Here is a 57,671-nt window from a genome sequence, read left to right on the forward strand (position 1 = left end):
ATCATCTCAATCCGCGTCGGAATCACTTCGCCCAAGTAAGGCGTTGCACCGGGTGTTTCGCCCAGGAACTGCCGCCAAGCAACGAGCGACACCGGCGAGATGCCATGCTTGCCGGCAACCTCCGCGACCGCGGCCGCATCCTCCGTCCCACCAAGCTCATCGACCGCCTCGAGGCACGCCCCCGTTTGCGAGAAGATCGACTCCCGCTCGCGGCGATACAACTCGTCCATCCGCCACGCATCCCGCAGCAAAATCTCCGGCCGGCCGGCGCGCACGAGCCGCGGCCGCCGCCACACGACCGATGCCGGCTTGCCGTCGGCGCTCGTCGCCGCCAGGTAAATTTTGCGGTCCTCGGCAGTCGCTTCGGCGCCGAGCGGCGTCCGCAGTTCATGCCGGCCAATAATCGGCGTCACCGGCTCTTGCCACATCGTCGGGGCGTTCGTTTGACCGATGCGGCCAATCGGATTGAACTTCCACAGCGCTCGCTGCCAGGCCCGCACCCGGTCGGCCACCCGCTGCGCGTCGCCCGCGGCCGCCGCGTTCCAGTGCTGCCGCACGTCGGTGAGGATGACGTTCTGCTCGTCCGCCGGTGCGTTCAGTTCCGTCCACAAGGCTTGCAAATACTTCGCGTTAAGCTGGTTAGCCGCCGCCACTTCCTCCAGCGTCTTCGCTCCCGATCGCAACGCGTCGCGTTCGGCCAGCGTTGCGGCAAAGTACCGCTCCAACGGCAAGATCCCCGCCCGCGTCTTATGGACCGCCTGCGGGCTGAAGGTGACGCCGCTCAAGTCTTCGTCGGCAAAGCGCTGATAAAATTCGCGAATCTTGCGAATGTACTCGTCGGTGTGGTCGAGGCTCGATTCGCCCGGTGAGAATCGCATCCCGGTCGGCGTGAAGACCGCGTGATTGGCAATCCCTTTGGCGGCATCGTAATACTTGCTCGCCAGCGCCGGCGACATGCCGAGCGCGTTGCCGACGTTCATAAAACCCTCGCCGGCGGCCCCGTCCGGCGGAAACTCTCGCACCGGATCGAGCGACGCGACTCCCGTAATCGCCCGCACCGTGTTCGCGTATTCAACATTGTTGAGCCGCCGCACGACGACTGGGCCCGGGTCGCCCGCATTGCTTTCGGCGCTCTTGGCGAGGAACCGCTCGATCGTTTGAATCAACGCCTTCCGCTCTTCGACCGTCGGCTGCTCGGCCTCGGGCGGCGGCATCAGCCCGCTCCGCAGGGCCTCCAACGGCTTCACCCACGCCGTCGGTTCGCCCACGATCCCCGCAGGCGTCGCCAGCGTCGTGAAATCGATGCCCGCTTCCGCCCCCTCGCCGACGTGGCAGTCGTAGCAGTAGGTTTCGAGCACATGCTGAATCCCCTCGCCGGCAACCGCCTCCGCCGGCGCGGTCTGCGGAGCCGTTTCCTCGGCGCACGCCACCCGCTCGCCGCGCATTCCCGCAAACGCCGCGAGGCACAGCGCAACTACCAGCCAGGGTTGGCGACTCAATAAAATGATTCTCGGAGCGGATCGTGTCACTGAAGGTCTCCGTAAGCGCTGCGTCGAACCTGTTCCGCGGTGAGGCCGTTCTCGAATCTGCTCAATGCCGTGTTGAAAAGCCCCGCAGGCGACCCGCGGGCGATGGCATCGGCTTCTTTATACTGCAGTACTCCGCGGGGGGGACAGCGCGCGGGAACGACGCAAGGCTGCGGTCGTTGTCTCCCGTTGCTGAAATCGACGCTGCTCGGTGAGTTCGAGCCGTACTAGCCGTACTGAAAGGAGGGGTGGGAAAAGCAGGAATGATCGAGGCGAGTAAAAACAGGCTATCCGCGCCCGTACATTTGTATGATAATTATGCATCGCCGGCCCGACCTTTTCAAGCCGCCCTTATCGCAGACGTGACTCGCCGCTCATCCATGGCAGCTTACGCAGCTTTCCACCGCATTCACGACTTCCTGGAATCTTCTATGCCATCGAAGTACTTGCTGGCGATCGCGCTCGGCCTCCTCTGCTTCGCTCCCCGCGCCGGCGCCGGCGCCGACGACGCCGTCGCGTCCAGCAAACCTTCGCCGCTACTCGACTACGTCAAAGCGGCCGACCCAGCGTTCAAGTGGGAGGTCGCCAAGCAAGTCGACAGCGGCGCGACCCAAACCACCGTCATCAAGCTCACGTCGCAAACCTGGCGCACCCCTGCGGAAGTCAACCGCACGGTGTGGGAGCACTATCTCGTCGTCGTGAAGCCCGCCAAAACCACGAGCGACAAAGCGCTGTTGATCGTCGCGGGCGGCGGCAACGATCGGCCGGTTCCCGAGGATGCGAACCCGCTGATGAAGACGATCGCCCAATCGACCGGCAGCGTCGTCGCCGAACTTCGCATGGTCCCCAATCAGCCGCTCATCTTCCACGGCGACGGCGTCCCCCGCATCGAAGACAACCTCATTGGCTACGGCTGGGCGCAGTTTCTCGAAACGGGAGACGCCACGTGGCTGCCGCGGCTGCCGATGGTGAAAAGCGTCGCCGCCGCGATGGATTGCCTCCAGCAATGGTCCGCCGAGCATGGCGACAAGCTGGAAAAGTTCGTCGTCGCCGGCGCCTCGAAGCGGGGTTGGACCACCTGGATGATTGCCGCCGTCGATCCCCGCGTCGAAGCGATCGTGCCGATCGTGATCGACGTGCTCAACCTGCGGAAGTCGATGCAGCATCACGCCGCCGCCTACGGATTCTGGGCGACTGCCGTCGGCAACTACTTCAAACACAACATTTTCCAGCGTTCGGCCCACCCGCGGATGACGCAGCTATATGAAATCGAAGACCCGTACAACTACATCGATCGCGTCACCATTCCGAAATACATCGTCAATGCCAGCGGCGATCAATTCTTCTGTCCCGACTCGTCGCAGTTCTACTACGACGACCTCCGTGGCGAGAAACTGCTCCGTTACGTGCCGAACTCCGATCACTCGGTCGACGCCAGCCTCGACGCCGTCACGAGCATGATGGCGTACTACCAGATGATTGTCGCCAACCGTCCGCGTCCCACCATGAACTGGACGTTTGAGGACGACGGTTCCATCCGCGTCGTGAGCGACCAACCGCCACGCGCCGCCCGTTTGTGGCAAGCAACTAATCCCGCTGCCCGCGACTTCCGCGTCGTGAGCATTGGCAAGGCATATACGAGCACCGAGCTCACCCCCGAGGCCGATGGCTCGTACGTCGCTCGACTAGAAGCGCCGGAAAAGGGTTGGTCGGCCTCGTTCGTGGAGTTCGAGTTCGATTCAGGCGGCAGTTTTCCGCTCAAAGCCTCGACCGCAGTTAGGATCTTGTCAGATCGCTTGCCGTTCGAGGGCATCGACATGGCCACGGTTCCATACGAGCCAGACCTGTTGAAACAACAGGCGGAAGACGCCGCCGCGTCTTCCAAGTAACGCCGCGTTGCCTTCACGGGCGCGGCGCCTAGCATTTCGCAATCAAGTTAGTTTGATCAATCGAGATAGGGCAGGGCGGCAATGATTCGCGACATTCTCGTAGACGGCAGTTGGCGCCCTTCGTCGGGTACTGAAACGTTTCAAGCGGTCAACCCGCTCACCGGCGACACGCTGCCGGCGCAGTTCCCCATCAGCACGTGGGACGATTGCGATCGCGCGCTCACCGCCGCCGCTGCCGCCTTCGAGGTGCTGAGGGAAACGCCAGGCGATCGCATCGCCGCTTTCTTCGATCGCTATGCCGAGTCGCTGCAAGAGCATGCCGACGAACTCGTCGCGCAAGCCCACCTGGAATCGGGCCTCCCGACAACGCCGCGGTTGCGCGACGTCGAATTGCCGCGAACCATCAACCAGCTGCGTCTCGCTGCCGAAGCGGTGCGCGACGGCGGCTGGCGGCTCCCCACGATCGACGCCGCCGCCAACATTCGCTCGTACCTGGCGCCAATCGGGCCGGTGTGCGTCTTCGGCCCCAGCAACTTTCCGTTTGCGTTCGGCGCCGTCGCGGGGGGCGATTTCGCCGCCGCCATCGCCGCGGGCAACCCCGTGATCGCGAAGGCCCACCCCCTCCACCCCGAAACAGCCCGCATGCTCGCGGTCCTCGCCGTCGAAGCGCTCCGCGACGCCGGCCTACCGAGCGCCACGGTTCAGTTGCTCTATCACCTGAAGCCAGAAGATGGCGAGCGCCTCGTTTCCGACCACCGCATCGCCGCCTCGGCCTTCACCGGCAGCAAGCCATCGGGGCTGCGACTCAAGCGCGCCGCCGACGACGCCGGCAAGCTCATCTTCTTGGAACTCTCCAGCACAAACCCCGTCGTGATCCTCCCCGGCGTCCTCGCGGAGCGCGGCCCGCAACTCGCCACCGAGTTTTGCGACAGCGCCCTCATGGGCGGCGGCCAATTCTGCACCAATCCCGGCATCGTCCTGCTGCTCGCGAGCGAACCGACCGAAGCCTTCATCCGCGACGTGTCGCAGCAATACCAGGCTCGCCCCGCCGGCCGACTGATGTCCGCGGGCGTCGTCGCCGCACTCAACGCCAGCGTCGCCACGCTTCGCACCGCGGGGGCCGCGCTCATCGCCGAGGGCTCCGCCGCCGATACCGCCGCGTTCACGCACGCCAACACGTTGCTGCGCGTCTCCGCCAGCGACTGGCTCGGACAACCGCAAACCTTCCAAACCGAAGCCTTCGGCAACGCCTCGCTCTTCGTCGTCGCCGCGTCGGTCGCCGAAGCGAGCGAAGTCCTGCGGGCACTCGAGGGCAACCTCACCGGCTGCATCTACTCGGCAAAAGACGGCTCCGAGGACGCCGACTACGACGCCCTCGCGCACGTCCTACGTCCCCGCGTCGGGCGGCTCCTCAACGACAAAATGCCGACCGGCGTCGCCGTCTCGCCCGCCATGAACCACGGCGGACCCTACCCAGCCACCGGCAATCCCCACTTCACGGCGGTCGGCATCCCGGCCTCCATCCGACGGTTTACCGCGCTCCACTGCTTCGACAACGTCCGACAGCACCGCCTGCCGGCGTGCCTCCGGGACTAAATCCGCGGCGTAAGCGGCGACGTTCGCGGCACGGATGTCGATGAAATAGCCGCCGCAGTCGCAATAGTGGCCGCTGATCGCGTTGGAGCCTTTCGCCCGCGCGCGGTAAAATCGGGATTCGCATTCCCCTCCGCCGCGGCGTACGACGAATCCAGCTCCGCATGCCCCTGCGCCAGCACGACAGACCGAGCCTTCGCAGCGAGTCTCGCACTCGCCAGCGCGCGTTCACACTGGTCGAGCTCCTAGTCGTCATCGCCATCATTGGCGTTCTTGTCGCGCTCTTGCTGCCAGCCGTGCAAGCCGCCCGCGAAGCCAGCCGCCGTAGCCAGTGCGCCAACAACCTGCGGCAAGTCGGCCTCGCCGTCCAGTCGCACCTCGCCGCGCGGGGCTACTTCCCCCACAGCTGGCCCAATGGCGACAACGAAATCACCTGGGGCCGCAGCCTGCTTCCCTACCTGGAGCAAGGCTCGCTCGAAAAATCGTGGAACCCCGCCATCGGCATGCTCGAGGGCTCGAACCAACAAGTGATCGCCAACCCGATCTCGATCTTGAAGTGCCCCTCGGCGCCCAGCCAACCGACCTACGAAGGAACCGACAAAGGCGTCACGCGCACCTTCGGCACAAGCGACTACAAGGGGGTCGAGGGCGTCCTTGCCGACGATCCGGTTTTCGCCAGTTGGCAACGCAAAGATTGGCTCCCCGGCGTCATCGGCCGCGCGCCGGTCGAATTACGCCTAGTTACCGACGGCACGTCCCACACGGCCACCGTCGTCGAATCGACGGGCGATCGAATCCTCTACGGCCCGCAGTTCACGCAGACGGCGGAAATTTGGTGGCACACCGACGGCGCATGGGCAGGCCGCGCGCTCGCCGGACTCGCGCCGACGAAATACGGCCCGGTGTTTGGCGTCGACCTCTGCTCGATCAACTGCTCGAACCAGTACGATGCGCCGCCTTATAGCTTCCACCCGGGCGGCGCCCAGGTGATGATTGCCGACGGCAGCATCCGCTTCCTGCAGCAGGACATGGACGTCTTCACCCTCGGCTGCCTCTTCGCGTACGACGACGAAGCAGTCACGAGCACGCCGTAACCCTAGCCCCGGGCTCCGCCCGGGGGTCGCTCACCATGCCGAACCGGTTTGCCCAACGGGTTGGAAACTCACCCCCGGGCGGAGCCCGGGGCTAAGAACAAATCAATCCGCCGCACGAGCCTGCGGCTGCGGCACCACCGGTTCGCGATACGACGGCGGCGTGGTGCGCGGCATGAGCGCCGGTTCAGGATGCGGGGTCTGCGGGTAACGAATCGGCGCTCCAGGTTCGACGCGCTCGGCAGATTCCTGTGACGTGATCGGCGCCGCTACTGGTCCGTAAGAAGTGAGCGGATACCCAACCGCGATCGGCGGTTGTCCATTCGCCGAGTGGAATACCTGCCCCGAAGCCGTGTCGACGATGTAGCAGCCGTGCCCGCCGATCGCTCCGTAGGCCGTCGCCTGGTACCGCCCCGCGCTGCCAGCCCCCTGGCACTGCGGGCAACCCGGCGGTACGAGCCGCTCCTCCCGCACAATTTGTTTCCGCCCGTCGGCGTCGGCGACAATCCGCTCCTCGATGAAGCGCGTCCGGATCGCGCCGATCGGCGCCGTCGGCTCTTCCGCTAGCAGCGACTTATCCGATTTCGGCAGCGACGCCTCCGGTATGAGCGGGTCGTGCGGCAGCGGCGGAACGACCTCCTTCACTTCCTCATCGGCGAAGGCGCGAAGCGTCCAATCAATCCCAGACGCAGTCCAACCGACGGCAACGCCGACGAGAAGCAAACAGAACGTTCGCATCGAAAGTCTCCCAATAGCCAAGATCTGCGATCAATGACGAGACGGCGACTGGGAGTATACTCGCGCGAGGCGCGGAGACGCAGCAGAAAAATGTTGAGAACGAAGCCCGAGTTTCGGTGCTATCGTTACAACGCGGCGTTCGCAAACCGCCGCCCCAATTCCGTCGCTCGAAATCGCAGCACGTCGATCCGCGCCGCATTCCCCGCCGACGGCGGTTCGATTTCGACCAGGTCGAGCGTTTGCAACTCGCTCGCCGATGCACTCACCGCCGTCATGTCGTCGGGCCGATCGTCGCTGTCGACGATATCGGTGATCGGCACCCACGTATCGTCCGGCTCCGACCCCGGCGCGATCTCCTTGAGCGTCACGAGCGCGTGCCGACTGAGACTCTCAACCGCCCGCTGCAGCACGCTCAACTCTTGCGCACTGAACTCCCGCTTCGCACGCTCCAACGCAGCAGCAATCGCCGCGCGATCCTTATAAGTCGTCGCACTCATCTCGCATCGCCCTCCTGAACCCTGAACCCCGACTGCTGAACCCATCGCCCAACAGTCTCGCTCATCAGAGGCTCAACGAGCAAGATTCACGCCAATTTCCGCACGGCGAGGGCCGCGACCGACGCCGTTCCCTCGTCCAGCGGCGGCGCCTCGTAGATCCGCGGCGCCTCCGCCGCCGGCCCCTCGCCGGCCCATTCGCGGATCCCTTGCAGCGTCGGCGGAATGCTGCGACCGGTGAGGCCGACGTACTCCGCCTTCACCAAAATCGTCGAATCGTCGGCGATAACGCGCAACCTGATCCGGTACTGGTGCAGCGGCAGCTGCCGACCGAACTGCCTTACGGACTGCAGCTCGGCAGGGTGGTAGATATCGAAACTCGCCCCCTCGCGCCCGTGACGCGTAACGCGAAACACGTAGCGGGGCAGATCGAGCCAAACATTGGAGGACGGCCGCTCGTCGGCGGCCGCCATCACCGAGCCGTCGAGCGGCCCGCCGGTGAAAGCGATGCGCAGAGCCATGATACTATCGGTGGGAGTATAGGGGTGAGGAGCAGGCAGGGGAGGGGAGCAGGAACAGGCAAGCCACGCACTACTCAATCATACGACTTACGAGTGCGTGAGAATTTATTTCGGGCGGCTGAGCGGTAAGTTTCTCGCCAAGCCGCAAAGACGCAAAGGATCGCCAAGAAAGACAAAAGACTGAACAGTGGGAATCAATTGAACCAAGAAATCAATTAATGAATTTTTCGTAACTCACGCACTCCCCCTTTCATCTATTCTTTGCGTTTTCTTTGCGCCTTCGCGCCTTTGCGAGAGACGTCAAACACAAGTAATCAATTGAGTTAGCAGCCAGTGGAACCAGTCTAGTCGTTTCAATCGTTCCCTATGCAGAAATCGCCGTCGCGTCACTCCGACGACTTACTGTCGTCCAGCTGATCGCCAACTGCGCTCCGCTGCATCGAACACAACCAAACCGATGTGCCATCGAGCGCCAGACGATCAGGTGACGAAACCGCTTGATTCCAAACCTTCTCAGCAATTCTCTCAAATGGGGCGGCGTCCACAGCGGCCGACGAGCACCAGCAAACAGACGAGAACGTAAGTTGGCTGCGACTTCCGTGCCAAAGCCGGCGTCGTGCGATGAGGCGATTAAGCCACATCGTCGCGGCGCGAGTTGTCACGCTCAAACCGTGTAAAAGCGATCGCCGCCAGCGGCGCGCCGCGATCCCAGTGTGTCGTTAGCCCTCTGCTTGGCTTCGCAACTCGGCACGCACTTCCATCAGAATCCGGCCAAGCCAATTCTGCCCGCCGCCGTGTTGGCCACACCCCCAAAAATAGTCCGACGGCGCCGCCTCGATCAGTTCCGCATCGCCGGTTCCCAGCAAGAGCGCCGCGAGAGCCGGGTGCGTCGCAAACTTCTTCCGCACTGCTGTCCGCATCACCTCGACCTTCGCCGCTTCCCAATCGTCGCGCAGCGGAATCCTGCGCGAATGGCCCAGCTGCTTCGCCAGCTTCGGATTCGCCGCGCGCCGAATCGCTTCCGCATGGCCGGCGTCGCGAAACTTCATCGCCTGGAAATAATGCTCGACCGTCGGATACCAACGCCCGTCGAGCTCGACCCCGTACGGAGCAAAGTTGGAAAACTCGCCGAACGGCTCCGCCACCGAGTAGAACGCAATCGCCATGTTGCTCGCACCACTGCCGTCGTCGTTATCAGCCGTCGCGGCTGTCACGTCAACGACACAATTGGCGGATGCTCGGTTCGGCGCTGAGCTGGAGACCAGAACTTGCCTAGCACGTCAGTTCGCGAGTGTGGGCGTCGCTCATTTCTTAAGCGTCCACAGCCACACCGGGCCATCCTCCGGGTCGACCACCTCGCCCGCGAGCGCAAACCTGTTCTTCTCCAACACCCGGCACGAAGCGTTCCGCTCCGGCAGCGTGTGCGCGATCACATTCCAGCCAGCGCCAAGTCGCTTGAGCTCGGCGGCCATCGCCGTCGCGTAGCCGCGTCCTTCGTAGGCCGGGAATGTGTAGTACGCGATCTCGACCAGCCGATCCGCCGTCGGCCCCGCCTTGAAGCCGCACGTGCCGATCAGCTGCGCGACGGCGTCGTCGACGGCAAGATAGCACCCCCACGGCGCCGGCCGCGGTTTTGCTTTGAGAAACTCGCCGGTCTGGGCGACGACCTCCAAAATCTCCGCCGCCATCGAGCCAAGCGCAGCGTGCGCGTATGCTTCGAGCGCCACCTGCGATTCGCGCGACGCTTCAAGAAGTTGATCAGTAATTTCGACCAGACGTATTGACGGCATGATTTATTATATGGGTGACAAGATTCGTAGGATGGGTGCTCGCACTCATCTCGCACGCCACCAATCTGACGCCGCTCAGCCGTTCGATCAAGCATCGAAGCGATGGCTTCGCTCTTCAAAACCAACGGAGGCGTGCAATCTCCTCTCCACGTCCAAGGTGCGTGCAAGCCCCCACCCTACGCGATCATCGCCCCACGGCCGCCGTCTCGACGCGACCTTTCGACTTATCCAAGAACACGTCGATCTGCTGCCCCACGTACACCTCGCGCGGCGCCGACTCGACGGCGTAAATCACCTGCAGCACCCGCGTGTCGATCCGCTCGTTGCCGAAACCCGTCAGCGAACGCTTCGGCTCGGTAAACGGTTCGATCCTCACGAACGATAGCTTGAGCGGGTGATCGGCGTCGCCGCGGACGAAGCCTTCGCCTGGCATCCCCGGTTCGAGTCGCGGCAGATCTTGCTCGTCGATGTCGACCCGCACGTGCAGCTTCGACACGTCGCCCAGCACCACCAGCGGCTTGCCCGGCGGCGTGCCGACGTACTCGCCCGGCCGCACGTCGACCTTCAGCACCCGACCGGCAATTGGCGACCGCACCGCCAGCCGATCGATCTCGACGCGGGCTTGCGCGACTTGCGCTTCCATCCGCTCGACCTGCGCCCGCGCCACGGCGACGTCGGCCTTCCACGCCCCCGCCTTGAGCCGGGCATCCTCGGCGAGCGATTGCGTCAGCTCGGCCTGCGCCGCCTGATAAGCCTGCTCGCGCTCGACGAGCTCCTGCTCCGCCATCGCGTTCTTCGCCACGAGCGTTCGCGTGCGGTGGAGTTGATCGCGCCGCAACTCAACATCAGCCTGAAACTTCTTCACCCGCGCCTCGCTCGGCGGCACATCCTCTTGCCGCGGCATTTGCTGCCAACGGCCAAGCGTCGCCTCCGCCTCGGCCAGCAAGCTCTTCTGCACGGCCAGCTCGGCTTGAAGTTGCCGATCGTCGAGCCGGAACAACACATCGCCCGCCGTGACCTCGGCGCCCTCGAGCACCTTCACCTCGACGACCGTACCGGGGGTAATCGCCGCGACCTCAATGTTTTCCGAACGAGGCTCAATCAGCCCCACGCCCGCGACGACCTCAGTAAACGGCGCCCGCGACGGCTCGACCACCGGTTCGGTCTGCGGCGTCGCCTGCGACGAACTCGCCACATGCCACGCCATGTACGAAAACGCCGCGACGGCCACCAGCGGCAATCCAAAACTGCGAACCATGACGCACGACCTTTTACTGTTTCGAACTTAGATCAATGCAATAACTCTTGGGGTGCCACTGGCATCTTGCCAGTGCTGAAGTGGAAACTCGCTCCGCACTTCTCACTGGCAAGATGCCAGTGGCGCCCATTGAACACCCTCTGACAATTGAAACATTCGACTTCACATTGCTACGACACGCTCGTCACGCGACCATCCGCCATTTCAATCGTCCGATCGCCATACTCCAGCACGCGCGAGTCGTGCGTCACGACGATCACCGACCGCCCCGGCTCGACCGCCACTTGTTTGAGCAGTTCCATCACCGTCCTCCCCGAGTGGGCGTCGAGCGCCGCCGTCGGCTCGTCGCACACCAATAGCCGCGGCCCATGCACCAGCGCCCGCGCGATCGCCACGCGCTGCTGCTGCCCGCCCGAAAGCTGCGACGGCCGCGAATGGAATTTGTCGCTTAGTCCGACTTGCTCCAGGACTTCGTTCGCACGGATCAGCGCCTTCGCGCGAGCCCAACCTTGAATCAGCAGCGGCACCGACACGTTTTCCGCCGCCGTCAGGGCAGGGAGGAGGTTGTACTGCTGGAACACGAACCCGACGTTCGCCGCGCGAAAATCAACGAGCCGCCGCCCCCGGAGAGCCGATTGTAGCTCGCCAAAAAGTTCGACTTCCCCTTCGGTCGGATCGAGCAAGCCGGCTATGATCGAAATGAGCGTCGTCTTGCCGCAACCACTCGGCCCGACGAGCAGCGTCAGCTCGCTCGTGAGGACGTCGACGTCGATCTCATGCAGCACGCGAATCCGCGTCTCGCCGTCGCCAAACTCCTTTACGACGCCGCGGCAGCGCACGCCCACTTCGCGGGCTTCGGCAATCATCGGCGATTCGAGCAATGTGCTGTTCATACCTGTTTCGTTCTTAGAAAGCTCTCTTAAATGGGTGCCACTGGCATCTTGCCAGTGCGGAAGTGGGTACTCGCTCGCCACTTCTCACTGGCAAGATGCCAGTGGCACCCTGTGGGAGGCGTCTCCGACGCCGATTTCGCTCACCACTCCCAACCAGTTCGCCTCCTCAGCGCGGCATCGGGATCGGAGATCTCTCCCACATTCTTCGCTGCGAACGCCGCACTTACCCTCTAAACACCACCGCCGGTTCCAACACCAACACCTTCCGCAAACTCATCACGCTCGCCAGCAACACGATCAGCACCACCACCGCCGCCGTGCCGAGCGCGATCTCCGGCAGCAAATACAACCCGCGCAAATTCGGATTCAAATCGGCCGTGAACTCGAAAAACGCCGCCGTCATCCCAATACCGAGGCAGTAGCCGATGATGCCAACGATCGTCGCCTGCAGCAGCACCATCGCGATCAGCCGCCCGTTGCGCAGCCCCATCGCTTTCAGCGCGCCGAACTGCTTCAGGTTCTCCAGCGTGAACAAGTAAAACGTCTGCCCCGCGATCGCGGCGCCGACGAGGAACCCGAGCATGATCGTGATCCCAAAGTTCACCGGAATGCCGGTGTTCCGCAGGTAGTAGCCGACGACCATCCACAGGAAGTCGTGGTTGTCGAGCGCTCGCAGCGAGGTTTGCTCGTCGATCGCGTCGAGCACCGCCGCCTGATCCGCCCCCGGCGTCACGCGGCCGACGACGAAAGAAAGCTGCCGCCGCTGCGGCGGCACATAGTTCATCGCGAGCGAGTAGCGCGTGAAGATGACCGGGAACGTGAAGAACGGCGACGACACGTCGCAAATGCCGACGACGACCGCGCGACGATCGTTCATCTCGATCTCGCGCCCCAGCACCTTCGGCTCGCCCGGCCAAAGTAAGCCGTAGCCGATGTCGTCGATAATCACCGAATCGGGCCGCCGCAAATCGGCAAGGTTCCCTTGCAACATCTTCACCGGCGCGCCGACCAGCGATTGATCATCGACGCCAATGAGAATCGATTGCCAAAAGTGCCCCGTGTCGGTGCGCGCTCGCGTCTGTCCCTTGTACAGCGGCACGGCCCACTCGACGCCCGACACGCCGCGTACGCGGTAGAGATCGCTTTCCGACAACGGCTTGATGTCGTCGGCATTTTGCGTGTACGGGTCCATCACCCAAAAGTCGGGCTCGCGGACGTCGATCACTTGGCTCGCCGTCCGCTTAATGATGCCGACGAAGATCGACGTCTGCTGCGAAATGAGCAACACGCCAAACGCCACGCCGAAGACGGTGCCAAAATACTTGGCCCGATCTCCCGTCAACATTTTCCACGCGACCCAATTCATGGCACGCTCTCAGTTGACTTGCTCGCCGCGCGGGGCGTCCGCCAGCAATGGTTCTCCGTACCCCAGCGCCGCCAAACAAAACCGCGTGATGTGCCCGGTCAGCACGTCGACGTTGAGCGACTGAAAACCTTCCTCGCCCATCAAGACGCGAATTACCGGCTGCTGTAGTTGGTAGAACAGCACCTGCCCCACAATGCTGAACCCAATCATCCAAGTCTGCTGATCCCACTCGCGGCCAGGGAACAACTCCGCCATGATCACGCCGAGCGTCTTGGCGGACGGCCGGATGTACGCTTCGACAAACTCGCGGCACGATTCGCTCGGCCGCGATAGTTCCCGCAGCATCAACTCCTGATGCCACTCCGGCCGCTGCGAGTTCAGCTTTTCCTCGAGCATGCGGCGGATGAACGCTCGCAGTTTGTCGGTGGCCGTGTAAGATTCGGGCCAACTCACGTCGTCGAGATCCTCGACGCGGCACGTCTGGGCGTGTTCCAAACAGGCCCGGTAGAGGCCCCGCTTGTCGCCGAAGTGATAGTTGACCGCCGCGACGTTGGCCCCCGCGTTTTGGCAGATTTCGCGGATGCCGACAGCGTCGTAACCCCTTTCAGCGAAAGAGGCTCCGGCGGTTTCGATCAGCTTGGTTTTGATGTCGTCCGGCACTGGCGAATACCCAAAAACTGGCAAGAACAACTGTTTTAAACGACCGCTTGAATGGCATCTTATGGGGATGTCGGCAGGAAATCAAGCGCTTGTTTAATTTTGTTACTCCATTGATTGAACTCGGTAAGTGAGAAATTGTCCGTAGAGATTGTGGGAGGGGTCTCCGACCCCGAGACCGCTCTCCAGGCCCATGACCTCTCGGTGTGGAAGCCGGACTCGGCGTCGGAGACGCCTCCCACAGATTTAGACAGCGGCAAATCTCCGCGAGCGTTTCCATCAAGCGCGGAACTCCCAGGCAGTATCCATGAGCCGAGCCATCCTCTTCCACGGCCCGCAACGCCCCTTCGAACTCGCCGCCGTCGAACCGCCGCCGCTCGGCCCCGGCGAACTCCTCGTCCGCATCCTCGCCTGCACCATCTGCCGCAGCGATCTCCACACCCACGCCGGCCGCCGCCACGGCCATACTCCAGCGATCCTCGGTCATGAAATCGTCGGCCGCATCGAAGCCTTTGGCCCCGACGCCGCTCCCGTCGACCTCGCAGGAACGCCCGCTAGCGTCGGCGACCGCATCACCTGGTCGATCGTCGTCGGCTGCGGCGCGTGCTACTTTTGCGAGCGCGACCTGCCGCAGAAGTGCGTCGAACTCTACAAGTACGGCCACGAAGCGGTGACCGAAAAGCGGCCGCTTGGCGGCGGATTAGCGGACCACATCATCCTCGTTCGCAACACCGCGTGGCTGCGACTCCCAGAGAAGCTGCCGACGCCGATCGCGGCCCTCGCCAACTGCGCCGGGGCCACGGCCGCCTCGGCACTTCGCGCCGCCGGCCCAATCGCCGGCCAGCGTGTGCTGGTCCTCGGCGCCGGCGTGCTGGGGGCATTCGCCTGCGCGATGGCGAGCGCCGCGGGCGCCAGCTACATCGCCGCCGTCGACCCGCAAGCCGCTTGCCGCGAACGGGCCGTCGCGTTCGGCGCGAACGCGACGTTCGACGCCGCCCGCAGCGACCTGGTCGAGGCCCTCCGCGCCGCCGCGGGCGGCATCGGCTTCGACGTCGTGCTCGAACTCGCCGGCGTCACCCCCTCGGTCGCCACCGCTCTCGCCGCCGTCCGCACCGGCGGCACGGCGATCCTCGTCGGCTCGGTCGCTCATTGCGATTCGCTGCCGATCGATCCCGAGCAAATCGTCCGCCGGATGATCACGCTCCGCGGCGTCCACAACTACCACCCCCGCGATCTGCAAGCGGCGGTGGCCTTCCTCGCTGGCCCCGCCGCCGCGTTCCCCTTCGCCTCGCTGCTAGTCGCCGATTACAACCTCAGCGACGCCGACGCCGCGTTCGAGCAAGCCCACGCTTACCCCGGCGCCCGGATCTGCGTCCACTGCGAGTAGGACGCGGCTCCCCTAGCCCCGGGCTCCGCCCGGGGGTCGCTCACCACGCAGATGCAGCTCCGACCTATCGAGACATCTGGCCCCCTCCCCCTTGAGGGAGTAACGAGCACGATCGCCAGCGGCGATCGAGCGCAGGCGGTAGTTAGTGCGTAGCACTGGGCTGGGGAGGGGGTGGAACCCTGGTACCCACTGCCGTCCCCCCTCCCTAACCCTTCCCCTCAAGGGGAGGGGGTCTCATGGTTCCATTTCTCTTGAGACCCCCTAAACCACCTCCGGTCGTAACGATTACTCCGCTCCCGCAGGCCACATAAGCGACGACCAAGTCGCATATTTAACATGAGACTCGCCTCCGCCCGTGGAGCCCCGAAACCACCGCGTTTCCCACGCGAAATCGCCCACTTCCCCCGGCATATCGACCTATCTTTGCTTAACGGCTTCCCGATGCACAGAGCCGCACGACCGCGAGCTTGGACTCAGATGCGCACCTTCGATTCGATCGGCGAATGGATCAAACTCAGTCTGCACGATGGCTGGCGTTGGATTCTTGCGCTGAATACGCAGGAGTGGTTTCTGCTACTGGGGATCACCGCCGCCGCAGGCTTTTGCTGCATGCGCGGCTTCGGATCTCGCAACAGCTATTAACGCCCAAACGCGACCCGACAATTCGTTCGCGGCGCGTTCCGGCAAACGGCGGATGCTATGACGCTCGCTCAACTCTTCTCCGACCACAACATCTACTTCGATGCGACGGCCCTCGCCCTGGTGGCGCTGTTGGGCTACGCGTTTGGTCGCCGCACGCGCCAGGCGCAGTCGACGCCGACCGAGGTGACGCTGCTCATCGAACTCGCCCGCGCGCAGTGCGTCGCCAAAGACCTCGAACACCTCGCGCAGCGTCTCCGCACCGAAACCAACGGCCAACTCGCCGCGATTGCGGGCTTCCAGGGCCAGGTCGAGGCGATGCAAAAGGGCGCCACCGCGGCAGAATGGCGGCACCTCCGCCTTCAAGCCGACGCACTCATGGGCCCCACGATGGCGCTCGCCAGTTCGCTGTCGGTCGCCTGCGATGAAATCCGCGATCACCAGAGCCGGCTGATGACGTTTGCCGAGGCCCGCGTCGATCGCGAAACGGGCGTCCTCAATCGCCGCGCCCTGGTCGAACACCTGCAAGCCCGCCTCTCGACGCCGAGCGAAGGCAAAAAGAAAGTCTCGCTCGTCCTCTGCAGCATCGACGTCGATCCTTACGCCGCCGTACTAGACGGCGACGAGCAGTTGATCAGCGCCGCCCGGCTCATCGAACAATACGCCCGCGGCAACGATCTCGTCGCCCGCTACGGGCCGCAAGAGTTCGCCGTGCTGCTCCCGCGGACGACGCTCGAAGGGGGCCTGATCGTCGGCGAGCGAATCCTCAAGGTGGTCGACGCCTCGCTCGAACGCCGCAGCTGGGCCGGCGTCGTCGAAGCCGAGATCGAAGAATCGTCCGAAGAGTTGCTCGCTCGCGCCGACGCCGCCCTCCGCGCGGCGGCTCGCGCCGAAGTGTCGACGCTCTTCCTGCACGACGGGTCCGCCGCGCGACGGCACCCGTTCGAGTTGCCGATGCATCGGCCGCACGTGGCCGACGCGGCTCCAGGCGACGCCCTTCCCGAAGGCGAGTCGCTGTTCGACGTCGCGAACTAGCGCACGCCGCGGTTTGCTTGACGCTCGTTTTCGCCCGCGAAATGCCCGCAACGCGGCCCGCAAGTTGACTCGTCGCGTCTCCGTGTTCTAAATTGTCAGTGAGAGGCCGTAGTGGGTGCGTTCGCATCCCCCATACGCCGACGCCGGCACGATTCCCATCGCCACGCGATGTTCGCACCGCGTCGCTAGTCTTGAAAGGAGCTTGCCATGCCGCTATTCGAAGTCGAGACGGACAGCCACATCATCATCACCTGGGCGTCCGACAGCGACGAAGCGTCCGCCGTCGTTTCCAACGCTTACCCGCACGACACCGTCCTGCGGTTGACGAAGCGTCCCCGCGACACCTGGGTGATCTCCAAGAGCGCCTTGGGCCTCAGCGGCAAGAACGATCCCTGCAACACGGCCCGCGACTGCCTGTCGAAGTCGGGCGGCGACAAGGTCCACGCGATCCGCCTCTACATGCACGAGACTGGCTCCGACCTAGAGCAATCGCAGAAGGCGATCGAATCGAACATGGTGATGGGCTGGTAAGCGGCCCGCATCACAAGCACGTTCGAACAGCGATAAAACAACAAAACTCGCGAGCCAGCGTCAAAGCCAGTCCGCGAGTTTTTTGTTTTGACTGCTTGAACATCCCTAGCCCCGGGCTCCGCCCGGGGGTCGGCGTCGTTCTCGTAAGACAACGCCAATCGGTATGGTTAGCCACCCCCGGGCGGAGCCCGGGGCTAGAAGCGCAACATCGGCGCGCCATTCAACAACTTCGAATCGATGCTCGCACGCCTACCAATAACGATTTGAACCCGCAGGCGCCGCGCTCGCCGGAGCGGTCGTCGCCGCTGCATCGCCAGTCGCGGCAGGCGTCGTTGCCGCCGGCGTGCTCGTCGGCGACGTCGGCAAGCTCGCCACGTTCATCCCCGAGTAGCTGCTCGTCCCGCCTGGACGATACGATCCAGTGGCCGTCGAAGCGACCGAGGCGGTCGACGCCGGCGTCACTGGGGCAGGAGAGTAGGGCGCCGGCGTGCTCGCAGCCGGCATCACGGGAGCCAGGTTCGCTCCGCCCGACGGCGGCGCGCCGTAGGGCGTAGCGTTCGCAAGTTCCGTGGTCGGCGAATAGCTCGCCGCAGCCGACGCGACCGTCGATGCAGCCGCACCGGCGTCGGCAACGGCTTGGCCATAACGGTCGGGCATGGTCGAGACGGTGCTCGCCACCGGCGTCTTCGGCGCTGGCGTCGAGGATGGATTGTACGGCCCGGTGGCGCCAGTCGCGCCCGTCATCGACGGGACGACGTTCGCAGCGACCGCCGAAGGCGTGAACGTCGGAGCATCGGTGCTCGGATAACCGCCGCTCGCGGCAGCGGTCGAGCCGCCGGCCGGCTTACCCGTCCCAGCGGCAAGTTGCGTGGAGCTGGCTCCCGCTTTCTTCGCCGCGTCGGAAGGCAGTTCAGGCGCCGCGTGGGCGAGAGCCGTGTCGCTCGTCTTGGCCGTTTTGGCCCAAGGCATCTTCGGGGCAGATTTGCAGCCGATCGACCCCGACGCCGTCAAAGCCAACAGGCTCAGCGTGAGAGCGGTCTTCTTCATGGCTTCCATGCCTCGTTGGTCGGGCTTCGGCCGTTCATCCTTGAACGACTGGCCCTGCTTGATTCGTGGGTATCGCCGTCGCGGGGTGACGGCGTCGGCGCGATACATCCTCGCGCAACGATCTCCTACTCGGACCTTCGGCACGAGCGGGTCGCCGCGATGAGGAAAAAACTAACGCTTGCAACGATTCTCTGGCGCCAGCATCTTTCGCTGAGCGCGGGGCGATTATAGGAGCCGCCCATCGAGCGTCAACGGCAGTTGCATGCGTTCGTGAGCGCGTCGAAGTGCGAGCGGTGACAGCAATAACCGCGGCCGGTTTTGGATGAATCCCACCGCAAGTCATTAGCCCCGATAGGGGCGGCATGTTGTAGCCGGGGGCGCAAGCCCCCGGACAGCTCCGAGATTGTTGACAGAGCCCCGGAGGGGCGACGCCATTCGTGCCGTTTGGAATTCTATCGCCCCTCCGGGGCTTCGAATCATCATCGTGCACGGCGACCGGGGGTTTGCGCTCCCGGCTACATCATTTCGCCCCTTCGGGGCTATCACTCAACCATCTCTTCAACGTGCACAACATCAAACGCCGCGCACCAACCAAGCGCACAAAAATGCGTCCCCCAGACAACCGCCTGAGGGACGCATTTACGATTTCAACAGCGCCAGACCGCCCGCACGCAACCGTGCGAACGCCGGCCCTCGCGATTAACCCTTCGCCTTCGCGTACCGCTCGCCCACCGCTTTCCAGTCGATGACGTTGAAGATCGCCGCCAGGTAATCGGGACGCTTGTTCTGGTACTTCAAGTAGTAGGCGTGTTCCCAAACGTCGATCCCCAGGATCGGCGTGCGGCCTTCCATATAGGGGTTGTCTTGGTTCGGGGTGCTCTCAACGAGCAGCTTGCCGCTCTTATCGACGCTCAACCACGACCAGCCGCTGCCGAACCGCGTGATCGCGGCGTTCGTGAGGGCTTCCTTCGTCTTCGCGAAGCCGCCAAGCTCGGCGTTGATCGCGTCGGCCAGGGCGCCGGTCGGCTCGCCGCCGCCGTTCGGGCTGAGGATCAACCAAAACAGCGAGTGGTTGGCGTGACCGCCGCCGTTATTCCGCACGGCGCCGCGAATCTTCTCGGGAATCGAGTTGATGTTGCGGCAGAGGTCTTCGATCGATTGCTCCGGCACGTCCGAACCGGCGAGCGCTTCGTTCAGCTTGGTGACGTACGTCGCGTGATGGCGATCATGGTGGATCTCCATCGTCAGCGCGTCGATGTGCGGCTCGAGAGCGTTCTTCGGGTAGGGCAACTCGGGAAGCGTGTAAGCCATGACTGTTCTCCCTCGTGTATCGTGACTGCGTCGAAAGCGACGCCCGTTCCGTGCGATCAATCGCCGAAAACAAGCCCCAGTTCATCCGGGGACGGCGAAACGCTCAAGATACCGGAGCGGCTAATGGCTGACAATTGCCGGCCATTAGCCGAGCGACAACTGAGTCAGCAATTAATGTTCTGTTAGGCAGAAGGCCTAGCGACTTGGCCGAATGCTACTCGCGCTAACGTAGCCCCGACAGGGGCGACATGTTGTAGCCGGGGGCGTAAGCCCCCGGACAGCGATGCCGTTACGAGCAGAGCCCCGGCGGGGCGACACCATTCGTGCTGCTTGGAAATCTGTCGCCCATCCGGGGCTTCAAATGACATTGTGCGCGGCAACCGGGGGCTCACGCCCCCGGCTACATCATTCCGCCCTTCGGGGCTATATCATTGCTCAACGTCCGCTAAGCTCCACACCGCTCCACCGGATCCTGAAGGCCTTCGGCCAATGAATGCTCGGCCGCAACCTGCTCAGTTCGCCACGCGATCCACGCGGCGCCGACCCGCTTGGTCGAGCAACAGCCGAATCTCGCGCTGCTGCTCGTGCAACAACTCCAGCTGCGCCGAAAGCGACTCCAGCAACAAATCGTCCTGCGACTGCGACTCCGTCGCCGTGTGCGAACTGTCGCGGCGGCTTCCGCGCTCCTTGAGCATCGGCATCGACTCGTCGGCAAACGCCGCGTCGACGGCATGCGGCTGCAGGTCGATGTTCGCGTCGCTGCGCACCGGGCTCGCCATCGGACCGCGCGCCCGGCGCGAACCGACGATGCCTGTTCCCTCAGCGGTTTCTCGAATTTCTGCACGCATCTCGCATCTCCCCACGAATTGCCGGCGATGTCCGCCGGACTTATTTGCACGATGACCTCGCCGCGGCCGCTTAGCGCGCCCCGGCCGGCAGCGGACGCGCGTCGGCGTCGACTTCCTTGGCCATCAAGTAAGATTTCAAACTTTGCAGCGCCATCCGCGCCCGTTCCATCTGATCGTCCCGGCGACGGTTCCGCCGCTTCTTCGGACGAATCGAAACGTTGATCACGGTCTGAGCGTAGCTCCCCGCTGCGAGGCCGAAGCTGTTGGTCTTCTCGAGCCGCTCTTCGCTGAACTCCAGCTCCAGGCGATACGCGCTAGGCCGATCGGCCTTCCGCCGATTCTGCCCGACGCGGTCGCTCGAGATTTCAATTTCCACGCGGTTATCGCGAATCGAAATAATCTTCGCTTGCTGATCGGTGACAAAGCCGCGCAGCTTCTCGATCGCAATGTCGATTGGCACTTCGGTCGTCAGCTTCGTTTCAATGAGCGGCGTCGAGCGGAAGAACCCGAAGTCCCACCACTTCTTTTTCGGCGCCTGAAGTTGTTCTTTTTTGCTGCCGAGTTGGACCACTTGGTTGCGTCCCTGTTCCTTCGCCATCAGCAGCGCGGAGTCCGAACGCCGCAGCAGCGTCTCGGGCGTGTCGCCCGACTGCAGCTGCGCGACGCCGAAGCTGGAAGTGATCTTCCGCGTGCCGAGGCTGGTGAAGCTCGCTTCCGCGACTCGCTTGCGAATGTTCTCGGCGCGTCCCGCCGCGTCGGCCATTGTGCAGTCGGCGCACAGCACGGCAAACTCTTCGCCGCCGTACCGCGCGACCAAGTCGCCCGACCGACACGCCTGCGTCAGCACGTTGGCGACCGTGATAATCGCCTCGTCGCCCGCTTGGTGGCCGAACGTATCGTTGATGCTCTTGAAATGATCGATGTCGGCCATGATCAGGCTGCAGGGGAGGCCTGCCTGTTCATGCGCTTCGATGAACAACGCCAGCATGCGGTCGAATTCCGCGCGATTGGCGACCTTGGTCATCGGGTCTTTGGTGACTTCCGCATGGAGCGCTTCGCAGCGCTCTTCCAGCGAAACTTCCGGCTGCGCATCTTGCAGCAGCACGGTCGCCCCGCGCAGGTGTCCGTCGCGGCACACGACCGGAATCGCGTGCAGGTCGATCGCCACATGCTCGCCTTGACGGCCCAAAATTTCGAGCCGTTGCCGCAATTGGGCATGCGTTGCAATCGCTCGCGCCACGGGGCACGCATCGTCGCGCACCCGCCGGCCGGCCGTGTTGCACATGTCGAGCAAGCTCGGCGTGAACTGCCGACCTTGCGCCGCCGCACTGCTCACGCCCGTGAGCCGCTCGGCGCCCTTGCTCCACAAGAAAATGTTCCGCTGCTCGTCGACGAAAATCACGCCGTCGTGCATCGAGTCGATCAACTGCTGCTCGAACAGCGAGCGATTGTCTTTCACCGCTGCCGGAGCCGCCGCTGGGGCTGCCGTCGGCGGCAGTTGCGACCACGGCAATTCGGTCTGCCGCTTGCCGAGCTCGTTCAGCCAGCGTCCAGCGACTTGCTGCGTCAGCAACTCTTGATCGTGCGACAACAGCTCGATGAACTGGTTGACCAGAATCGGATCGAACTGCGTCCCAGCGCCCACGAACAATTCGTGCAGGGCCGCTTCCCGCGACAGCAGTTCGCCGCGCAGCGGGTCGGCCGTCATCTGGTCGAACGCATCGACGATGGCGATCATCCGCGCTTCGAGCGGCAAGTCGTCGCCGCCCACCGGCGAGGCGCCGCCTAGCCCGTCGAACCGCCGGCCCGCGTAGCGAACCGCGTCGAGCACGCGCTGCGAACTGCAACAGCAAGCGAGGATATGCACCCCCGCCTCCCAATGCGTTTGCAGCATCGCCTCTTCTTCGGGAGTAAGACCCGTCGTCTTCGTGAGCACGCCGTCGGGGATCGAGACTTTGCCGACGTCGTGCAACAGCGAAGCCGCTTCGATCGCGTCGCGGGTCTCGTCGTCGAGCCGCTTGTAGAGCGCCCAAGTGCTGCAGCCGAGCGCGACCCGCAAGCTGTGCGACGCCGTCGGCGGGTGCTTGTGCTGCAGCGCCGCGTACAGGCCGCTGGCGAGTCCCAGCCGCACTTGCACGAGCGAGTTTTGGTGATGATCAATCGGCCGCGAAGGCGCGGGCGCCGCTGGCACCGGCGTCTTCTTATTGTTGTTACTGGCGCTGCGCGGCGCCGGCTTCGTTTCCGCCGTCGCTTCTTCGAGAGCGCTTAGCAGCGAGCTGATTTCCGCCACCCGCGACTCAGTCTCCAGCCGCCGCCGCGTCGAAAGGGCGCGCATGTCCGCCGGCGGCGAGTTCGTCGCGTTCGGATCGACAGAGGAGTGGTCGGTATCGGGCATAATTACGGTGGGCCGACCTGCTGAGGGTCGGATTGCGCAAAAACTTCACGGTGAGGACCTTCGGCCCGCTTAACCGTAGGTCACTCGCCCCCACCCGGCAAACTTCGCGGACACACAATTCTTGCGCAATCGCGCACGGCGAGAATGCCCGGCACGGCAGGAAGTGCAAGCGACATGTGGCGCTGGGGAACACGAACCGTTGCAACCGTCACAACCCGCTCCGCAGCCGCCTTGCCGTCCCCATACGCCCGCCGCTTGTTCCCGCGCACGACGACCGATAGGCTGGCAGTTTCACCAGCGACTCGGAATCACGCCTCGGAGACGATCATGCGGCTTGTAACGTTTGAATCAAATGGAGCGCCGCGGGCCGGCGGACTGCGCACCGGTTCCACCGGCGTCCTCGAGGTCGTCGACCTGCAAGCCCACGAGCCCTCGCTCCCCGGTTCGATCAAAGAGATCCTCGCCGCCGGCCCCGACGTGCGGCCGATCGTCGAACGGGCCATCGCCGCCGAGCATTGCACGCCGTTCGATCAGGTGAAGCTGCTCGCCCCGATCCTCGATCCGCAGAAGATCATTTGCGTCGGCCTCAACTATGCCGACCACGCCGCCGAAACCGGCGCGCAAGCCGGCGACGAACCGGTGATCTTCTGCAAGTTCCCGACGACGCTCCGCGGACCGGAAGCAGAGATCGAACTGCCGCCCGAATCGAACCAGGTCGACTACGAAGCGGAGCTGGTAGTCGTCATTGGGGCCCGCGCCCATCGCGTCAGCCGCGCCGACGCTCTATCCCACGTCGCCGGCTACTGCTGCGGCAACGACGTCTCAGCTCGCGACTGGCAAAAAGGAAAACCGGGCAAGCAGTGGCTCCTCGGCAAGTCGTTCGACTCGTTCGCGCCGCTCGGCCCCTGGATCGCCACGAGCGACGAGATCGCCGACCCGGGCCAACTCGACATCACGATGCGGCTCAACGGCGAGTTGATGCAAGACTCGAACACCCGGCAGCTGATCTTCCCGGTCGACTATCTGGTGAGCTACCTCTCGCACGTCTGCACGCTGCTGCCGGGCGACCTCATCTACACCGGCACGCCGTCTGGCGTCGGCTTCGCCCGCGACCCGCAAATCTTCCTGCAACCAGGCGACGTCTGCGAAGTCTCCGTCACCGGCCTCGGCACGCTGCGCAATAAGGTGCGCATCGAGACCGAGTACCACTAAGCGTGCGAGCGCGACGCATCATCGCAGCGCAACCTTCTTACTGAATTTTGTGGCTCCCTCCCCCTGGAGGGGAGGGCTGGGGAGGGGGGTAGAACCCTGGTACCCGCTGCAATCACCCCTCCCTAACCCGGTGCTTCACACGGACTACCGCCTGCGCTCGATCGCCACTGGCGATCGTGCTCGTTGCTCCCGTCGAGGGGAGGGGACCACACAATTTCATGTGGGTACCGCCCGCAGCGCCCCCGCAAACTTCGCCAGCGCTTCCGCCGGCTCCAAATTAAAAATCACGCGCCCATCCGTGCCCCACGCGTGCCGACGATACACAAACGTCGCGGTCGCCGAGCGGAGATTGCCGACCGCTTCGACCTCCTCCATCCCGCCCCCTTCGATCGCCGCGAAGCTGACGGTCGCCGCCACGAGCGCGACAAGTTCCCCTGTCGCCGTATCCACGGCAAACAGCGGCGCTCCCTGCAACTCGCACCCGGTCCACCGCAACCCGCGCGGCTTGCCGCTTAGTGAAGCCGCTTCCAGAAAGCGCTGCGCCAGCTCAGCCTGTTGACCGCTGAACTCCTGCATCGCCATCAAGCGATGTTGCGCGCGCCCGCGCTGAATGAACTTCCACACGACGTAGACGAACGCCGCCCCAACCAGCAACTCGCTGAGATAGATAAACAACAGCGTCATACCGCCAAGCTCCCCCGCCGAGCCGGCAGCCCTGCCAAATCATCCCCAGTGGCTGCCTTAGCCCCTGTGGGAGGCGTCTCCGACGCCGATTACGCTCACCACCACGAACGACCACCGGTAGCGCGACGCTGCTTCGGGGTCGGAGACCCCTCCCACAACTCTTCCCGCTAGGCGACCGCGACGAACCGGCTTAACGCCACGTCAGGTTGTCGTCTCGCTGCGCCGCCGCCGGCGCCGCCATCTGCTGCGAGAAGCTTGGCTGCATATAACCGACCGGCCCCGCACTCGGTGCTGGCGTCGGCGTCGGCGCCACATACGCCGGCCCGTAAGCTCCGCCATACGCGCCATCACCATACCCAGCCGCGCCATTGCAGCCGCAGCCCGCACCGCCGCTAGCACCGTAGCACCCTATCGGAGCATACGGGGCGGGGCAAGAGAGCCCGCACCCGCCCGGCCACTTTACACGCCGCGGTCCGCTGTTCACGCACGCCGCGCCTGGCGTGAAGATCATCGGAGCATGATGCCCCGGGCCATAGCCGTACCCCCACCACTGGGCGCAGGTGCTCGGCAACGGCGGGCACACCGGCGTCAGCGCCGCCGCCTCGCCAGCAGCCCCCGCCAGGCCGCAAATCGCCAACAGCCCCGCCGCCAGTTGCATCCGAGTCGACTTCATGGCACGCCCGACGGTAATAGAGAGAGCACGACGTTCGCCGTTTCAGCGATGCCGCGGCATTTTGTGGGAGGGGTCTCTGACCCCGAAGCGGCTTCGAGCCACCGCGACGCGCTGCGGTGTTGAGCGGAATCGGCGTCGGAGACGCCTCCCACAGAACTCCGGTGGGCACAGCCTTTCCTCATACCATCGAACCGCCGCCGCTCCCCGCAACCGGAAACCAGCGCGTGATAGCGTGACCGTTGCGATCTGCCAGCACGCCGCCAACCCGCAAGGTTTTACTCCTTTACGCACGTAGAACGCGCGCGTCCAAGTTTTATCGATTCTCCGCCCTGGTGCGGTTATTCGCGTTGTTACGGACGCTCTCAGCACGCCGATAACAGGGGTAGAACCGATTGCTCCGCCCCAGGCCTTCCCGCGGCTCGGGGCGGAGCTCGGCTGCCCGACGACCCACCGCGCCACCCAGGGCGCCCACAATCCGATGAAACTCCACCACCCGCTGACGGCAGCGGTTGCGGCTTGGCTCTGCCTCGCCCCGACCTACTGCCTGGCCGACGCCCCCTCGTCGGCAAGCGCTGCAACCACCGAGGCAACCGCCGCCGCCGACAACGACGACGAAGGCTGGTTCGACGGTTGGAAGCCGCGCTTCATCACTGAACGCTTCGGCCGCGGCCGCAAAGAAGCCGCGCCGCCCGACGGCACGATCGTCCTCACCGGCGGTCAGGAAGCGTTGCCGCCGCTCGGGCCCGTCAACGAACCAGGCCTCAACGATCCCTACGTCGCCGGCTCGCTCGGCGCCACGAACGGCATGGGGCAGCCGCTCCCTGCTTACACCGACATCCCCATGCCGCGCGACGGCGGCGGCTACTACTCCGGCACCACCGGGCTCGTCAGCGGCCAGCCCTACACCTGGCAAGTGATGCCGCAAGGTTTGATCTATCGCTCGTATCTCGCCGGCGAAAAAGAATCTCGCCTCCGCTCCTTCTGGTACGGCGAGCATGGGCGCGCGCTGTGGGATCTCACCCTCGGCGGCAACGTCGGCCTCATTCGCTACGGCACCAGCGGCACCGCTCGGCCTGAAGGTTGGCAACTCGGCCTCGAAGGCGCCGGCCTCGTCCGCCTCGACATGGACCAGAACCGCGACGTCGACTCAGACGATTTCCGCGGCGGCGTGCCGATCACTTGGGGCGACTCGGTCCACCAGGTAAAGATCGCCTACTACCATCTCAGCTCGCACCTCGGCGACGAGTACTTGCTGAAGCACCCAGGCTATCCGCGGCTCAACTACAGTCGCGACTGCATCGTGTGGGGTCACTCGATGTACACCACTGAAAACTTCCGCGTCTATGGCGAAGTCGCGTATGCGGTCGCCTACGACGTCGGCAAGCCGTGGGAGTTCCAGCTAGGTTTCGACTGGGCGCCCGGCTACGCCACCGGCAAGCATGGCGCCCCGTTCGTCGCGTTCAACGCCCACTTGCGTGAAGAACACAACTTCGGCGGCAACGGCGTCATCCAAGGCGGCTGGGCGTGGCGCGGCAGTCCGTCGTCCGGCCTGTTCCGCGTCGGCGTGGAATACTTCAACGGCAAGGACGACCAGTTCTCGTTCTACGACGACAGCGTCCAAAAAATCGGCGGCGGCATCTGGTACGACTTCTAAAGCATAGAAGCACCGCCATATGAAAGCGAAGCGTCCGCGCCAGCGGAAGCCAGCCCGCACCATCTCGAACACCCCCTCCGGCCGCGGCAGCGATTCCCCCTCGCTCCGCGGCCTTCTTATTTTCTATTCCGCAACCGCGCCGCCAGTAGCCGCGGGGCAACGCCCCCGCCGGAGCGAACCTCAGTTCGCGTCACCCCCTCGTCAATCCCCAAATATCTGCCGCGCATCCACTTTCCTTAGCCCCCGGTTCTTCAAACCGGGGGCGAACCGCTGCGCCCTTCATCCCGCAGATTGCAAAACCAACGCGCGGCCAAATTTAGTTGTCGAAACTAGGCCACCGATTCTGCTAACGTGAACGCCAGTTCACATCGCAACATGCAGCGCCGCGCACGCAGCGCCGCGATTACGGCCAGCGAGCCCCCTGGTTTATCCAGGGGGTCGTCCGCAGCGCACCAAGCACCGCCGACCGCAACGCACCACCAACCGAATCCCCCCCGGACAAGCCGGGGGGCTCGCCATCACACAATCACGCAGCGCCAAGCGCGCCCCTTACCTACTCGCCTAAACACCTACTCACCAACCAAATCAAACGATTCAACAACTTCAGTCGCACATTCCAAACAGAGGAGAACCTTCCCATGCAACGCCAATACATCCGCCAGCGCGAGCGCGTCTTCACCGAAGAAATGAAAGTGAAATTCTGCGAGCTAGTCAGAAAGAGCTACTCGCTCGCCGAAGCGGCCCAAGGCGTCGGCGTGACGCTTCGCACAGTCCAGCGCTACCGTAGAGAAGAAGAGGACTTCGACCAAGAAGTGCGCATGGCGAAGCTCTCTAAGCCCGACCCCTTAAAACTGATGGAATCAGCCGCGAGAACGCATTGGCGGGCCGCCGCCTGGCTGCTCGAGCGCACTAAACCCGAAACCTACGCCCGCAAACGCGGCGACCTCGCCTCGGGCCTGAAAGTCACGAAGGCGCTGCGGTTAATGATGGAAACCGCGCTCGCCAACACGCCCGAGGAAGCGCGCAGCGAACTGTTCAAGCACCTCGACAAAACCTACGAACACGCTCTCGACTGCTGCTTCCCGAGCCTCGGCCCCTGGGACCGCCCGCGCGAACCAAAGATGGCCGACACCCCCATCGTCTTCCGCGAACGTGCCAAGTCGGCGCCCGTCATCCACAACTATGGCCTCGGCACCCCCGACGAATGGTCCTTCGCCGCGCCGCAACCGGCCTCTCGTTCCCACGCTCCGCGTGGGAACGCACCCGCTGACGCTCCGCGTCGCGAACCCAACGTCGCGGCCACCACTCAGCCGTCGGCACCCTCAGCCCCCGGTTCTTCAAACCGGGGGCCGGCCCCGCCACAAGACGCCGCCCCCCTCGACACTTCACGCCAAACGAAAAAACCCATCCTGCGCAATCCCCGCACCATCCGCTTAATGTCGCCAAAAATGCAAAACACGACACTACGAAGCGACATGCGACACGACAGGCCACGCGTCGCCTCGCCTCCACGGGCCGCGTAAGCCGCCCGCTACGGCTCAGCCTTCATCCCCCCCCCATTCGGCCTTAACAGGCTCTTCACTCGCCGTCGTTAGCATCGCCCCCGGGCGGTTGCACGTTGCGACTGCGCACATCGTGGACTTCGACGAAGAGGGATGCTCATGAAGCGGGCTTTAACCATTTGCACGTTGGCCATCGCGGCCCTGTTGACGGGGCGCGCCGACGCCGCGATCCAGATCACCGAGTGGATGTACGCCGGCGCCAACGGCGAATTTATCGAATTTACCAACACGGGCGCGGCGCCCGTCGATCTCACCGGCTGGAGCTACACCGACTCGGCCCGCACCCCGGGGCAGGTCTCGCTCGCCTCGCTCGGCACGATCGCCGCCGGAGAATCGTTCATCGTCACCGAAACGGCCGACGCCGCGTTCCGCACCGCGTGGAACCTGCCGGGTAGCGTGAAAGTGTTCGGCGGCAACACGACCAACCTCGGCCGCGCCGACGAAGTGAACATCTACAACGGCACGACGCTCGTCGATCGCCTCACCTACGACGACCAAGGCATCGCCGGCTCGATCCGCACCCAAAACAAGAGCGGCATTCCCTCGTCGCTCGCCGCCCTCGGCGCCAACAACGTGCTGCAGTGGCAATTCGCTGCGAACGGCGACAGCTTCGGCTCGGTCGCCAGCGTCGGCGGCGACATCGGCAACCCGGGCCGGTTCACGCTGGTTCCTGAACCAGCGACGCTCGCGCTCGCCGGCCTCGGCGCCGTGGCGATCGCCGCGCTCCGCCGCCGGTCGCGCTAGTTTCTAGCGATAAGAACGAAGACTCCTGACAGAAGCCGTTGCACAGCACCTGCTGTGCGGCGGCTTCTTTTTTTGCAAACCCATAAAAGCCACCGGCTCCGCCGGTGGACGAACTGCCAATCCGCCGCCCATTCACTCCGCCCATCGGCAGAGCCAATGGCTTTTAATCGCACGCGCGCTCGCACCGGTTCTGCGGGTTGCATCGCCCCGCCGCTCGCCATCCCTCCGCATGGCGCCACATCGCGCGATTCCGCCGCCCACCGCGAGCCTAGACTTTGGCTCCTCGGTCATCGACACCCGCGCCGCCGCCGATCGCCCGCCATGTCCAAATCGAAGTACGCCATCGACCGCCGGCAGGGCAGAAACGGTATCGACTCGTGCGGCGCCTGCGGCTCGAGCATCGCCCTCGTCCACCCCACGCCCGATCATCCCGCGATGCCCTGGCGCTGCCGCACGTGCGACGCGCTCTACCTCGCCGCTCCGCAAAAGCGTTTGGGCACGACGTTCCAGGGGGGCGTTCGCCAAGCCTTTTACATGGACGTCATCGAGCGAGCCGCGCTCGCCGCTCCGAACCAGCAGCCGGAACTGTCGAGCGAAGACCTGCTGCAACTTCAGCAATGCACCCGCAGCGCCGTCACGCGCACCGGCGAATCGCGCAGCCAGTTGCGTTACCCGGTCGTGACGCCGGTCTCGGTCTTGCCCCTGGCGGCCGACTTCCGCATCGCCGGTCCGCTGACGACCGCCCACACAATCGACGTCAGCTGCGGCGGACTCGGACTGTCGATCTCAAACCCCACGTCGGCCGCGTACTTTGCTGTGGAGTTTTTGATCGAAAGCATCTCGATGCCCGCCGTCATCCTGCGGCCCGTACGCCGCGAGGGGGGTGGCCAGGAATTCACCGTGGCAGGCGAGTTCGTCTGCCGGATACAATACTGACGTGGCGAAAATTGGCTCGGGCGTTTCCCAGGCCGCACAGTTTATCAGGCCTGATGATCGATTCCGAGAAATAGAGTTGCCGCGCGAGCGGCAGCCGCCACAATAAGGCACGCGGCGTGTGGCAGCCGTTCGATCGACCAACGACTGCCGCCGGCGATCACTCCCCAAATGGGTGAGACGCCGCACGCTTCTCTCTTCAACCTGAAAGTCCTGTGGCCCCATCGCGATCCACAACCGACGCAGCCGCCGACCCGGCGTCGCTTATCGACGGCTGGTGCGACGTGCTCCAGCGCGAGCGGATCTTTTTCCGCGTCGATGCGAAGAACCGGCTCCTCGCAGTTTCGCCGTCGGTGCAGGAGCAAATGGGCTACGACCCCGACGAGCTCGTCGGCCGCGACTATCACGATTACTTCGACGTCGATCACCCGCTGCTGGCGAAGTTCCTCGACGCCTCCGGCCGCTTCATCCAGTACGATCCGCCCGGCCTCCGGCGATCGATCGGCCGGAAGAATAGCGGTGAGTTGATCTACCTGATCCTCCGCGAGCAACCCGCTCCCAGCGAGGAAGGCCCCGCGATCGATTACATGGCCGAGGACCTCACAGTCCGCGTCCAAGCGGTGCTGACGATGCAAGACAGCGAGCGGCGCTACAACCGACTCGTCGAAGGCCTCCGCAACGACTACATCATCTACTCCCGCGACGCCGAAGGCCGCATCACGTACGTCAGCCCGTCGACGAAGAACGTCCTCGGCTACGAACCTGAGCAGATGATCGGGGTTTACGCCCGCGATACGTTTGCCGACCCTGCCGCCGGGCACGCAATGGTCGATCAGTTCATCCAGGACATCGAAGCAGGGCGGCGAGCGGTTCACACGGAACGGATCGAAGTTCGTCACCACAACGGCGCCGTCCGCGTGATGGAAATCGACGAGTGGCCCGTCTTCGGCGTTGACGGCCGGATCAAGTCGATCGAAGGCATCAGCAAGGACGTCACCGAGGCCGACGCGATCGATCGGCGGATCCGCAAATCGAACGAAGACCTCGAACGGCACGTCGCCTTCCGCACCGGCGAGCTCACCTCGATCAACGAGGAACTGCGCGCCAACGAAGCCCGCTACCGCGACGTCATCGAAACGCTCAACGACTTTATCGTGCGCTGGAAGCCAAGCGGGGTACGAACCTTCGTCAACGAAGCCTTCTGCCGATTTCACAGCGTTACGGCGGCCGAACTCGTCGGCACGAGCTTCGTGCCGCAGATCCACCCCGATACGCAAAGCATTTTCCACGCCGCGCTCGATTCGATCACTCCGCAGAATCCTTCGGTCAATTACGAAATCCGCGTCGCGCGACGCGACGGCAGCTGGCCTTGGGTGCAGTGGAACACCCGCGCCAAGTTCAGTCCCGACGGCGAGATCGCCGAATATCAATCGGTCGGCCGCGACGTCACGGCGCTGAAAGCCGCCGCCGACCTGCTGCGTCAGAAGGAAGCCCACCTCGCGCACCTCTCGCGATTGGCGACGATGGGCGAAATGGTCGCCGGCATCGCCCACGAAATCAATCAGCCGCTCCACGCGGCCAAGACCTTCGCCGAAGCCGCCCGCCGCAACCTACAAACCGGCGGGCCCGGCAAAGTCGAGAAGGCCATCGAGTGCGCCGAGGAGATTTCGCAGGCAATCACGCGCACCGTCGGCATCATCCGTCGCCTCCGGGAGTTTACGAAGGCGCAACCGTTCGAACTCGAGGCGTTTCAGATCAACTGCATCGTCAAAGAAGCAACCGAGTTGGCGGGCTACGTCATCCGCCGCACCGGAGCGGTGGTCCGCCTGGAACTGACGGACGACTCGCCGACGATCCTGGGCGATCGTATTCAACTAGAACAGCTGGTGGTGAATCTGCTCATCAACGCCTGCGAGGCGATGGAGCAAACTCCTCAGAACGAACGAATCATCCACGTCCGCACCAAGACGGAAGGGAAAGAGCTCGCGATCTCCGTCTCCGACGCCGGCAGCGGCGTCGACGACGAGGGGATGACGCGCCTCTTCGAAGCCTTCTTCACGACCAAGCAAGAGGGCATGGGCATGGGGCTTGTCCTGTGCAAAAGCATCGCTGAAGCCCATGGCGGCGATCTCTGGGCTGAACGCAACGCCGACGGCCCCGGCATGACCTTTATTCTCACGTTGCCTATTTCGGGAGAACGTCCGTGAGCGAAGATCAACCAACGGTATACGTCGTCGACGACGACGCACAAGCCCGCAAAGCGGTGACGACGCTCATCGAAGCGATGGGCGTCGCCACCATCGGGTTCAACTCCGCTGAGGAGTTTCTCAGCGGTTACGACGGCCGCCGCCCGGCGTGCCTGGTCACCGACGTCCGTATGATCGGCATGAGCGGGCTCGAATTGCAGGAAGAGCTCATTCGCCGCGGCGTCGACATCTCCGTCGTCGTCCTCACCGGCTTCGCGACGACCCCCGGCACGGTCCGCGCCATGAAGAACGGCGCCCTCACGCTGCTTGAAAAGCCCTGCCGCGATGACGAACTGTGGGAAGCGATCCGCGACGGCCTCGCGGCCGATCGCGCCGCCCGCTCGGAGCAGGCGAACATCGGCGAGATTCAAGCTCGCTTCGACAGCCTCACCGCGAAAGAACGGGACGTCCTGTCGCACGTCGCCGCGGGCGAAGCCAACAAGGTGATCGCGCGCCGCATGGACGTGAGCCTGCGAACCGTCGAGCTCCATCGCCAAAATGTCTTCCAAAAAATGGGCGCTGATTCGCTGGCGGAACTCGTGCGGATGGTGGTCGCGATCGAGGGCGAGAAGAAGCCGCCTGCCGGAGGCTGAGGCTCGCGTTTGCGGCGATTAGCGGAAGCCGAGCGTTAGCGGCGAGTCGATCGAGTCGACCGGTCGTTTCGGGGAGCAGCGCGTTCTCTGCGGCAAGCCGCACGGAAACGACGGTTTCTGCTGATACGCCTGCTAGCCGAGGCATGTATTATTGGATTAGTCAATGGCGTCCGCAGCGGTCGTCTTTCTTGGCTGCCTGCATCAACCCAAGGGGCCTCCCATGTCCCTCCCGCCCACTACCAGCCGTCGCTCACGCCGCGATGGCGCCGAGTTGGCCCAGTTGCTCGAATCCCGGAGCCAGGCCCAACCTGTCCCAGAAATGTCAGAACCGATTGTATTTGTGATTGACGACGACGCCCAAGCCGGGCGAGCCGTCTCTGAGCTGGTCCGGACGTTTAACTACGAAGTCCGGACGTTCCAGAACCCGCGCGATTTCCTCGAAGCTCTCCAAGAGCTCGACGACTATCAGGTCGGCTGCGTCATCACCGACCTGCGGATGAGCGGCGTCGACGGCATGGAGCTCCTCCAGCGTCTCAACGAGCGTTCCTCGACCCTGCCGGTGATCATCATCACCGCCTACGCCGAAACCTCGACCACCGTCCGAGCCCTGCGCCGCGGGGCAGTCGCAGTGCTCGACAAGCCGTTCCGCGACGACGAGCTGTGGGGCTTCATCCAAGAGGGCGTTTCGCGCAGCGTTAGCGAGGTTAGCCGCCACCGCCGCCAGCAGGAGCTGGAAGAGCGGTTTAAGCGTCTCTCGCCGCAAGATCGCGAAGTCCTGAAGTTGATCATGGAAGGTTCCAAGAACCGCACCATGGCCAAGCGGCTCGACGTGAGCCTGCGAACCATCGAAAACCGCCGCCGGCGGATTTTCGACGTGATGCAAGCCGACTCGGTTGCCGAATTAACCCGCATGGTGGTGGAGTACGAGTACCGCCTGCCAGCCACCTCGCCCTCCGAGGAAACCTGGCTCCACCTCCCCTTCGAACGGGTCGCCTAAGTAGCCGCGGGGCAACGCCCCCGCCGGAGCGGCACTTAAACCACGCCGCCCCCACGCGCCATCCGTCCGAAAAATCAACGCAACCCGCCCCCACAACGCATCTTGCGTCCCCGGGGCCCCTCGCTACAATACAGGGCTCTGCTGGCCAAACGTACGGCTAGCACCATCGATTCACCGTATACCGTTCTGCTATGATTCCCGAGCGCAAACCGACCTCGACCCGCCGCGTCGTCAAGAAGGACCCCGTCTGCGTGGACGGCGTCCGCCCCCGGCCGATGTTCATCGACTACAAGGATCTTGACCTGCTGAGCAAGCTGACCAACCGTCACGGCCGCATCGTCAGCCGCCGCAAGACCGGTTGCCACGCGTCGAGCCAGCACGCCGTCGCGAAGGCGATCAAGCGGGCCCGCTTCATGGGTCTGATGCCGTACATCGGCGGCTAGCAAGCTAGTGATCGGTTACTGGTGATCGGTGATCGGTAAAGATCGAAGCCATCGGCTTCTCTTACCGATCGCCAATCATCGAATCTCGGTGGCTAGCCGGGTGATGACGTGCGCTTCGTTCGAGCGGTTCGCGTTTCCGATCACCAGTCCCCGATCACCGATCACCTCCTCCATGCCCGAGCCGTTCCACACGTCGCGTCTGGTTGAATTCCACGACACCGACATGGCCGGCATCATGCACTTCGCCTCCTTCTTCATCTACATGGAGTCGGCGGAGCATGAACTCTATCGCTCGCTCGGGCTGAGCCTGCACACCGAGGTCGACGGCGAGCTGATCAGCTTCCCCCGCGTGAGCGCCGCGTGCGACTACTCGTCGCCGGCCCGCTGCGAGGAGATTCTTGATATTGCCGTCTCGGTCACTCGCATCGGGACGAAGAGCATCAGCTATGAGTTCCGCTTTACTCGCGCGGGGACGCTGCTTGCCATCGGCAAGATGACGAGCGTCTGTTGCCGCGTGGTCCATGGGCAGCCGCCCGTCTCGCGGCCGATCCCGGCGGAGATCGCCGACGGGCTCCGCAAGTACGCGATGTAGATTAAACCGACGCTTTGTGTGGCGGCCGCCGGCACTCGCTACAATGCGGCCATGCCCACGCTCAACGCTTCATCGCTCGCGAAGTCGTACCCCATCGCCGACGGCGAGCTCGTCGTCTTGCGCGAGGCGACGCTGCAGTTGGAGCGGGGCGAGTCAGCCGCGATCGTCGGCCCCAGCGGCTCGGGCAAGAGCACGCTGCTGTCGATCCTCGGCACGCTCGAAACGCCCTCGACCGGAACATACGAACTCGGCGGCGCGGCGCCGTTCAGCCTCAGCGAGCCGGAACTGGCGAAGTTCCGCAGCCGGCAGGTCGGCTTCATCTTTCAGGACCACCACCTGCTGCCGCAGTGCTCGGTGCTGGAGAACGTCCTGGTGCCGATGCTCGCTGATGGCGCGGCAGGCTCAGCCGATGTGGAGCGGGCGGAGCAACTGCTCGATCGCGTCGGCCTTGCGGAGCGGCGTCACCATCGGCCGGCCCAACTCTCCGGCGGCGAACGCCAACGCGCCGCCATCGCTCGAGCCCTGTTGCGTGAACCGACGCTCCTGCTTGCCGACGAACCGACCGGCAACCTCGACCGCCACACCGCCGATGCGATCGTCGATCTGCTGCTGGAACTCCAAGCCGAGCGGAACGCGATCTTAGTCGCCGTCACCCACAGCGAGCCCTTGGCAGCACGCCTGCAACAACGCCACACCCTCAACGACGGCCGACTCGAACGCCAGTAGCCGCGGGTCAACGACCCGCCGGAGCATCTACCGGAATGGCGAGGCTTCCTGCAGAGAAGCTTACTCAAGCGACCGCGCTACCGCGATGAATTTTGTGGCTCCCTCCCCCTTGAGGGGAGGGCTGGGGAGGGGGTGGAGCCCTGGTACCCGCTGCCGTCACCCCTCCCTAACCCTCCCCCTCAAGGGGAGGGGACCTCAGGGTTTTGTTTTAGAACGCCGCCGGCAGGATCTCGTCCCCTGCCCGCGTCAGCAGCGCAATCCCCACGCCCATCTCCACCTCTTGGCCAATCATCGTCACGTGCCCATCGGCGAAGCAAAAAGGCGCCCCGCCGACGTGGAAGCTGTAGATCTCGGTGAGGTTAGTGTAATTGATGAACTGCGCGTTGTTGTTCACGGTGAAGCCGTTGTCGGGATCAGCCCAACCGACGCCTTCGGCGACCGACGTCAGATTCCCTTTCGAGTCGCCACGTTGCCCCTTGGTGTAGAGGTCGGGCTTGCCGGCTCCTTCAGAGATTAGCAGCGTATTCGAAGTCCCGTCGGTGATCTCCTTCAAACGGCAGGGAGGACGCGTGAGGACTTTGGTCAGCACGCCGATCACGCGATCGCTGTTGTCATCCATGCCGTCGAGGTCGCCAGGGTAAGGCCCGAGCGAGGGCTGGGCAGAGTTCCACGCAGTCGCTCGAACTCCGTTGGTGCAACCGTAGTCGCCCGCCGCCGGCTTGAGAACAGAGGTAAAGTTGGCGTCAAATCGATCGCCTTCAGGCACGCTGGGGCAACGGAAGAAGGAGATTGGTGCGCTCACGGCCGCGCGATTATCGGCGTGAAACCAAGCCTTCTTCAGATCGTATTGCTGGGCAATACCCGCCTGCTCGGCATAGGGCAGGGCGACCGCTTGCCACGAGTGGTCGTTGCTCTTCGTGGACGTGCGGTCGGCAACGTCGTGCTTGCTCGTATCGGCAGGATTGACGTTCCACCGTCCGCGCGGGAATGCGCCCCGGGCGCTCTCGTAGTTGAGCAGCGAAAGCCCCATCTGCTTCATGTTGTTGAGGCACTGCCCCCGCCTCGCAGCTTCTCGGGCCGCCTGTACCGCCGGCAGCAATAGCGCGACCAAAACGCCGATGATGGCGATCACTACCAAAAGTTCGACGAGCGTGAATCCAGCCACGCCGCGAAGATAATTGCGAGTACGCATCGAGCGAGAATTTTCCTGTAAGTGTTCAGAGCGAGCCGTTTGGTGCGGCTATTGATGACGGCGGCGACGAATAAACCCAACAGCGGCCATCGCGGCCAAGCAGGCCGTGCTGCATTCCGGCACCGCAGCCACTGCGACAGTTCCCGCAGCGCCAAACGCGCCGCGCCACACGGCGAGGTCGGTCCCATCCACGACGCCGTCGCCGTTCAAATCACCGTCCGTAAGCGAAGGTTGGGCCTTGCCGAAGCCCCGCTGCCAAGCGAGAAAGTCGCTGCCGTCGACGACGCCGTCGAGGTTCGCATCGCCGGTCTTCAGCCAATTCCGCAACGGCGAGAGGTCTTGCACGCCGCTGCCGCTGCTCCAGATGTTCGGCTCGCCGAACGAGCTCGACGAACCATCTTGGTAGTTGTTCAGCCACGCATCGAGGTACTTCTGCTGCGTGGCGTTGGAGCCGACGGCGAAGCCTTCAAGCCGCACAATTTCCTGCGAGTTGACGCTCCAATTCGCGGCGACCGGTTGCCCCGTGATCGGGCTGACTGCGGTGACGCCCGTGCCGGTTTCGCCGAGGGGCCCTTGAACGACATTGCCGGCGGCGTCTTTGATCGTCCACTGCCAGCTGTCGTTGTTCACTGCGTAGAGGCCGGCTTCGTCGGAGCCGATCGGCAGCGGATTGTTCGGATCGCCGTCGACGACGCTGCCGCTGAAGTTGAAATACTTGAAGCTGTTGTCAGCGTTTCGTTCGCCGGCCCAGATGTTGATGTTCCAGTCGCCCGCCGCGCCGCCGCCGCCGTTAGCGAGCGGGTTCCAACCGACGTTGGTCGAGAAGTCTTTGAGCGTGTGAATGGCGGGGTTGTAAGCGTCGCCGCGCTGCTGCCCCAGGCCGGCGATGCCGCCCATGCGGTCGAGGCCGCCGTTGAGATCGCTCACTGGCTGGTACCACGCCTGCTTCCACTCGTTGATCGTCAGCATCGTGCCGACCGGCACGGCGGCCCAGAGCGGGTCGTTGGTGAACATGATCGTGCCCGAGCCGTATTGGTTTGGATCGGCGGGATCCTGCTTGTCGTAGGCCCACTCGAACTTCCAGCCGCGCAAATCGAGCGTGTTCTTGAACTTGCCGCCGCCGAGTTCATCGCCCTGGACGGTGATGAACTCAAGCCAATTCTGGCCGTTGCCTTGCAGGCGGCCCAGCGTCGTATCGAACTTGTTCGACTCGAGAAACTTCGAGCCAGTGACTGCGTTCGCTTCGTTCAGCATGAACGAGTTACGGACGGCGGCCGAGGCCGTGGAAGAAACGCATAGAATTGCCGCACACCACAGAACGAATCGCCGCATTACCGCTCCACGCTTACGAGTGACTGCTTCTAACTGGGAAGCAGTTCGCAGCAGCGTACGCGGGTTGCGTGAAGACGGGGTGAAGAAAAGATGCAGATCGCCGACGTTGATTGGGAGCGCTCGGCGGACCTTGCTAGGCGACGAGGCGGCGGTAGAGTTCGAGCGTACGGCGAGCCATCGTTTCCGCTTGGTAACGATCGACGATCGCCTGCCGACCGCGCTCGCCAAAGCCGGCGGCCGCTTGCGAGTCGGCGAGCATAGCCGCCAGCTTCGCCGCCAGATCGTCAGGGCTCAGCGGTTCATGCAAGACGCCGCCGCCGGTATCGGCGAGCAATTCTGGGAACGCCCCGTGAGCCGGCAGCACAACGGGGACGGCGTTGGCCAGCGCTTCAAGAATCGACAGCCCTTTGCTCTCGCGGTAGACGGTCGGCACGGCCATCACGTGGAGTGACTGGAGGAATTTGATTTTCTCTGTGCGGTCGAGCTCACCATGGTAGGTGAAACGGCCGGCGAGGGGTCCGCGCGCGACGCGCTGCTCAATCTCGGCGAGGTACGCGCGATCGCCGCCGCCGAGATAGCCGGCAGCGTGGATTTCGAATGGGGGCGTTGGTCCCTCTCCCCCGAGGGGAGAGGTCAGGTGAGGGGTTTGCTGTTGCTGCGACGGGTTCGGGCTTGTGGAAGATGGATGCGTCGGGAATCCCTCCCCTGGCCCCTCCCTGCGAGGGAGGGGGATTTTGGCCAGCCGCTCCGCCGCGTCGATAAGGAGGTGCAGCCCCTTGTCGTAGCAAATGCGGGCGAAGTAACCGATCCGCCGCGGGGCGCCATTGGCGCTCGGCTGGCGCTGGCCATGGCCTGCGAGGTCGAGGCCGTGCGGGATGACCTCGATCCGCTCGCGCGGCACGCTCATATAATCCGCCATGAAATCGGCGAAGTAATTGTTGAGCGCGACGAAGGCGTCGACGTCAGCGGCCCGCTCGCGGATCAGCTGTCGGGCTTGCTCGTAGTGGGGCGGCGTCAGCTTTTCGAGAAAGATGTCTTCGCCCGAGAGCGAGCAGACGATCGGCGGCCCGCCGCGCTGGCGGATGAGCCGCGCGAGGCCGAGCATCATCGAATTCGAAAGGTGCACGACGTCGGGCTTCGCTTCGTCGACGAGCCAATCGACAAGCTTTTCAAGTTCCTTCCGCTGGTTGCCGAGCTCGCCCCGCAACATCGAGACGGTCATATCGCCAAGCTTCGACGCATCAACGCTCGCGGCGTTCTTGGTCGCTAGATTGAGCAGCTTCGGGTTGTCGAGCCAACCGTCGAGCCACCGCGGCGTGCGGCGGAAGATTGGGAACTTCTGCTGCAAGTAGGCGTTGATGCCGCCAAAGAAGACGCGCGGTTCGCTGACGTCGACTTCGTCGGTCCGAATCGGCGTGTAGATCGGCGCGAGGATCACGTCCTCGCCCAGCTTCAACAGCGCAGCAGCCAGCGTGTTGTCGTGGAGACAACTCCCGCAGTACATGCCGGCGGCGCCGGCGGCGAGGTAGGCGATGCGCATGCGGGACGTCAGTAGAAGTTCGAAGAATGAATACTTTCAACACAGAGAGCACAGAGGACACGGAGAAATGCGAAGACTTCCGGTCGATACGCCGCTGCTTACTTCACTCGCGTTCGATAACTGATGCTCGTAATTCCTCTGTGCTCTCTGTGTCCTCTGTGTTGAAAATTCTTCCTAAGCCAGCGCCGGCACGTCGGCGTCTTCTGGTTCGGCGTTCGGATCTTCCGGCGGCAGCTCGTCCTTCATCCGTTCCATGAACGGGTCGAGATCCTTAAAAATCCCGCCGACGCGATCGTTGAACACCCGGCCAACCAGCAGGTCGGTCAGCTCGCCGCGGTGGTGCGGGAATTCCTTCACGAACTTGCCGACGCGGAAGCCGCCCGAGTAGAACGCGTGAACCAGCTTGCGAACCCAGTTGGTCTTCTCGCTGAACCCGGGAACCCACTTACCAAGCCGTTCGGCCGACGGATCGTTCGCTTGGAGGGCGTCGACAATGCACTCCGACGCCAGCTCGCCCGACTTGAGCGCAAAGAAGACGCCCGACGAATAGACAGGATCGATGAAGCCCCACGCATCGCCGACGAGGGTCCAGCCGTCGCCGGCCGAGCGGTCGGTGAGGTACGAGAATTCCTTAGCGACGACGAGTTCGTCGACCTGCGTCGAGCCTTCCATCCGCCACTGGAGGGCAGGGCACTTGGCGACCTCTTGGAAGAAGACTTCCGACGGCGTGCCGCGGCCCTTAAGCATGTACTCGTTGTCGCCCACGACGCCGATGCTCACCACATCGTCGGCCTGAGGTATGTACCAGAACCAACTCTTTCGCTGGCTGGTGTGGAGCACAATCGTGTAGACGCCGCCATGCTCGGTGTCGCGCTTGGCGCCTTTGAAGTGGCCCCAAATCGCCGCCTTCTTGAGGTCGGGATTCACACGGCGGAGGCCGAGCTTGCTCGACAGAATCGCCGATTGACCAGTGGCGTCGACGACGACCTTCGCGCGAATCTCACGCGTTTCTGTTTTGCCGTCGGCGCCGGTGAACTGCAACTTGGCGCCAACCGCTCGTTCGCCTCCCATTAGCACGTCGAGCACGCGCACGCCCTGTGCAGCGTCGGCGCCGTTCTCGGCGGCCGTGTCGAACAGCATCTGATCGAACTCAGGCCGCGGGATGTGCCACGTTTCGCTCCACTCGTTTGGATCGTTCCAACGGAACAGGAACGGCGCCGACTCGCGGCCGGCGTGGTTCACGAACTGGACGCCGACTTTCTTCGCGTAGCCGCTTTGCTTCAGCTTGTCGAGAATGCCGAGCTTCTCGAATACGAAGTAAATGTCGGGCATGAGCGACTCGCCGACGTGGCGACGCGGGAAGCGTTCGCGCTCGACGAGCAACACCTTGAACCCCGCCTTCGCGACAAGCGTGGCGGTGGTCGAACCCGACGGCCCCGCGCCCATCACAATGCAGTCGTACGAGTCATGCAGTTCCGCGGGCGACTTTTCGAGAGTGCTCGTGCTCATGCTTTCACGATCTCCAGGAGTTCAACGGCAGGCCGCCCCTCGACGACGATGCGGGCCGTGCGGCCGTACAGTCGTTCGGCGTCGAGAGACTTCTGAGTTGGCAGTTTCGCAAGGTTGAAGACGCTGATCGACGAATCGTCGCTCGTCGACGCCGCCGTTCCAGCAGGTTGGTTGACGGCGGGAGCGATCTGATAGATCAACCGCCGCTGCAATTCGCGCCCAGGCTTAATTCGCCATAGGCGATGTAATTCTACATGCCGCAACACGTTGTGGCGAATGAGCACCCGCCCCAGCGGCGTACCGCGCGACTCGATCTCCTCACGCACAATCTGCGGCAACCCGCTCAGATCGATTCGCATGACGCCGAACTGGACAATCTTGCGGCTCTGCCGGCAGATGAGCAGGCTGGTGCGGCTGTAGTAATCGCCTTCCCGGTGTTCGTCGAGCACGGCGACGTCGACCATGGAATTGTGAAACGCCTCGACCGTGACCGTCATGTGGGCGTCGTGGGCGAGCAGCGTCTGGTAGTCAGCCGGCATATCGTCGACAGCGACGAGCCGAAACTCGCCGAGTTCGGCGAGCGTGGGGAAAAAGGGGGCGGTGATCGTCTCGAGTTGGGGCACGAGAGGATGGGCGAGGGTGGGAAGTGGGCGGAAGGGCGATGAGTCGGAGCGTTGCGGCAGACGCTGAATGAAACCCCGGAGACGGGTCAAAGGGGCGGTGCTGGCGGCGAACCGTTGATTGTCCCGCGGGAGAGGGGGTTCGGCAAGGCAGGGGCCGGTTGCCGTAGGTTGGGCTTTTAGCCCGACAGCGCCGTCTGGATGATCAGCAAACGATAGCCGGGGCTTGCTGGATGCGCCCCTTGGCACGCTGTCGGGCTGAAAGCCCAACCTACTTGACGGCGTCGCCGAGCGTGCTGCTTTTAAATTCCAGTGGCAAAGGCTTGGGCTCAAGCCCTCCCATCGGGTAACTCCACGGTTTGGTGCGATCGATGAGGCTCACCGCCTGAATGTCCGCTGACTGAATAGCAGCGTGACCGACGCTGGACTGTAGCGTTGGCGAAACGGGCGGCGGTTCGACGGGCTTGGTGGCGAGGGGTACTGAACGCAGTGATTTTACGGCGCCTTGGTTGGCCGGCTCTTGCATTGGTCTCCGCTCCTCCGGACCATTCTGCTCGCCGCGAAACGGTTTGCCTGCTCGATACAGTTCCAAGCGTCGTTCATACGATTGACGCACCCCTTTGTTCTCAGAGCTTGGGATTGATTCAATCGCCTCCTCTTGTACGGCAATGGCCTTAGCGAAATCTCCTGATTCAGCATGAGCCGCGGCTACGAAACCAAGATACCGAGCCATGGTCGCTGCATCCGCGTGATTGGCTTTCGCCATAGCAACGAGTTCTTCCGCATACTTGAGGGCCCGCTTTCCGTCCCGGGTCGCTTCCACCGGCGATATCGCGAGAAGATCCGCCAAGATGTATCTGGCTTGAGAATCATCGGGAAAGCGTTTGAGCATTTCTTCTGCGTCGGCGATCGCCTCGGCGTAGTGGCCGGAAGTTCGGTACGCGTAGCATCGCCCGGAAATCGGTTCGTAGTCGTTCGGACGCGCAGCCACCATGGCGTCAAAGGCGGCGATGGCTTCGTCCGACTTTCCCGCCCTCAGGAGCTCGTAGGCCTTGGATTGCTCTGCACGAAATTGCTGGAGCTGCGGCATGGAGCGGACGGCCAGCTTTGTCGAGACGCTCTCTCCGAAGTGGAGGTCGATCGCTGCCGCCGAGCGATCGAAATCATCGCCGGAACGGTAGATGACTTGATACGAGATTCCCGGTTTGTCGACGACTTCGACCCCAATGCGGAACCTGCCCGGCAAAGAACTGAACGTGAACGTTCCATCCTTTGAAATCGGCACGCGCTGATGCGGATTTTGCTGCTGGCGGTAATCGCTGCCACGCAAGGCCATCGGGACGGCGACGGCGTTGCCATCGAGTTGCAACGGCTCGCCCGTCTCGGCGTCGACGAGTTGCACCGTCACTGTCGCCGGCCGACCGACGATCATGTCGGGCGCCTGCGTCGGCTCATTGCCGGCCGTCGTCACGACGCCGCTCGCTCCTTGCGACGCGTGCTTGAACGGCCGGCCAGGCGTGCTCTCTGAATCGACCCAGAGGTTGTAAGTTCCCGCAGGCAAGTTATCCAATCGATAGTTTCCCTGAGCATCGGTGCGAACCGACGCGCTGTGCGAGTAGGGAACCCGATAGGCCAGGACGTTGCCTTCCTTCTCAATTTGAGGCGGACCGGTCGGATCGCCCAGCGCTTGCACGGTCACGCCCGCGACAGGCGCTCCTGATTGGTGATCGATCACGCGACCGACGATGGAAGTCGCGGCAAGCATTTGAACGTCGGCGTTACCGGGAACGTCGCCCCCTTCGATGCGTGTGACGGCGAATTTGGGATGCGTGACGACAAGATCGGAGACATTCTTTGTCGTTGGATCTTCGGCTGCGGCTGGGCTTGGCTGAGGAGCAGGCGAGTGTGCGGTTGCAGCCAAACTCATGAATTGGTTCGCTTCATTCGCCGCTGCGCGTTTGAATGGGCCGCGATCGTCGAACTCGAATCGGCCAGCGGCGTCGGTGGCGACGGCGTTCACTCCTGCAATGCTGCGGCTACCGGCAAACGCCCCGGCGGAGACGACGGCGTCGGCGACAGGTTTTCCTGCTGGATCGGTGACGCGGCCGCTTAGCTTCACGGCCGGCCGTAGCATGATCGTCCGCTTGCTTCCGCCGAGCGCTAGTTCTCCTGCCGACTGGTAGAGAAGGGCGGTCGCCAGCCCGGGATATTTCAACGCGATGAGGTAAGTCCCCTGCGAACCGCCGATGAACTCGCCGGCGGCTTTGAGCGCTGCGAAGCGGGCGATTTGATCGGCCGGTACGACGTCGGCGAAGAGGGCGTTGCCGGCGGCATCGGTCACGAGCGTTTTGATCGGCTTCGCTTCGCCACGGGAAGACGCCGCGCTGTAGAGCGTCGCTTCGACGCCGGCGAGGGGTTGGTTGCTCTCGTCGACGATGTGGAGCTGGAGGGCGTTTGGTTGGTGCTTGGAAGGTTCAAGCGGCGTGAGCGCCCATTCGCCCATGCCGACAGTTTGGTGCGTTGTTTTCGACGGGGCGGTGTACGCCGCCGAAGGAGTTTTTTCCGCCGGACTCCCAGCGTCGTCGATGGATGGAGTCGCAGACTGCGGCTTAAGCGGCACGGCGCCTGGCTGCTCGCCGTCTGCGGGCGTCGTCGATGGCTGAAAATGGCTCGTTTCGGGCGGAGGCGAAGCTTGAGTTTCGACGACAGCGCCGTCGGTGGCTGCGGGCGCCACGGCGGCGACGACGCCGGATGCCATTTGTAGAGGAAACTCGATTAGCGGAACGGCGAGTTCCAATGTTTCGCCTTCGCGGACTTCAAATTCCGCCACCGTCGACTTTCCATCGAGCGACCGCGACTCGAGATTGGGATCGAGGCCTTCGCCCGGGATCGACACGAACAGCCCGTATCGGCCCGGAGCGAGCTGCGCTTCGCCGACGCCGTCGACAGTGAAGTCGGAGATCTGCGAGTCCATGCGCGGAGCACCGATAGCGCCGGACGTCAGTCGTTGGGGCAAAATGTATCCCTTACGGCCCGCCTCGAATTTGAACGGCTGCTTGTTCGCGGCGTCGAGGAGTTTCACGCGAACGATGGCGCCAGGCGTCAACACCACGTCGGGGGCGGCCGCCGTTTGACCAGCGCCCACGGCGACTCCTGTAACGCCAGCGGTCGTGAGGTCTGGCGCCGTCGCGGTCACCGCATACTCGCTGGCGGGAAGCGACGTGAAGGCGTAGTTGCCATCGTCATCGGTTGTCGTCTGCTGCTCGACTGGTGTGTACGCTGCTTTGGGATCGCGAATGGGCTGCATGGTCCGCATGATCCACACGGGGACGTTCGCTAAGGGCTTCGATTCATCGCTAGGCCCTCGCAACTTGGCGACAACTCGCCCTTTGACGGTGGATCCGGGGAGGAGCGCGAGGTTTAACTCGCCTGGAACTACCTGAAGGTTGACGCGCCGCGTCGCGAAGTCAGAGTGCTGGACCGAGAGGGCTGGGCCCGGCGGCGAGAACATGGCCCACGGCTCTTTTCGCTCGCGGGCCGCCGCGAGTTCTCGGACTCGCTCGTCGGCGTCGAAGCGAGGGAGATCATCGATCGTGTAGCGGCCGTCGGCGTCGGTACGAGCACTGAGATTGGCTCCGGGAACATAACCGCCGACGCTTAACGTCGTGTTGACGACGGCGCCGGCGACTGGTTGCCCTTTCCCATCGGTCACTCGGCCGGTCAATTTCCCGGCCGGCTTCATCTGCAGCATGGCGCCTTGGCCTCGCTTCACGAATCGGTGGAGAACTTCGTTTTGAAACTCGGTCGTGAGGCCCGGCGACTTCGCGACTGCAGCGATGACCTTCACCGGTGCGGTGACGAAATTTTCCTCAGGAACTCCGTTTGGGAATTCCTTTGCAACGTCGACTGGCTCATTGAACTCGAATTTGCCGTCGGAGCCCGTCCGCGTGCGGGCGAGCGGTTCGACGCTTTCCTGAGCGGAGCCGTTGTAGACGAAGAGCGAGACGTCGACGCCAGCAATTGGTTGAGCGGCTTCGTCGATACAGAAGCCCATGAAGACGTTAGGGCCGGGGGTGACTTGCTTGCCAAGCGCGGAACCTCGCTCAGCGACTTCTTTCGCCTGACGCTCGCGATCGCCAGTTGTTGCAGCGGTCGGCGGAGCAATGCCCGCCTGCGGCGCCGAGATGGTTGTAGGTGGCGTTGTAGGAACGGCGCCTAGCGGCACCGGCACACCGGAAACGCCGACGCCCGTGGGCTGCGGGGCGTAGTAGGGCGATAGGCTGGGAATTTGGAGATCGAGGGAGGGGGAGGGCGGACTGACTGGGTTGTGGTAATCAGCGGGCGAGAACGAACTCATCGGCACGGTGATTTCAACAGTCGCTCCTTCCACGACATCCACGAACTCGGCCTCACCGTTGGACGTGGTGATTCTCTCTGAAACCGAAGTCCAAACCGATCCGGAGGAGACTGCGGGGAGGAGCGTGAAGAACGAATACCGACCGGCGGGGAGGCGAAGTTCCGTTTCCGCCTGCTCGTCGATTGGGCGAGCGATTCGAAATGCATAAGGCCGCTCGACGTCTGCGATTCGGCGTGGCGTGATATGGGCTCGCGCCCCCTTGGCGGTAAGCAGCGGCTTGCCGGTCGCCGCGTCGATAAGTTTCATCCGGACGATCGCTCCGTCGGTGAGAACCATGTCGGGGACTTCGACAGTACTTCCTGGTTCCATCGGCAGCGATTGTGCACCCGCCTCGATGCCCGCCAGGCCCTCCGTCACGCGATCGGGCGCCGAGGCGTTGACGGCGTAGGTTCCGCCAACCAGTCCGCGTAGTTCGTAGCGGCCGTCGGCGTCGGTGACGGCGATTCGCTGTCCGTCTTCCTCGTCATTAGCAACCACTGGTCTGCTCCCCGCGGCCCAGACTCGGACCCCGGCGACGGGGACGCGTGGTCCGTTGCGGTCGGCCGGCTGATAGACGACGCGGCCGGCAATGATCGAACCATGACGCATCTTCACGTCGAACTCGGTCGAGTTCGACGCTTGCTTGGCGAACTTAGCGACATAGTCGGGATGGGTGACGATCACCGACGCGGGGACAACCGGCGTGGCGGGGGGCATTGAGTTGAGTTGGAAGCGCCCCTCGGCGTCGGTACGGGTCAGCAGCCCTGCGTTCGAAATGAGATAGCCCCAATTGGCGGCAACGACCGCGTCGGCGATCGGGTTGCCGGCGAGGTCAGTCACGCGACCTGAGAAGGTGGCCGCGGGAACTAACGGTAGTCGGCTCGTCTTGCCGCGAGATGCGACCAAGGAGATGCTTTCGAGCGAACCGCCGGTGGCGCGGCCTGGCGCCTGCGCAATCACCGCGACTTGCTTGCTCGCCGCGTCGACAGCGTGATTCTCGGCAAGTTCGACGACGTTCTCAAAGCGGAATCTCCCGTAGGCATCGGTCTTCATGACGGCCGCGGGCTCGACGTTCTCGGCTGGAGGATTTCCGACATCGAAATTCCCGTAGACAAAGAGCGAGACTTCAACGCCAGGCAAAGGCTTGTCCTGTTCGTCGACGCAGATGCCTGCATAAGTGTTGGGTTCAGCAACTCCTGCCTCTTCGTATTGCGCAACAGGAGCGATAGTAAAATCGGCTGGCTGCTCGGCAGTGGGAGCTGAGGCTTTGTTGTCTGCAGTGTTGTCTGTAGTTCCGGCGGCGGGCTTCGCATTCGTAGCGTCGTCATTGCCAACGACAGGCGTCGGTTGCAGCGTAACCAACGACAACGCTAGCGCCGCGACGGCGAGCGATGCGATGCAGACGCGGCGCCAAGCGGCCGAGCACGATCGCATCACGTTGAATTTTTCGTTGAGCAGCACCGCAATGCGGCGTTTGAGTTGCGACGGGCCTTCCCACAGGCCGACGGCGCCGGCGAGGCGCGGGGGGCGTTGTGTGCTGGCCGTGCGGGCCCAGGCGAGGAGTTGTTGGGCATAGTCGAGTCGGCCGGCGCGGTCAGCGGCGGCGGCGTCGGCGAGGGTTTCTTGGTCGAGGCGGATCGTGCGGCGGAGGAGCCAGAAGAGGGGCTGCGGCCAGAGGAGGATCAGCAGTAGTCGCGTCGCGGCGAGGGTGTGGAGGTCGCGGTGCTCGAGGTGGGCCCATTCGTGGGCGAGGATGGGGAGGAGCTGCGCGGGTGAAAGGTTGAATGCGGAATGCTGAATGGGGAATGTGGAGGCGGGCAGTAAGATCGCGGGGCGGCGGAGGCCCATGGCGACGGGGGCGGCGATGTGGTTGCTGAGGAGGAGCTGCGGCGGGTGGGCGACGGGGCCGGTGATTTGGGCGAGGAGTTGCTCAAGTTCCGGCGGAGCGGGCGTTGCTTGGCTGAGCACGCGCCGGGCGAGGAGGCCGCCGATGGCGAGCCAGAGCGCGACGAGCGCGCAGCCCCCGGCGTAGAGGGTGACGATCGCGGCGGGCCAGTTGATTGGTTGGGCGGGCGGAGGCGTCGGCGGCTCAGCGATCGTGGTGACGACCGGCGATGGCGCCGCGGCGACAGGTTCGAAGGATGGCATCGCGGGAGCGTGCGGTGCAGGAGCAAAGTCGGCAAGCAGGGCCGAGCTCGCGGTGGGAGCTGGCGGCGGTTGCTCATTCAGCAAATGCACGAGCGACCAGCCGGGAATCGCGCAGAGCAAGGCGAGCGCCGCGAGGGCGACGAGCGTCGACTTCGCGACGGCGAGCCGCTGCGCCGGTTGGCGGAGCAGGGCGATGGCGAGCATCACGCTGAGGAGAAGAGCGGCAGCGAGAAGCTGAAAGTCGGCGAGCCAGGGGGCAAGAAGCGCCATGGGTGGACTCACAGGGAAGAGGGTTCAGGTGCGAGGGTTCAGGAAATCCCAAAAAGCCGCGACCGGTGGTCGTCAGCCGCTCGTCACGGTCAGTCGCCAGTTCCTTCCGCCCGCTTGCGCGCCGCATCGATCATCGCCTGAAGTTCATCAAGCTGCTTCGCATCAAGCGGCCGAGATTCGAGGGCATGCACGAGATACTCGTCGACGGCGCCGTCGAAGACCCGCTCGAGGAAGCCCCCGGCGATTTGGCGGAACGTTTCCGTCCGCTTGATGAGCGGCAGGTAGACATAGGCCTTGCCGTCGCGGCGATGGGAGACGAGCCCCTTCTGTTCCATCACCTGGAGCAGGCTGAGAACGGTCGTGTAGGCGAGCTCGGCGCCGCGGGCGTTCATCGCATCGCACACGTCGCGGACGGTTGCCTCGCCGCGGTCCCAAAGGACCTTCAATGCGTCGAGTTCACGGTCGGTGGGGGGAAGCATCGAGGGTTCAGTTGTTAGGGTTCGGGGTACGGCAAAGCCGCGACCGGTGGTCGCGGATCGCGGCGTCTACTGGCTAGACAGTAGGTCGCCTCAGCGAGATTCTACTGGCCAGGCAGTAGGTGTCAAGAAAAATCGTGTAAGGTGCGTTCTCAAAACGATTTATGGAAGTTTCCCGCAATGTCCATGGTCGGCGGCCCGTTGTCAGTAGCTGAAGAACGCGAAGCCGACACCCACTGCCCACTGACAATTGACAACCGCCCACCTTGCCCAATCTCCGCGACCCCGGCTTCCAGACCAATTCACAGTTAGCGCGGTTGAAATGCCGATGCGGATTGTATGGGTGGAGCGACTCGACGACGGGAGCGCTGCGCGGCGACGCGCAGCCGCTAGCAGTCGAGCCGCTCGCTCGCGGTGTTGTGCTGACAACGAACATCATCTTGGCTCGGTGGCATTCAGTATGGCGCGGGTAGGACGACGGCGGCGTGTGTTGAACGACGAGGTACGGAGCGCCGCGGGCGCGACGGCGTACGAGGCGTTCGATCCCGATGCGCCGCGCTACGGCGAACAAGCCAACATTGAAAATCACCCCCAGGTGACCGATCTCATTCCGCGGCGTAAGCTGGCGGTGCTATCGACGATTCTGACCGGCATCGGCACGGCGGCGGCGGCGGCGGCGATCACGCATTTCGCCGACCCGATTGCGAACAAATTGCCCGGCGTTTCAGCCAGCGATCTGCGCGACGGCATGTCGGCCGGCGTTACGGCATGGTCGACAGCGATCGCAATGCTGATGATCGCGATGCTGGCGAAGCTGACCTACTCGCTGCGGCGGCATCGCGTCGACGACTACGCGGGCCGATACCGCGTATGGAAATGGGTTGGCTGTGGTGCGCTGGCGATGAGCGTCAATGCGGTCGTTCCGCTGCATGGGTTGTTCGTGAAGTGCGCCGTGGCTGCGACCGGCTGGTCGTTGACGACTTCCGGCGTCGAGTGGTGGCTGGCTCCGCTCGCGCTAGTCGGCGGCTGGATATTTGTTCGCCTACTTCTCGAAGTGAAGGAATCACGATCGACCCTGGCGATTCTGCTCACCGGCGCCGCGTGCTATGCCGCTGCGACCGCAGCAGTGCTGGGCTTTGTGCCGGCGACAGCCGCCGCTTGGGCCGGCATCGCAGCGAGTGCATTGCCGCTCGTGGGCGCGACGTTCTGCCTCGCGGCGGCGATGGTGTTCGCTCGCTACGTGGTGCTCGACGTCCAGGGCCTGATCGATCACGCCCCGCCGGTAGCACCGGAAAAGCCCGCTGTCGTCGAAAAGGAAAAGAAGCCGGCGGCTGTCGCAACTTCAACTCCAGCCGCGGCTGCGGCACCCGCTCCGGTGAAGCCCGTCGCAGCCAAGGCGGCGCCGCAAGTCGAAGCGCAAGACGACGAGTGGTCCGACGAGGACGAAGACGAGGATGGCTACGACAACCGCAAGCTGTCGAAGGCCGACAAGAAGCGGCTGCGGCGGCAGAATCGGGCCGCGTAAAGCGGCGGGCCGCGCAGCGCGGGCCCTCGCGGGGGCGGCGGCCGATTTGGTAGGCTAGGCCGATTGTCCCGTCCTCGGCCTGCTCGCCTCGTTGAAAGAGATTGATGACCGTCAGAACTCGATTTGCTCCCAGCCCGACCGGCTACCTTCACATCGGCGGCGTGCGGACGGCCCTGTTCAATTGGCTTTTCGCGCGGAAGCACGGCGGCCAGTTCTTGCTGCGGGTCGACGACACCGATCAGCAGCGGAACGTCGACGCGGCGCTGGCGCCGATTTTGAACGGCTTCCGTTGGCTAGGCATGGAGTGGGACGAAGGCCCCGAGGCGGGGGGCGAGTTCGGGCCGTACTATCAGTCGCAGCGCGGGGAGTTGTACCAAGCGGCGGTCGAAAAGCTGCTGGCGAGCGGCCACGCTTATCGCGATTTCGCGACGACCGAAGAGTTGCAAGCGGAGCGCGAAGCGGCGCAAGCGGCCGGCGGGCAGTTTACTTATAGCCGCCGTTGGATGGCCGAGACTGAAGCCGACGCGGCGAAATTCGTCGCCGAGGGTCGGCAGGGCGTCGTGCGACTAAAGATGCCTCGCGAGGGGGAGCTCGTGCTGAGCGACCTCATTCGCGGAGAGGTGCGCTTTGCGTGGGCGTCGGAGCAAGATCACGTCATTCAGCGGGCCGACGGAACGTGCCTCTACCACCTCGCGTCGGTCGTCGACGACGAAGCGATGCGGATCAGCCACGTCATTCGGGCCGAGGAGCATTTGCCGAACACACCGCGGCAGGTGTTCATTGCGCTATCGCTCGGGTACGAGTTGCCCGCTTACGCCCACTTGCCGTACGTGGCGGAGCCGGGGAGCAAGACGAAGCTGAGCAAGCGAAAGCTCGACAAGTACCTGAAGAATCGCTACTTCGCGGCGCTGATGGAGCGGGGCAACTCGATCGCCACTCGCCTTGGACTGGCGACGACGGCCGACACGTTTAATCCGGTGATCGTCGATTTCTACGAGCGGATCGGGTTCCTGCCTGACGCACTGCTGAACTACTTGCTGCTGCTTGGTTGGTCGCTCGACGGCGAGCGCGAGGAATTCACTCGCGAAGAGATGATCGAACACTTCTCGCTGGAGCGCGTGAACAAGGCGCCGGCGAGTTTTGATCCGCAAAAGCTGCTCGCGTTTCAAGATCGCGCGATGCAGCAGTTGCCGCTGAAGCAGAAGACGGCGAAGTGCCTGCCGTTCCTGCAAGAGGCTGGACTGGTCGCTTCGCCGCCGCCGTGCGAGACGGGGCCGTATTTGTCGTCGATTCTGGAAGCGGCCGGCGATCGCGTGAAGATGGCGGGCGACGTCATCGACTACACGGAGTTCTACGTCGCGGACGAAGCGCTGCCGTATGATGCAGCGGCGGTCGAGAAGCGGATCACGAAGCCGGAAAACGCGCGACCGCTGCTCACGTCGTACGCCGCAGAGCTTGCGAACGTCGAGCCGTTTGAACCTGCAGCGCTCGAAGCCCATTTAAAAGAATTCGTCGAGCGTCAGGGCGTGAAGATTGGCGATCTCGTTCACGCGGTGCGAGTGGCGATCACCGGCAAGGCAGTGGGCTTTGGGTTGTTCGAGACGCTCGCGATTCTTGGACGCGAGCGGTGCGTGCGGCGGATTGAGCGGGCGCTGGCGTTGTAAACGCGAGTGCCAGCAGTTTCCTCAACGCGCGACGGCATCCACCGGCATGGACGCCTACCACCGGGCGGAGCCGGGGCTAATTGAGAGGCAAGCGGCGCCCTAGTCGCGGCCGCGGCCACGATCACTGCCGCGGTCGCCTCTACCGCGATCGCGATCACTGCCGCGATCCCCGCTGCGACGTTCGCCGTCGCCGCCGCGAGAGCTGCTTTCTCCGCCGCCTCGACTGCCGCTCGCGGCGCCTTCGGGCGGCTTATTGCCCTGCCAAGGACGGGCGAGGGCTGTGTTCAGCACCGCCTGCAGATCAGTCGCCTTGAGCGAGCCGCGAAGTTCGTGGACTTGCACCACGGTATCGGGCTTCGCTTTCTCGTCGAGCGAAACGGCCAGGTCGCGAACATTCTCCCAGATCGTGTCGTCGGCAGAGATGATCAGTGAGTTGGAGATTTCGTCGACGCCGATCGAGAGGGCGCCTTCGAACGACATTTTCATGGGAGTCGACTTCTGGCTGCTTGAACTTGAGCCGCCGAAAAAGCTGAACCGCTCGCTGCGGCTGCGACCGCCTTCGTCCCCTTCGCGGCCGCCGGCCTGGAACTCTTTGTCCTTGGAACTGAGCAGGTCGCGATAGACCTCTTTGATCGCCGTGCCAATATCTTGGGCGTTCGAGTAACGAATCGGCACGACGTCGGTGCGACGGCGAGTAACCGAGTCCTCGCTCGGCGGTTGATCGTAGATCTTGATGAGGTTGCGGATGACTTCGAGTTGAGCTTCCGTCGCGTTTTGAGCGATGATCGTGTTTGTATCGCTGTCCCAGATAAAGCGGAGCTTCCGAGCCTTCCCGAGCGTGGCAGGATCCTCTTCCTTACCGCTGCTGTCGTCCCACCACCAGCCAAAGCTGTCGGTGTCTTTGTCGTCGCTCAGTTCATCGGCGAAGTATTCTTCCAGGTTGAGCGAGACAAGTGACGCGCGCGAATTCGCGAGCGGAAAGACTTCGAAATCTTGCTTCGGCGGTTCGAGTTCGCTCATCAACTCTTCAAGTTGGTCGAGCGCGGCGACGTCGTCGGAGCTGATAATCATGCGGCCGTCGGGCGTGACGGTGATGTTGATCTCTGGCGGCGTCTGCACGGCAGTCGTTTGAGCGTCGGGGGCAGGCGTCGCCTCGACTGCGGTTGGCTCGGCAGCAGCCGCCGGTTCCACCGCTTTTTCACCGCTTTCGGCGGCAGGCACGTACTGAGGCGCGACCGCCGTTTGCACCGCGAAGCGGAACGGAACGGCAATCGACGTGATTTCGTCTTTGTTAGGCGCAGGCTCGGCAGCCGGCTCTTGCTTCACGGCGGGCGGGGCCGCTTCATTCTCCGCTGCGGGAGCGACGTTGATGTTAAGCTTGTTCTGTCCCGACCAGGTTTGCTGCAAGCGCTCGATCAGTTCCTTGGTCTCGGCCGGCGTGCGGGCGTCGATGACGCGCCACTTGTTGGGATTGCTGCCCGCACCGGCGGCGACGGCGCCGAGATCCTTTAGCAGGGCAGAAACTTCTTTGTACTCGTCGTCGTTCGCCCAGAGGAGCAGGCGGTTGTTTTCGACGTCGGCCTGAATCCGGAACGCTGCGGTCTCCTCTTCATCGCCGCCGCCGTTGTCATCCCATGGCGACCAGTAGTAGCGGCTGCGGCTGTTGTCTTCCTTTTTCTTCTCGCCGACCATGAGGGCTTTGATCGTGCCGGCAACCTGATCCGCACGAGTTCGGCGGCTGAGCCAAATCACTTTCAGGCCGCGCCCGGTGCCGTCTAGCTTGTCGATTAGCGATTCGATCGTCGCGTGATCGGCAGCCGTGGCGAGCGCGAAGATCGTCTTGCTGCGATTGTCGTGCTGCATTTGCGTCAGCGGGTTCAAGCCGCCGAGATCTTGCAGCGCGTCGACGACCTCGTCGGGGTCGATGCTGACGGTCGAGTGGCGCTTGAAGGTGAGTTCCTCGGAGCCGGTCGCGGCATCCGCAGCGGCGACGGCGCCGCTTTCGGGAACATCGAATTCCTCAATGCTGCGAGCGATGATGTCCATCTCAGCCGGCGGGGCATTCACCAAGAGGAAGTTGCGACGTTTGTCGACGGCGATGTGCACCGGCGGCCCATCTTCCTTGAGCATCTTGCTCACGTCTTTGCCCTGCTGCTGCATTTGCATCGCCATCTGGAGCTTTTGCTGCTCCAGTTGCATTTCCATCGGCCCCTTGCGCGAGCTGGGGTCGAGCCCGAGCACTACCATCACTTGGTCGGCGATGTAATCGGCGCGGCGATACTTGAACGGGCCGAAGACGCGCGGGCGGACGTCTTTGTCGGCGACCATTTGTTCGGCGTAGAGCAGGTCGCGAACGTCGCGCAGGTTAGCGACGGCGTCGATCACTTGGATCTGCTTCGAAGCGAGCAGCGGCGTCACTTTGGCCGTGGGGCTAAGGACGACCTTGAGGTCTTCGACCGCTTTGGCAGGCTCCAGCGTCGGCGGCAATGGGAAGCGGGTGCGGACGAAATCGTGCGGCGGCTGATCGTCGAGATCGTCGGGTTCGACGCGGCGGACCATGCTGGGGTCGATCTTGTCGATCTTCACCACCGTGAGCACGTCACCGAGCGAGATCATCGTGAAGCCGCGAGCCATCAACGTGCGGTTGAGCAGATCGCGGGTTTCGTCGATCGTGTAGCGACGCTGCGTCGACAGGTTGACGAAGTCGCCGGGGAGTTCTTGCCAATCGAGGCTCTTCTTCGAGACGCTGGCGAACCACTCAAGAACGTCGGTCCACGGTTGGCCGCGGAAGGTGAACTGGACCATGCCATCCTTATCGGGGGCGGCCTTCAGCTCCTCGGCGTTGGCTTGCGGCTTTTCGGTGGGACGCTTGATCGTCTTGGAATCTTCAGCCGGCTTCTCGCCTTCGGGCGGCTTCTCGCCTGCGGGCTTGGGTTGCTCGCCCCCCGGCGGTTGCTGGCCGGGCTGCGGTCCGCCTTGGCCCATCTGGGCCGCCCGCATTTGAATCATCATTTCGGGCGACATGCCGCCACCCGGTCCGCCGCGACCGCGACCACGACCGCCCCGCTCTTGAGCGTAGGCATGCGGCGCCGCCAGCTCGCTCGCGCCGACCGCGACGACGACAACCAGCGTCATGAGACGAAGGAGCCTACGGGCTGCGGAGTGATCGGTGTGGGAGGGGGGGAGGGAAGGGGCGTCCGCCATGGCGAGAGTCCTACCGCGCGGGGAAATATCCTGAAGTCCAAGCCGCTATTATAGACAGGTAAAGGACTTAACCCCAAACCGCGGGGCGGGAGTCGCCGAAAATGCGGGGCCGGTAGGTGAAGACAGAAGGGGGCGGGAGCCACCATTCATGCTCTATTCCCGGGCGTCCGGCGGAACAATGAGGATCGACGCCCCGCCGCTGGTAACGGAAATCGCATAAAACCCCTCGTCCGGGGCCGCCCCCAGGGCGGGCGCCAGGTAGGGGAATACCGCCGGCACTTCGGCCCGACACTCTTCCAAAGAAAAGGCCACGGCGAAGACGGTCGTCGCCTCGCTCTCCTCGTCGACATCGTCCGACTGGTGGAGAATCGCATCTTCGACCGTCTCCTCGCCGAGCCAACTGCGGGCGATCTCGCCGCCGATGGCGTCTTCGCAATCGAGAAGCACCACCACCGGCTCGTCGACCTGGCGTTTCACTGCATCGTCGTAGGCCTCGAAGACAAGCGGCAGGCTGGTTTCAAGGAGCCATTGCTGGGCTTCAAGAGCGGCGTCGAGGTCGTCGGACATGAGGGAGGGTTCAGGGGGTTGGGGTTCGGGGCTCAAGAGAAGGGCGTTGGGGCTGCGATTGACGGGTTGGCTACATCGTCGGGAGTTGCGGGGGATTGCTCAAGGGGCGGAATGGGAGTGAGAGGAAAGGCGGGCGCAAAAAAAGAGCCCGGTCGCCAACGAGGGCGACCGGGCTGCGATCAACTCTTTTGCTTTGAGAGCAGGCTCACGATTTTGAGGTCGATGAGCGGGCGCTCAGAAGCAGGTGGTGGCGCCTCCGAAGGCACCCGCCGGTGGTCAACGGAAATCACCACCCAACTGGCGTATATGACTATGGTTCAACAGACCACCTCCTTCCTTACTGGGTTCTAGCGGCTGCGGCTCCTGCCAGAGGCTCCGCAAGCGGCCGGGTCAGCCCGTCGTGCCTGCGTTCGGCACGACCTACAACTGCATTATAAACGCAGGTGCGGAAAAAAAGGCAAGCTCAATCTGGCTAAGATTGCCAATTTTTACCGCGCTGCACGAAAATAACGACGCAGCAGGGTGAACCTTGGTTCGCGCTGGGGCGACTATTTTCTGTTCCATTGAACTGAATACAGGAATGCTTAACCACTAAGGCTCTAAGGCGCGAACGGCACACGAAGAGATAAAGAAGAGTTCGAGCAAATATTCATTAACTTTGAATTGGAATTGAAAGTGGAGTGCAATTTCTAATTCATGCTTTGTCTCACTCGCGTATTCATTCTTCGTGAGAATCTTCGTGGCTTCGCGCCTTAGTGGTTAGTCTTCACTCACGCTTCGGCATTTGGGATCGGTTAGGGTATCAGGGATGAATCGTCGACAACTTCAAAAGCTGGGCGTACCGCCGAAGTTTGCGGCCGCGGCGATTGATGCGCTGCGTGACGCCGCGTCGCAAGACTTGGGGTTCGGGCTCAAAGGAAAACGAGCGAAGGAGCTGGTGCAGGACGTGGTGCGCACTCCGCAGACGTTCGTGAACGATCCGGTCTGGGGGAAGCTCGCGAGCGAGATGCTTGGCTACGAGCCGATCGAGCTGCGCGAGCCGATCTCGTATCGGACCTGGGGCGATGAAATTGATCCGGCGGCCCACGCGCAAATGCGGGATGCGTGTCGCGTGCCGTCTGCCGTGGGTGCAGCGCTGATGCCTGATGCGCACGTCGGCT

General features: G+C 63.7%; 46 protein-coding genes (2 of these 46 only partly in view). 21 read left to right on the forward strand and 25 right to left on the reverse strand.

Annotated elements, in window-relative coordinates; all coding sequences use genetic code 11:
• Positions 1-1,499 carry the 5' portion of a DUF1592 domain-containing protein gene (locus PLANPX_RS14660; RefSeq protein ID WP_152099456.1) on the reverse strand. Its footprint begins 2,671 nt before the window's first position, so 1,499 of the gene's 4,170 nt are visible here — the first part of the coding sequence; its start codon is at positions 1,497-1,499; its stop codon lies beyond the left edge, outside the window.
• A 458-nt stretch (positions 1,500-1,957) separates the two neighbouring features.
• On the opposite strand from PLANPX_RS14660, the gene PLANPX_RS14665 reads away from it, so the two are divergent.
• The 3 genes from PLANPX_RS14665 (at position 1,958) to PLANPX_RS14675 (ending at position 6,102) form a co-directional block, all read left to right on the forward strand.
• Positions 1,958-3,415, forward strand: a complete 1,458-nt coding sequence (locus PLANPX_RS14665) for a PhoPQ-activated pathogenicity-related family protein (protein ID WP_172992074.1) — start codon at positions 1,958-1,960, stop codon at positions 3,413-3,415.
• Between the two features lie 81 nt (positions 3,416-3,496).
• A complete protein-coding gene (locus PLANPX_RS14670) occupies positions 3,497-5,011 on the forward strand; it encodes an aldehyde dehydrogenase (NADP(+)) (protein ID WP_152099458.1) in 1,515 nt (504 codons plus the stop codon).
• 161 nt (positions 5,012-5,172) lie between these two features.
• Positions 5,173-6,102 (forward strand): DUF1559 domain-containing protein, encoded by a 930-nt coding sequence (locus PLANPX_RS14675; RefSeq protein ID WP_152099459.1) that lies wholly within the window; start codon positions 5,173-5,175, stop codon positions 6,100-6,102.
• A gap of 102 nt (positions 6,103-6,204) precedes the next feature.
• Here PLANPX_RS14675 and PLANPX_RS14680 read toward each other — a convergent pair whose 3' ends face one another.
• The 9 genes from PLANPX_RS14680 to PLANPX_RS14720 all read right to left on the reverse strand — a co-directional run bounded on the left by PLANPX_RS14680 (position 6,205) and on the right by PLANPX_RS14720 (position 13,819).
• A complete protein-coding gene (locus tag PLANPX_RS14680; RefSeq protein WP_152099460.1) occupies positions 6,205-6,837 on the reverse strand; it encodes a hypothetical protein in 633 nt (210 codons plus the stop codon).
• Positions 6,838-6,962: 125 nt separating this feature from the next.
• On the reverse strand, positions 6,963-7,334 hold the full coding sequence (locus tag PLANPX_RS14685) for a hypothetical protein (RefSeq protein WP_152099461.1): 372 nt from the start codon (positions 7,332-7,334) through the stop codon (positions 6,963-6,965).
• 86 nt (positions 7,335-7,420) lie between these two features.
• Positions 7,421-7,852, reverse strand: coding sequence for a hypothetical protein (locus PLANPX_RS14690; protein WP_152099462.1), 432 nt, complete (start codon positions 7,850-7,852; stop codon positions 7,421-7,423).
• 719 nt (positions 7,853-8,571) lie between these two features.
• Positions 8,572-9,066: an NADAR family protein gene (locus tag PLANPX_RS14695; RefSeq protein WP_232536123.1), complete on the reverse strand. Its 495-nt coding sequence runs from the start codon at positions 9,064-9,066 to the stop codon at positions 8,572-8,574.
• Between the two features lie 90 nt (positions 9,067-9,156).
• A complete protein-coding gene (locus tag PLANPX_RS14700; RefSeq protein WP_152099463.1) occupies positions 9,157-9,642 on the reverse strand; it encodes a GNAT family N-acetyltransferase in 486 nt (161 codons plus the stop codon).
• A 184-nt stretch (positions 9,643-9,826) separates the two neighbouring features.
• Positions 9,827-10,900 carry an HlyD family secretion protein gene (locus PLANPX_RS14705; protein ID WP_152099464.1) on the reverse strand — a complete coding sequence of 358 codons (1,074 nt, stop codon included), beginning with the start codon at positions 10,898-10,900 and terminating at the stop codon, positions 9,827-9,829.
• A 170-nt stretch (positions 10,901-11,070) separates the two neighbouring features.
• The gene (locus tag PLANPX_RS14710) at positions 11,071-11,793 is read right to left on the reverse strand and encodes an ABC transporter ATP-binding protein (RefSeq protein ID WP_152099465.1); all 723 of its coding nucleotides are present in this window, start codon (positions 11,791-11,793) and stop codon (positions 11,071-11,073) included.
• Between the two features lie 223 nt (positions 11,794-12,016).
• Positions 12,017-13,159 (reverse strand): ABC transporter permease, encoded by a 1,143-nt coding sequence (locus PLANPX_RS14715; protein ID WP_152099466.1) that lies wholly within the window; start codon positions 13,157-13,159, stop codon positions 12,017-12,019.
• A gap of 9 nt (positions 13,160-13,168) precedes the next feature.
• On the reverse strand, positions 13,169-13,819 hold the full coding sequence (locus tag PLANPX_RS14720) for a CerR family C-terminal domain-containing protein (protein WP_152099467.1): 651 nt from the start codon (positions 13,817-13,819) through the stop codon (positions 13,169-13,171).
• A gap of 304 nt (positions 13,820-14,123) precedes the next feature.
• On the opposite strand from PLANPX_RS14720, the gene PLANPX_RS14725 reads away from it, so the two are divergent.
• From PLANPX_RS14725 to PLANPX_RS14735, 4 genes are all read left to right on the forward strand, one after another.
• Positions 14,124-15,203, forward strand: a complete 1,080-nt coding sequence (locus PLANPX_RS14725; RefSeq protein WP_152099468.1) for a zinc-binding dehydrogenase — start codon at positions 14,124-14,126, stop codon at positions 15,201-15,203.
• Between the two features lie 477 nt (positions 15,204-15,680).
• The gene (locus PLANPX_RS27400) at positions 15,681-15,845 is read left to right on the forward strand and encodes a hypothetical protein (protein WP_172992075.1); all 165 of its coding nucleotides are present in this window, start codon (positions 15,681-15,683) and stop codon (positions 15,843-15,845) included.
• A 57-nt stretch (positions 15,846-15,902) separates the two neighbouring features.
• Positions 15,903-16,877: a GGDEF domain-containing protein gene (locus PLANPX_RS14730; RefSeq protein ID WP_152099469.1), complete on the forward strand. Its 975-nt coding sequence runs from the start codon at positions 15,903-15,905 to the stop codon at positions 16,875-16,877.
• 207 nt (positions 16,878-17,084) lie between these two features.
• Positions 17,085-17,408, forward strand: coding sequence for a DUF6793 family protein (locus PLANPX_RS14735; protein ID WP_152099470.1), 324 nt, complete (start codon positions 17,085-17,087; stop codon positions 17,406-17,408).
• Between the two features lie 249 nt (positions 17,409-17,657).
• On the opposite strand, the gene PLANPX_RS27405 is transcribed toward PLANPX_RS14735, so the two are convergent.
• From PLANPX_RS27405 to PLANPX_RS14755, 4 genes are all read right to left on the reverse strand, one after another.
• Entirely contained in the window at positions 17,658-18,455 is a 798-nt protein-coding gene (locus tag PLANPX_RS27405; RefSeq protein WP_172992076.1) for a hypothetical protein, read from the reverse strand.
• 699 nt (positions 18,456-19,154) lie between these two features.
• Positions 19,155-19,766 carry a superoxide dismutase gene (locus PLANPX_RS14745; protein WP_152099471.1) on the reverse strand — a complete coding sequence of 204 codons (612 nt, stop codon included), beginning with the start codon at positions 19,764-19,766 and terminating at the stop codon, positions 19,155-19,157.
• Positions 19,767-20,278: 512 nt separating this feature from the next.
• On the reverse strand, positions 20,279-20,614 hold the full coding sequence (locus PLANPX_RS14750; protein WP_152099472.1) for a hypothetical protein: 336 nt from the start codon (positions 20,612-20,614) through the stop codon (positions 20,279-20,281).
• 70 nt (positions 20,615-20,684) lie between these two features.
• Complete coding sequence (locus PLANPX_RS14755; RefSeq protein WP_152099473.1) at positions 20,685-23,009, reverse strand: diguanylate cyclase domain-containing protein; 2,325 nt, start codon at positions 23,007-23,009, stop codon at positions 20,685-20,687.
• A gap of 327 nt (positions 23,010-23,336) precedes the next feature.
• Here PLANPX_RS14755 and PLANPX_RS14760 point away from each other — a divergent pair, with 327 nt between their 5' ends.
• Positions 23,337-24,221 carry a fumarylacetoacetate hydrolase family protein gene (locus PLANPX_RS14760; RefSeq protein ID WP_152099474.1) on the forward strand — a complete coding sequence of 295 codons (885 nt, stop codon included), beginning with the start codon at positions 23,337-23,339 and terminating at the stop codon, positions 24,219-24,221.
• A gap of 216 nt (positions 24,222-24,437) precedes the next feature.
• Here PLANPX_RS14760 and PLANPX_RS14765 read toward each other — a convergent pair whose 3' ends face one another.
• Together PLANPX_RS14765 and PLANPX_RS14770 are read right to left on the reverse strand one after the other, a co-directional pair.
• Positions 24,438-24,905: a hypothetical protein gene (locus PLANPX_RS14765; RefSeq protein ID WP_152099475.1), complete on the reverse strand. Its 468-nt coding sequence runs from the start codon at positions 24,903-24,905 to the stop codon at positions 24,438-24,440.
• Positions 24,906-25,095: 190 nt separating this feature from the next.
• Positions 25,096-25,578, reverse strand: coding sequence for a hypothetical protein (locus tag PLANPX_RS14770; protein ID WP_194175106.1), 483 nt, complete (start codon positions 25,576-25,578; stop codon positions 25,096-25,098).
• 478 nt (positions 25,579-26,056) lie between these two features.
• On the opposite strand from PLANPX_RS14770, the gene PLANPX_RS14775 reads away from it, so the two are divergent.
• The 10 genes from PLANPX_RS14775 (at position 26,057) to PLANPX_RS14820 (ending at position 36,068) form a co-directional block, all read left to right on the forward strand.
• A complete protein-coding gene (locus tag PLANPX_RS14775) occupies positions 26,057-27,232 on the forward strand; it encodes a DUF1207 domain-containing protein (RefSeq protein ID WP_152099476.1) in 1,176 nt (391 codons plus the stop codon).
• A 638-nt stretch (positions 27,233-27,870) separates the two neighbouring features.
• On the forward strand, positions 27,871-28,755 hold the full coding sequence (locus PLANPX_RS14780; RefSeq protein ID WP_152099477.1) for a hypothetical protein: 885 nt from the start codon (positions 27,871-27,873) through the stop codon (positions 28,753-28,755).
• Between the two features lie 138 nt (positions 28,756-28,893).
• On the forward strand, positions 28,894-29,538 hold the full coding sequence (locus PLANPX_RS14785) for a lamin tail domain-containing protein (RefSeq protein ID WP_152099478.1): 645 nt from the start codon (positions 28,894-28,896) through the stop codon (positions 29,536-29,538).
• 321 nt (positions 29,539-29,859) lie between these two features.
• The gene (locus tag PLANPX_RS14790; protein ID WP_152099479.1) at positions 29,860-30,474 is read left to right on the forward strand and encodes a PilZ domain-containing protein; all 615 of its coding nucleotides are present in this window, start codon (positions 29,860-29,862) and stop codon (positions 30,472-30,474) included.
• A gap of 212 nt (positions 30,475-30,686) precedes the next feature.
• Entirely contained in the window at positions 30,687-32,678 is a 1,992-nt protein-coding gene (locus PLANPX_RS14795) for a PAS domain S-box protein (protein ID WP_152099480.1), read from the forward strand.
• Positions 32,675-33,310 carry a response regulator transcription factor gene (locus PLANPX_RS14800; RefSeq protein WP_152099481.1) on the forward strand — a complete coding sequence of 212 codons (636 nt, stop codon included), beginning with the start codon at positions 32,675-32,677 and terminating at the stop codon, positions 33,308-33,310. Before PLANPX_RS14795 ends, PLANPX_RS14800 begins: the two co-directional genes overlap by 4 nt.
• Positions 33,311-33,530: 220 nt before the next feature.
• Positions 33,531-34,307 carry a response regulator transcription factor gene (locus PLANPX_RS14805; protein ID WP_172992077.1) on the forward strand — a complete coding sequence of 259 codons (777 nt, stop codon included), beginning with the start codon at positions 33,531-33,533 and terminating at the stop codon, positions 34,305-34,307.
• A gap of 191 nt (positions 34,308-34,498) precedes the next feature.
• A complete protein-coding gene (rpsR, locus tag PLANPX_RS14810) occupies positions 34,499-34,750 on the forward strand; it encodes a 30S ribosomal protein S18 (RefSeq protein ID WP_232536124.1) in 252 nt (83 codons plus the stop codon).
• Between the two features lie 172 nt (positions 34,751-34,922).
• Positions 34,923-35,342: an acyl-CoA thioesterase gene (locus PLANPX_RS14815; RefSeq protein WP_152099483.1), complete on the forward strand. Its 420-nt coding sequence runs from the start codon at positions 34,923-34,925 to the stop codon at positions 35,340-35,342.
• Between the two features lie 51 nt (positions 35,343-35,393).
• Positions 35,394-36,068, forward strand: a complete 675-nt coding sequence (locus tag PLANPX_RS14820; protein WP_152099484.1) for an ABC transporter ATP-binding protein — start codon at positions 35,394-35,396, stop codon at positions 36,066-36,068.
• A 208-nt stretch (positions 36,069-36,276) separates the two neighbouring features.
• On the opposite strand, the gene PLANPX_RS14825 is transcribed toward PLANPX_RS14820, so the two are convergent.
• From PLANPX_RS14825 to PLANPX_RS14855, 7 genes are all read right to left on the reverse strand, one after another.
• The gene (locus PLANPX_RS14825; protein WP_152099485.1) at positions 36,277-37,260 is read right to left on the reverse strand and encodes a DUF1559 domain-containing protein; all 984 of its coding nucleotides are present in this window, start codon (positions 37,258-37,260) and stop codon (positions 36,277-36,279) included.
• A 48-nt stretch (positions 37,261-37,308) separates the two neighbouring features.
• Positions 37,309-38,592: a dockerin type I repeat-containing protein gene (locus PLANPX_RS14830; RefSeq protein ID WP_152099486.1), complete on the reverse strand. Its 1,284-nt coding sequence runs from the start codon at positions 38,590-38,592 to the stop codon at positions 37,309-37,311.
• A gap of 133 nt (positions 38,593-38,725) precedes the next feature.
• Positions 38,726-40,132: a glycosyltransferase family 4 protein gene (locus PLANPX_RS14835; protein ID WP_152099487.1), complete on the reverse strand. Its 1,407-nt coding sequence runs from the start codon at positions 40,130-40,132 to the stop codon at positions 38,726-38,728.
• A 174-nt stretch (positions 40,133-40,306) separates the two neighbouring features.
• The gene (locus PLANPX_RS14840; protein WP_152099488.1) at positions 40,307-41,641 is read right to left on the reverse strand and encodes an NAD(P)/FAD-dependent oxidoreductase; all 1,335 of its coding nucleotides are present in this window, start codon (positions 41,639-41,641) and stop codon (positions 40,307-40,309) included.
• On the reverse strand, positions 41,638-42,264 hold the full coding sequence (locus tag PLANPX_RS14845; protein WP_152099489.1) for a hypothetical protein: 627 nt from the start codon (positions 42,262-42,264) through the stop codon (positions 41,638-41,640). The genes PLANPX_RS14840 and PLANPX_RS14845 overlap by 4 nt, the downstream gene beginning before the upstream one ends.
• Positions 42,265-42,532: 268 nt before the next feature.
• Positions 42,533-49,075 (reverse strand): carboxypeptidase regulatory-like domain-containing protein, encoded by a 6,543-nt coding sequence (locus tag PLANPX_RS14850; RefSeq protein ID WP_152099490.1) that lies wholly within the window; start codon positions 49,073-49,075, stop codon positions 42,533-42,535.
• Between the two features lie 89 nt (positions 49,076-49,164).
• Positions 49,165-49,554, reverse strand: a complete 390-nt coding sequence (locus tag PLANPX_RS14855; RefSeq protein ID WP_152099491.1) for a BlaI/MecI/CopY family transcriptional regulator — start codon at positions 49,552-49,554, stop codon at positions 49,165-49,167.
• A 487-nt stretch (positions 49,555-50,041) separates the two neighbouring features.
• Here PLANPX_RS14855 and PLANPX_RS14860 point away from each other — a divergent pair, with 487 nt between their 5' ends.
• Together PLANPX_RS14860 and gltX are read left to right on the forward strand one after the other, a co-directional pair.
• A complete protein-coding gene (locus PLANPX_RS14860) occupies positions 50,042-51,076 on the forward strand; it encodes a hypothetical protein (RefSeq protein WP_232536125.1) in 1,035 nt (344 codons plus the stop codon).
• Between the two features lie 104 nt (positions 51,077-51,180).
• Entirely contained in the window at positions 51,181-52,740 is a 1,560-nt protein-coding gene (gene gltX, locus PLANPX_RS14865) for a glutamate--tRNA ligase (protein ID WP_152099493.1), read from the forward strand.
• A 99-nt stretch (positions 52,741-52,839) separates the two neighbouring features.
• Here the strand turns inward: gltX and PLANPX_RS14870 are convergent, their stop codons facing one another.
• Complete coding sequence (locus tag PLANPX_RS14870; protein WP_172992078.1) at positions 52,840-55,875, reverse strand: secretin N-terminal domain-containing protein; 3,036 nt, start codon at positions 55,873-55,875, stop codon at positions 52,840-52,842.
• Positions 55,876-56,097: 222 nt separating this feature from the next.
• Positions 56,098-56,511 carry a hypothetical protein gene (locus tag PLANPX_RS14875; protein WP_152099495.1) on the reverse strand — a complete coding sequence of 138 codons (414 nt, stop codon included), beginning with the start codon at positions 56,509-56,511 and terminating at the stop codon, positions 56,098-56,100.
• An 808-nt stretch (positions 56,512-57,319) separates the two neighbouring features.
• Here PLANPX_RS14875 and PLANPX_RS14880 point away from each other — a divergent pair.
• Positions 57,320-57,671 carry the 5' end (the start) of an RtcB family protein gene (locus tag PLANPX_RS14880; RefSeq protein ID WP_152099496.1) on the forward strand. Its footprint extends 1,046 nt past the window's final position, so 352 of the gene's 1,398 nt are visible here — the first part of the coding sequence; it begins with the start codon at positions 57,320-57,322; the stop codon falls past the right edge of the window.

It is taken from the genome of Lacipirellula parvula, from assembly GCF_009177095.1.
Lineage (GTDB): Bacteria > Planctomycetota > Planctomycetia > Pirellulales > Lacipirellulaceae > Lacipirellula > Lacipirellula parvula.

Bases quoted from the DNA above. Each gene is read 5' to 3' on its own strand.
- PLANPX_RS14825 (WP_152099485.1), bottom strand. From the start codon at position 37,260: ATGCGTACTCGCAATTATCTTCGCGGCGTGGCTGGATTCACGCTCGTC.
- PLANPX_RS14755 (WP_152099473.1), bottom strand. From the start codon at position 23,009: ATGCCCGATACCGACCACTCCTCTGTCGATCCGAACGCGACGAACTCG.
- PLANPX_RS14770 (WP_194175106.1), bottom strand. From the start codon at position 25,578: ATGAAGTCGACTCGGATGCAACTGGCGGCGGGGCTGTTGGCGATTTGC.
- PLANPX_RS14850 (WP_152099490.1), bottom strand. From the start codon at position 49,075: ATGGCGCTTCTTGCCCCCTGGCTCGCCGACTTTCAGCTTCTCGCTGCC.
- PLANPX_RS14750 (WP_152099472.1), bottom strand. From the start codon at position 20,614: ATGCGTGCAGAAATTCGAGAAACCGCTGAGGGAACAGGCATCGTCGGT.
- PLANPX_RS14715 (WP_152099466.1), bottom strand. From the start codon at position 13,159: ATGAATTGGGTCGCGTGGAAAATGTTGACGGGAGATCGGGCCAAGTAT.
- PLANPX_RS14690 (WP_152099462.1), bottom strand. From the start codon at position 7,852: ATGGCTCTGCGCATCGCTTTCACCGGCGGGCCGCTCGACGGCTCGGTG.
- gltX (WP_152099493.1), top strand. From the start codon at position 51,181: ATGACCGTCAGAACTCGATTTGCTCCCAGCCCGACCGGCTACCTTCAC.
- PLANPX_RS14765 (WP_152099475.1), bottom strand. From the start codon at position 24,905: ATGACGCTGTTGTTTATCTATCTCAGCGAGTTGCTGGTTGGGGCGGCG.
- PLANPX_RS14780 (WP_152099477.1), top strand. From the start codon at position 27,871: ATGCAACGCCAATACATCCGCCAGCGCGAGCGCGTCTTCACCGAAGAA.
- PLANPX_RS14735 (WP_152099470.1), top strand. From the start codon at position 17,085: ATGCCGCTATTCGAAGTCGAGACGGACAGCCACATCATCATCACCTGG.
- PLANPX_RS27405 (WP_172992076.1), bottom strand. From the start codon at position 18,455: ATGAAGAAGACCGCTCTCACGCTGAGCCTGTTGGCTTTGACGGCGTCG.
- PLANPX_RS14840 (WP_152099488.1), bottom strand. From the start codon at position 41,641: ATGAGCACGAGCACTCTCGAAAAGTCGCCCGCGGAACTGCATGACTCG.
- PLANPX_RS14680 (WP_152099460.1), bottom strand. From the start codon at position 6,837: ATGCGAACGTTCTGTTTGCTTCTCGTCGGCGTTGCCGTCGGTTGGACT.
- PLANPX_RS14875 (WP_152099495.1), bottom strand. From the start codon at position 56,511: ATGTCCGACGACCTCGACGCCGCTCTTGAAGCCCAGCAATGGCTCCTT.
- PLANPX_RS14665 (WP_172992074.1), top strand. From the start codon at position 1,958: ATGCCATCGAAGTACTTGCTGGCGATCGCGCTCGGCCTCCTCTGCTTC.
- PLANPX_RS14775 (WP_152099476.1), top strand. From the start codon at position 26,057: ATGAAACTCCACCACCCGCTGACGGCAGCGGTTGCGGCTTGGCTCTGC.
- PLANPX_RS14790 (WP_152099479.1), top strand. From the start codon at position 29,860: ATGTCCAAATCGAAGTACGCCATCGACCGCCGGCAGGGCAGAAACGGT.
- PLANPX_RS14760 (WP_152099474.1), top strand. From the start codon at position 23,337: ATGCGGCTTGTAACGTTTGAATCAAATGGAGCGCCGCGGGCCGGCGGA.
- PLANPX_RS14830 (WP_152099486.1), bottom strand. From the start codon at position 38,592: ATGCGGCGATTCGTTCTGTGGTGTGCGGCAATTCTATGCGTTTCTTCC.
- PLANPX_RS14745 (WP_152099471.1), bottom strand. From the start codon at position 19,766: ATGGCTTACACGCTTCCCGAGTTGCCCTACCCGAAGAACGCTCTCGAG.
- PLANPX_RS14805 (WP_172992077.1), top strand. From the start codon at position 33,531: ATGTCCCTCCCGCCCACTACCAGCCGTCGCTCACGCCGCGATGGCGCC.
- PLANPX_RS14785 (WP_152099478.1), top strand. From the start codon at position 28,894: ATGAAGCGGGCTTTAACCATTTGCACGTTGGCCATCGCGGCCCTGTTG.
- PLANPX_RS14700 (WP_152099463.1), bottom strand. From the start codon at position 9,642: ATGCCGTCAATACGTCTGGTCGAAATTACTGATCAACTTCTTGAAGCG.
- PLANPX_RS14725 (WP_152099468.1), top strand. From the start codon at position 14,124: ATGAGCCGAGCCATCCTCTTCCACGGCCCGCAACGCCCCTTCGAACTC.
- PLANPX_RS14730 (WP_152099469.1), top strand. From the start codon at position 15,903: ATGACGCTCGCTCAACTCTTCTCCGACCACAACATCTACTTCGATGCG.
- PLANPX_RS14815 (WP_152099483.1), top strand. From the start codon at position 34,923: ATGCCCGAGCCGTTCCACACGTCGCGTCTGGTTGAATTCCACGACACC.
- PLANPX_RS14685 (WP_152099461.1), bottom strand. From the start codon at position 7,334: ATGAGTGCGACGACTTATAAGGATCGCGCGGCGATTGCTGCTGCGTTG.
- PLANPX_RS14675 (WP_152099459.1), top strand. From the start codon at position 5,173: ATGCCCCTGCGCCAGCACGACAGACCGAGCCTTCGCAGCGAGTCTCGC.
- PLANPX_RS27400 (WP_172992075.1), top strand. From the start codon at position 15,681: ATGCGCACCTTCGATTCGATCGGCGAATGGATCAAACTCAGTCTGCAC.
- PLANPX_RS14855 (WP_152099491.1), bottom strand. From the start codon at position 49,554: ATGCTTCCCCCCACCGACCGTGAACTCGACGCATTGAAGGTCCTTTGG.
- PLANPX_RS14870 (WP_172992078.1), bottom strand. From the start codon at position 55,875: ATGACGCTGGTTGTCGTCGTCGCGGTCGGCGCGAGCGAGCTGGCGGCG.
- PLANPX_RS14710 (WP_152099465.1), bottom strand. From the start codon at position 11,793: ATGAACAGCACATTGCTCGAATCGCCGATGATTGCCGAAGCCCGCGAA.
- rpsR (WP_232536124.1), top strand. From the start codon at position 34,499: ATGATTCCCGAGCGCAAACCGACCTCGACCCGCCGCGTCGTCAAGAAG.
- PLANPX_RS14820 (WP_152099484.1), top strand. From the start codon at position 35,394: ATGCCCACGCTCAACGCTTCATCGCTCGCGAAGTCGTACCCCATCGCC.
- PLANPX_RS14835 (WP_152099487.1), bottom strand. From the start codon at position 40,132: ATGCGCATCGCCTACCTCGCCGCCGGCGCCGCCGGCATGTACTGCGGG.
- PLANPX_RS14670 (WP_152099458.1), top strand. From the start codon at position 3,497: ATGATTCGCGACATTCTCGTAGACGGCAGTTGGCGCCCTTCGTCGGGT.
- PLANPX_RS14705 (WP_152099464.1), bottom strand. From the start codon at position 10,900: ATGGTTCGCAGTTTTGGATTGCCGCTGGTGGCCGTCGCGGCGTTTTCG.